The organism is Pseudomonas sp. B26(2017), from assembly GCF_002113045.1.
Classification (GTDB): domain Bacteria; phylum Pseudomonadota; class Gammaproteobacteria; order Pseudomonadales; family Pseudomonadaceae; genus Aquipseudomonas.
The window spans coordinates 1-55799 of the sequence record NZ_NEJJ01000003.1 but is presented as its reverse complement, the minus strand read 5'-3'; the positions used below and the strand labels follow the sequence as shown (position 1 = coordinate 55799).

At 61.0% G+C, this 55799-nt stretch carries 57 protein-coding genes (1 of these 57 running past the window's edge); 44 read left to right on the top strand and 13 right to left on the bottom strand.

Annotated features, from left to right (window positions below):
• The 21 genes from fabF to CAF79_RS05385 all read left to right on the top strand — a co-directional run.
• On the top strand, positions 1-819 hold the 3' portion of the coding sequence (fabF, locus tag CAF79_RS05485; RefSeq protein WP_007908259.1) for a beta-ketoacyl-ACP synthase II. It extends 426 nt beyond the left edge of the window; only the last 819 of its 1245 coding nucleotides appear in the window; its start codon lies beyond the left edge, outside the window; the stop codon is at positions 817-819.
• A complete protein-coding gene (gene pabC, locus CAF79_RS05480) occupies positions 819-1634 on the top strand; it encodes an aminodeoxychorismate lyase (RefSeq protein ID WP_085696990.1) in 816 nt (271 codons plus the stop codon). The genes fabF and pabC overlap by 1 nt, the downstream gene beginning before the upstream one ends.
• Positions 1635-1637: 3 nt before the next feature.
• Positions 1638-2819 carry an endolytic transglycosylase MltG gene (gene mltG / locus CAF79_RS05475; RefSeq protein ID WP_085696989.1) on the top strand — a complete coding sequence of 394 codons (1182 nt, stop codon included), beginning with the start codon at positions 1638-1640 and terminating at the stop codon, positions 2817-2819.
• Positions 2820-2838: 19 nt separating this feature from the next.
• Positions 2839-3471: a dTMP kinase gene (gene tmk / locus CAF79_RS05470; protein ID WP_085696988.1), complete on the top strand. Its 633-nt coding sequence runs from the start codon at positions 2839-2841 to the stop codon at positions 3469-3471.
• On the top strand, positions 3464-4447 hold the full coding sequence (locus tag CAF79_RS05465) for a DNA polymerase III subunit delta' (RefSeq protein ID WP_085696987.1): 984 nt from the start codon (positions 3464-3466) through the stop codon (positions 4445-4447). The genes tmk and CAF79_RS05465 overlap by 8 nt, the downstream gene beginning before the upstream one ends.
• Before the next feature lie 42 nt (positions 4448-4489).
• On the top strand, positions 4490-4846 hold the full coding sequence (locus tag CAF79_RS05460) for a PilZ domain-containing protein (RefSeq protein WP_007950801.1): 357 nt from the start codon (positions 4490-4492) through the stop codon (positions 4844-4846).
• 15 nt (positions 4847-4861) lie between these two features.
• The gene (locus CAF79_RS05455; RefSeq protein WP_085696986.1) at positions 4862-5647 is read left to right on the top strand and encodes a TatD family hydrolase; all 786 of its coding nucleotides are present in this window, start codon (positions 4862-4864) and stop codon (positions 5645-5647) included.
• Positions 5648-5988: 341 nt separating this feature from the next.
• Positions 5989-6627: a TetR/AcrR family transcriptional regulator gene (locus CAF79_RS05450; RefSeq protein ID WP_007950805.1), complete on the top strand. Its 639-nt coding sequence runs from the start codon at positions 5989-5991 to the stop codon at positions 6625-6627.
• Between the two features lie 138 nt (positions 6628-6765).
• Positions 6766-7734 (top strand): GTP 3',8-cyclase MoaA, encoded by a 969-nt coding sequence (locus CAF79_RS05445; protein WP_085696985.1) that lies wholly within the window; start codon positions 6766-6768, stop codon positions 7732-7734.
• Between the two features lie 121 nt (positions 7735-7855).
• Positions 7856-8461 carry a DUF4823 domain-containing protein gene (locus CAF79_RS05440; protein ID WP_007950810.1) on the top strand — a complete coding sequence of 202 codons (606 nt, stop codon included), beginning with the start codon at positions 7856-7858 and terminating at the stop codon, positions 8459-8461.
• A gap of 15 nt (positions 8462-8476) precedes the next feature.
• A complete protein-coding gene (locus CAF79_RS05435) occupies positions 8477-9037 on the top strand; it encodes a DUF1285 domain-containing protein (protein ID WP_085696984.1) in 561 nt (186 codons plus the stop codon).
• A 101-nt stretch (positions 9038-9138) separates the two neighbouring features.
• A complete protein-coding gene (locus CAF79_RS05430) occupies positions 9139-9855 on the top strand; it encodes a FadR/GntR family transcriptional regulator (RefSeq protein WP_064383471.1) in 717 nt (238 codons plus the stop codon).
• A 25-nt stretch (positions 9856-9880) separates the two neighbouring features.
• Positions 9881-10756: an SMP-30/gluconolactonase/LRE family protein gene (locus tag CAF79_RS05425; protein ID WP_085696983.1), complete on the top strand. Its 876-nt coding sequence runs from the start codon at positions 9881-9883 to the stop codon at positions 10754-10756.
• Between the two features lie 270 nt (positions 10757-11026).
• Positions 11027-11845 (top strand): SDR family oxidoreductase, encoded by an 819-nt coding sequence (locus CAF79_RS05420; protein WP_085696982.1) that lies wholly within the window; start codon positions 11027-11029, stop codon positions 11843-11845.
• A gap of 143 nt (positions 11846-11988) precedes the next feature.
• Positions 11989-12993 (top strand): substrate-binding domain-containing protein, encoded by a 1005-nt coding sequence (locus CAF79_RS05415; RefSeq protein WP_085696981.1) that lies wholly within the window; start codon positions 11989-11991, stop codon positions 12991-12993.
• A gap of 56 nt (positions 12994-13049) precedes the next feature.
• Positions 13050-14594, top strand: a complete 1545-nt coding sequence (gene araG, locus CAF79_RS05410) for an L-arabinose ABC transporter ATP-binding protein AraG (RefSeq protein ID WP_085696980.1) — start codon at positions 13050-13052, stop codon at positions 14592-14594.
• Positions 14595-14606: 12 nt separating this feature from the next.
• On the top strand, positions 14607-15575 hold the full coding sequence (araH, locus tag CAF79_RS05405) for an L-arabinose ABC transporter permease AraH (protein ID WP_085697229.1): 969 nt from the start codon (positions 14607-14609) through the stop codon (positions 15573-15575).
• Positions 15576-15760: 185 nt separating this feature from the next.
• Complete coding sequence (locus CAF79_RS05400; protein WP_085696979.1) at positions 15761-16474, top strand: GntR family transcriptional regulator; 714 nt, start codon at positions 15761-15763, stop codon at positions 16472-16474.
• On the top strand, positions 16471-17469 hold the full coding sequence (locus CAF79_RS05395; RefSeq protein WP_085696978.1) for an ADP-ribosylglycohydrolase family protein: 999 nt from the start codon (positions 16471-16473) through the stop codon (positions 17467-17469). Before CAF79_RS05400 ends, CAF79_RS05395 begins: the two co-directional genes overlap by 4 nt.
• 234 nt (positions 17470-17703) lie before the next feature.
• Positions 17704-19170 carry a cytosine permease gene (locus CAF79_RS05390; protein WP_085696977.1) on the top strand — a complete coding sequence of 489 codons (1467 nt, stop codon included), beginning with the start codon at positions 17704-17706 and terminating at the stop codon, positions 19168-19170.
• On the top strand, positions 19163-20092 hold the full coding sequence (locus tag CAF79_RS05385) for a PfkB family carbohydrate kinase (protein ID WP_085696976.1): 930 nt from the start codon (positions 19163-19165) through the stop codon (positions 20090-20092). The genes CAF79_RS05390 and CAF79_RS05385 overlap by 8 nt, the downstream gene beginning before the upstream one ends.
• Before the next feature lie 130 nt (positions 20093-20222).
• Here the strand turns inward: CAF79_RS05385 and CAF79_RS05380 are convergent, their stop codons facing one another.
• From CAF79_RS05380 to CAF79_RS05365, 4 genes are all read right to left on the bottom strand, one after another.
• The gene (locus CAF79_RS05380; RefSeq protein ID WP_085696975.1) at positions 20223-20603 is read right to left on the bottom strand and encodes a Rho termination factor N-terminal domain-containing protein; all 381 of its coding nucleotides are present in this window, start codon (positions 20601-20603) and stop codon (positions 20223-20225) included.
• An 87-nt stretch (positions 20604-20690) separates the two neighbouring features.
• On the bottom strand, positions 20691-20945 hold the full coding sequence (locus tag CAF79_RS05375; RefSeq protein ID WP_085696974.1) for a hypothetical protein: 255 nt from the start codon (positions 20943-20945) through the stop codon (positions 20691-20693).
• 52 nt (positions 20946-20997) lie between these two features.
• Complete coding sequence (locus tag CAF79_RS05370) at positions 20998-21342, bottom strand: hypothetical protein (RefSeq protein WP_085696973.1); 345 nt, start codon at positions 21340-21342, stop codon at positions 20998-21000.
• 82 nt (positions 21343-21424) lie between these two features.
• Entirely contained in the window at positions 21425-22093 is a 669-nt protein-coding gene (locus tag CAF79_RS05365) for an HD domain-containing protein (protein WP_085696972.1), read from the bottom strand.
• A 148-nt stretch (positions 22094-22241) separates the two neighbouring features.
• On the opposite strand from CAF79_RS05365, the gene CAF79_RS05360 reads away from it, so the two are divergent.
• The 6 genes from CAF79_RS05360 (at position 22242) to CAF79_RS05335 (ending at position 28093) form a co-directional block, all read left to right on the top strand.
• Positions 22242-22724, top strand: coding sequence for a GNAT family N-acetyltransferase (locus CAF79_RS05360; protein ID WP_039770630.1), 483 nt, complete (start codon positions 22242-22244; stop codon positions 22722-22724).
• 193 nt (positions 22725-22917) lie between these two features.
• Positions 22918-23907 (top strand): 2-dehydro-3-deoxygalactonokinase, encoded by a 990-nt coding sequence (locus CAF79_RS05355; protein ID WP_085696971.1) that lies wholly within the window; start codon positions 22918-22920, stop codon positions 23905-23907.
• 19 nt (positions 23908-23926) lie between these two features.
• On the top strand, positions 23927-24547 hold the full coding sequence (locus CAF79_RS05350) for a 2-dehydro-3-deoxy-6-phosphogalactonate aldolase (protein WP_085696970.1): 621 nt from the start codon (positions 23927-23929) through the stop codon (positions 24545-24547).
• Positions 24548-24594: 47 nt separating this feature from the next.
• On the top strand, positions 24595-25743 hold the full coding sequence (dgoD, locus tag CAF79_RS05345) for a galactonate dehydratase (RefSeq protein ID WP_085696969.1): 1149 nt from the start codon (positions 24595-24597) through the stop codon (positions 25741-25743).
• Between the two features lie 175 nt (positions 25744-25918).
• The gene (locus tag CAF79_RS05340; RefSeq protein WP_085696968.1) at positions 25919-27229 is read left to right on the top strand and encodes an MFS transporter; all 1311 of its coding nucleotides are present in this window, start codon (positions 25919-25921) and stop codon (positions 27227-27229) included.
• Between the two features lie 60 nt (positions 27230-27289).
• The gene (locus tag CAF79_RS05335) at positions 27290-28093 is read left to right on the top strand and encodes an IclR family transcriptional regulator (protein WP_085696967.1); all 804 of its coding nucleotides are present in this window, start codon (positions 27290-27292) and stop codon (positions 28091-28093) included.
• A 1-nt stretch (position 28094) separates the two neighbouring features.
• On the opposite strand, the gene CAF79_RS05330 is transcribed toward CAF79_RS05335, so the two are convergent.
• Positions 28095-29147 carry an NAD(P)-dependent alcohol dehydrogenase gene (locus CAF79_RS05330; protein ID WP_085696966.1) on the bottom strand — a complete coding sequence of 351 codons (1053 nt, stop codon included), beginning with the start codon at positions 29145-29147 and terminating at the stop codon, positions 28095-28097.
• A gap of 191 nt (positions 29148-29338) precedes the next feature.
• Between CAF79_RS05330 and CAF79_RS05325 the strand changes: the two genes are divergently transcribed.
• Positions 29339-30229, top strand: coding sequence for an AraC family transcriptional regulator (locus CAF79_RS05325; protein WP_085696965.1), 891 nt, complete (start codon positions 29339-29341; stop codon positions 30227-30229).
• Positions 30230-30295: 66 nt separating this feature from the next.
• Here CAF79_RS05325 and CAF79_RS05320 read toward each other — a convergent pair whose 3' ends face one another.
• Complete coding sequence (locus CAF79_RS05320; RefSeq protein ID WP_085696964.1) at positions 30296-31960, bottom strand: electron transfer flavoprotein-ubiquinone oxidoreductase; 1665 nt, start codon at positions 31958-31960, stop codon at positions 30296-30298.
• A gap of 525 nt (positions 31961-32485) precedes the next feature.
• Here CAF79_RS05320 and CAF79_RS05315 point away from each other — a divergent pair.
• From CAF79_RS05315 to CAF79_RS05270, 10 genes are all read left to right on the top strand, one after another.
• The gene (locus tag CAF79_RS05315; RefSeq protein WP_007950859.1) at positions 32486-33235 is read left to right on the top strand and encodes an electron transfer flavoprotein subunit beta/FixA family protein; all 750 of its coding nucleotides are present in this window, start codon (positions 32486-32488) and stop codon (positions 33233-33235) included.
• Entirely contained in the window at positions 33236-34165 is a 930-nt protein-coding gene (locus tag CAF79_RS05310; RefSeq protein ID WP_085696963.1) for an electron transfer flavoprotein subunit alpha/FixB family protein, read from the top strand. It begins immediately after the preceding gene.
• Positions 34166-34245: 80 nt separating this feature from the next.
• Positions 34246-35082: an ABC transporter substrate-binding protein gene (locus CAF79_RS05305; protein WP_085696962.1), complete on the top strand. Its 837-nt coding sequence runs from the start codon at positions 34246-34248 to the stop codon at positions 35080-35082.
• A 9-nt stretch (positions 35083-35091) separates the two neighbouring features.
• Positions 35092-35448 carry a DUF4398 domain-containing protein gene (locus CAF79_RS05300; RefSeq protein ID WP_170929698.1) on the top strand — a complete coding sequence of 119 codons (357 nt, stop codon included), beginning with the start codon at positions 35092-35094 and terminating at the stop codon, positions 35446-35448.
• Positions 35445-36257, top strand: coding sequence for an OmpA family protein (locus CAF79_RS05295; protein WP_085696960.1), 813 nt, complete (start codon positions 35445-35447; stop codon positions 36255-36257). The genes CAF79_RS05300 and CAF79_RS05295 overlap by 4 nt, the downstream gene beginning before the upstream one ends.
• Before the next feature lie 201 nt (positions 36258-36458).
• On the top strand, positions 36459-37898 hold the full coding sequence (locus CAF79_RS05290; RefSeq protein WP_007950868.1) for a PLP-dependent aminotransferase family protein: 1440 nt from the start codon (positions 36459-36461) through the stop codon (positions 37896-37898).
• A 74-nt stretch (positions 37899-37972) separates the two neighbouring features.
• Positions 37973-38452, top strand: a complete 480-nt coding sequence (locus CAF79_RS05285; RefSeq protein WP_085696959.1) for a translation initiation factor 2 — start codon at positions 37973-37975, stop codon at positions 38450-38452.
• Between the two features lie 166 nt (positions 38453-38618).
• Positions 38619-38873: a YkgJ family cysteine cluster protein gene (locus tag CAF79_RS05280; RefSeq protein WP_085683506.1), complete on the top strand. Its 255-nt coding sequence runs from the start codon at positions 38619-38621 to the stop codon at positions 38871-38873.
• Between the two features lie 41 nt (positions 38874-38914).
• Entirely contained in the window at positions 38915-39520 is a 606-nt protein-coding gene (locus CAF79_RS05275; RefSeq protein ID WP_085696958.1) for an START domain-containing protein, read from the top strand.
• 313 nt (positions 39521-39833) lie between these two features.
• Positions 39834-41927, top strand: coding sequence for an LTA synthase family protein (locus CAF79_RS05270; protein WP_085696957.1), 2094 nt, complete (start codon positions 39834-39836; stop codon positions 41925-41927).
• Between the two features lie 61 nt (positions 41928-41988).
• Here the strand turns inward: CAF79_RS05270 and CAF79_RS05265 are convergent, their stop codons facing one another.
• Positions 41989-42147 (bottom strand): DUF3309 family protein, encoded by a 159-nt coding sequence (locus tag CAF79_RS05265; RefSeq protein ID WP_169432680.1) that lies wholly within the window; start codon positions 42145-42147, stop codon positions 41989-41991.
• A 256-nt stretch (positions 42148-42403) separates the two neighbouring features.
• On the opposite strand from CAF79_RS05265, the gene CAF79_RS05260 reads away from it, so the two are divergent.
• The 3 genes from CAF79_RS05260 to csrA all read left to right on the top strand — a co-directional run bounded on the left by CAF79_RS05260 (position 42404) and on the right by csrA (position 43940).
• A complete protein-coding gene (locus tag CAF79_RS05260) occupies positions 42404-43219 on the top strand; it encodes an SDR family oxidoreductase (RefSeq protein ID WP_085696956.1) in 816 nt (271 codons plus the stop codon).
• A 64-nt stretch (positions 43220-43283) separates the two neighbouring features.
• Positions 43284-43616 carry a YnfA family protein gene (locus tag CAF79_RS05255; protein ID WP_007950874.1) on the top strand — a complete coding sequence of 111 codons (333 nt, stop codon included), beginning with the start codon at positions 43284-43286 and terminating at the stop codon, positions 43614-43616.
• A gap of 138 nt (positions 43617-43754) precedes the next feature.
• Entirely contained in the window at positions 43755-43940 is a 186-nt protein-coding gene (gene csrA, locus CAF79_RS05250) for a carbon storage regulator CsrA (RefSeq protein ID WP_007950875.1), read from the top strand.
• Positions 43941-43946: 6 nt separating this feature from the next.
• On the opposite strand, the gene CAF79_RS05245 is transcribed toward csrA, so the two are convergent.
• From CAF79_RS05245 to mnmC, 5 genes are all read right to left on the bottom strand, one after another.
• Positions 43947-44174, bottom strand: coding sequence for a YheU family protein (locus CAF79_RS05245; RefSeq protein ID WP_003192759.1), 228 nt, complete (start codon positions 44172-44174; stop codon positions 43947-43949).
• Between the two features lie 59 nt (positions 44175-44233).
• Positions 44234-45424 carry an osmoprotectant NAGGN system M42 family peptidase gene (locus tag CAF79_RS05240; protein ID WP_085696955.1) on the bottom strand — a complete coding sequence of 397 codons (1191 nt, stop codon included), beginning with the start codon at positions 45422-45424 and terminating at the stop codon, positions 44234-44236.
• A gap of 61 nt (positions 45425-45485) precedes the next feature.
• Entirely contained in the window at positions 45486-47231 is a 1746-nt protein-coding gene (gene ngg / locus CAF79_RS05235) for an N-acetylglutaminylglutamine synthetase (protein ID WP_085696954.1), read from the bottom strand.
• A gap of 3 nt (positions 47232-47234) precedes the next feature.
• Positions 47235-49007 carry an N-acetylglutaminylglutamine amidotransferase gene (locus CAF79_RS05230; RefSeq protein ID WP_085696953.1) on the bottom strand — a complete coding sequence of 591 codons (1773 nt, stop codon included), beginning with the start codon at positions 49005-49007 and terminating at the stop codon, positions 47235-47237.
• Between the two features lie 166 nt (positions 49008-49173).
• On the bottom strand, positions 49174-51153 hold the full coding sequence (gene mnmC, locus CAF79_RS05225) for a bifunctional tRNA (5-methylaminomethyl-2-thiouridine)(34)-methyltransferase MnmD/FAD-dependent 5-carboxymethylaminomethyl-2-thiouridine(34) oxidoreductase MnmC (RefSeq protein WP_085696952.1): 1980 nt from the start codon (positions 51151-51153) through the stop codon (positions 49174-49176).
• Between the two features lie 173 nt (positions 51154-51326).
• Here mnmC and pap point away from each other — a divergent pair, with 173 nt between their 5' ends.
• Positions 51327-52841, top strand: a complete 1515-nt coding sequence (pap, locus tag CAF79_RS05220; protein ID WP_085696951.1) for a polyphosphate:AMP phosphotransferase — start codon at positions 51327-51329, stop codon at positions 52839-52841.
• Positions 52842-52943: 102 nt separating this feature from the next.
• Positions 52944-54128 carry a thiolase family protein gene (locus CAF79_RS05215; RefSeq protein WP_064383416.1) on the top strand — a complete coding sequence of 395 codons (1185 nt, stop codon included), beginning with the start codon at positions 52944-52946 and terminating at the stop codon, positions 54126-54128.
• A 129-nt stretch (positions 54129-54257) separates the two neighbouring features.
• On the opposite strand, the gene CAF79_RS05210 is transcribed toward CAF79_RS05215, so the two are convergent.
• Complete coding sequence (locus CAF79_RS05210; RefSeq protein WP_085696950.1) at positions 54258-54452, bottom strand: DUF6316 family protein; 195 nt, start codon at positions 54450-54452, stop codon at positions 54258-54260.
• Positions 54453-54666: 214 nt separating this feature from the next.
• Here CAF79_RS05210 and CAF79_RS05205 point away from each other — a divergent pair, with 214 nt between their 5' ends.
• Positions 54667-55626: a DMT family transporter gene (locus tag CAF79_RS05205; RefSeq protein WP_085696949.1), complete on the top strand. Its 960-nt coding sequence runs from the start codon at positions 54667-54669 to the stop codon at positions 55624-55626.
• The last annotated feature ends 173 nt before the right edge of the window (positions 55627-55799 follow it).

Here is a 55799-nt window from a genome sequence, read left to right as displayed (position 1 = left end):
ATTTCCGGTTTCCTGTCCATCCACCTGGGTGCACAGGGGCCCAACTACGCCATCGCCACAGCGTGTACCACCGGTACGCACTGCATCGGCATGGCTGCGCGCAACATCATGTACGACGAAGCCGACGTGATGATTGCCGGCGGTGCCGAGATGGCCGCGTGCGGTCTGGGCATGGGCGGCTTCGGTGCTTCCCGTGCACTGTCGACTCGCAATGACGAGCCGACCCGTGCCAGCCGTCCGTGGGACAAGGGCCGTGACGGCTTCGTGCTGTCCGACGGCGCCGGTGCCCTGGTGCTCGAAGAACTCGAACACGCCAAGGCTCGTGGCGCGACCATCTACGCCGAGCTGATCGGTTTTGGCACCAGTGGTGACGCGTTCCACATGACCTCGCCACCCGCCGATGGCGCCGGTGCTGCACGCTGCATCACCAACGCGTTGCGCGATGCGAAGATCAACGTTGATCAAGTGCAATACATCAACGCCCACGGCACTTCGACGCCGGCCGGCGACCTCGCTGAAGCCAACGCGATCAAGTCGGTGTTCGGTGATCACGCCTACAAGCTGGCGGTCAGCTCCACCAAGTCCATGACCGGTCACCTGCTGGGTGCGGCGGGCGCGGTCGAGGCGATCTTCAGCGTGCTGGCGATCAACAGCCAGGTGGCGCCGCCAACCATCAACCTCGATGAGCCGGACGAAGGCTGCGACCTCGATTTCGTGCCGCACACCGCGCGCAACATGGATATCGATGTCGTGCTGTCCAACTCGTTCGGGTTTGGCGGCACCAACGGCACGTTGGCGTTCCGTCGGTTCGCCGGCTGATGGACTGCTGGGTCGACGGTCTGCCGGCTGACGCTCTGTCGCTGAAAGATCGCGGCCTGGCTTACGGCGACGGTCTGTTCGAGACCATCGCCGTGCGAAGTGGTCAGCCGTTGCTGCTGGATCGGCATCTGACGCGTCTGGCCGAAGGCTGTGCGCGTCTGGCCATTGCTGCCGACATCGAGCGGGTTCGCCATGAGCTGCAATCCTATGCCGCCGCGATGGGCGAGGGCGTGCTCAAGCTCATCCTTACTCGTGGTGACGGATTGCGCGGTTATGCGCCGGACCCTACGGCGCAGGGCCGACGCATTTTGCAAGGCAATCCTCCCGCCGTTTATCCAGCGACCCACGCCGAGCAGGGCGTGCGCCTGTTTCCGTGCAGCACGCGCCTTTCCAGGCAGCCGTTGCTCGCCGGGCTCAAACACCTCAATCGACTGGAACAGGTCATTGCCCGCGCCGAATGGCAGGACAGTGAACATGCCGAAGGTTTGATGCTCGATCAGGCCGGTCGGGTGATTGAAGGCGTGTTCAGCAATCTGTTCATGGTGCGTGACGGTGTGTTGATCACGGCGGACCTGAAACGCTGCGGCGTGGCCGGCGTGATGCGTGCAGAAATATTGTTTCAGGCCGAGTCCCTGGGCATTCCTGTGCAGATCACCGACATCCCCCTCGAACAGCTGCAATGGGCCGATGAGGTCTTCGTCTGCAACAGCGTGTATGGCGTCTGGCCGGTACGCGCCTGTGCTGCTCTGAGCTGGCCGGTTGGCCCGCTCACCCGTAAACTGCAAACCATTGCCCGCGCGCTACTGGATGCCTGATTCGTGAGACGTAAACTTTTGTTGCTGCTGGAAACCGGACTGGTTCTGGCAGGGCTGCTGTTGGGCGCCAGCGCCTGGAAGATTCATTCGGCACTGGAACAGCCCCTGAACATCACGCAGGAAGAACTGCTGGATGTGCCCAAGGGATCCACCCCGACCCGTACTTTTCTTGGACTCGAAGCCGATGGCGTCATCAAGGACGCGTTCTGGCTGCGGGTCTATTGGCGTTTCAATCTCGCCGGCACGCCGATTCACAGCGGTGAATACCGCATGCAGCCGGGCATGACCGTCAACGGTCTGATCGACCTGTGGAAGCGCGGCGATGTAGTTCAGTACAGCCTGACGCTGGTCGAAGGCTGGAACTTTCATCAAGTGCGCGCCGCGCTGGCCAAAGACGAAAAGATCGAACAGACCCTCAATGGCCTGAGCGACAGTGATGTGATGGCCAAAATCGGTCACAAGGGTCTGTTCCCTGAAGGGCGCTTTTTCCCCGATACCTACCGCTTCGTGCGCGGTGTGACCGATGCCGAACTGCTGAAAAAGGCTTTCGATCGCCTCGACGAGGTGCTGGCGAAGGAGTGGGAAAAGCGATCCGCCGATGTGCCTTACACCGAGCCCTATCAGGCCCTGATCATGGCGTCACTGGTGGAGAAGGAAACCGGCGTGCCTCAGGAACGTGGGCAGATTGCCGGCGTTTTCGTGCGTCGCATGGCGCTGGGCATGCAGCTGCAGACCGATCCGACGGTGATCTATGGCCTGGGTGATCGCTACAACGGCAAGCTGACCCGTGCCCATCTCAAAGAAGCCACGCCGTACAACACGTACATGATTCCCGGCCTGCCGCCGACGCCGATCGCCATGGTCGGACGCGAAGCGATTCACGCCGCACTCAACCCGGTGGATGGCACCAGCCTCTATTTCGTTGCTCGTGGCGATGGCAGTCACGTGTTCTCCGATGATCTGGACGCGCACAACAACGCGGTGCGCGAGTACCAGCTCAAGCGGCGCGCGGATTACCGCTCCAGCCCGGCGCCAGCGACCGCGCCCGAGGCCTCTCCGGCAGGCGAGGAGGCGATTCCTGCCGCCTCCCCCGATACCGCACCGGAATCGTTGCCGCAGCCGCCTGCTCAAGAACCTGCACCGGCGCCTGAACCGGAAGCCTCCGCTCCCCAAAACACGCAATGACTTTGATTAAGGACTGCCTGTGACTGGCTTGTTTATTACCCTGGAAGGCCCGGAAGGCGCCGGCAAAAGCACCAACCGCGAATACCTCGCCGAGCGCCTGCGCGCCGCCGGTATCGAAGTGGTGCTGACCCGCGAACCCGGCGGTACGCCGCTGGCCGAGCGCATTCGCGAGGTGTTGCTGGCTCCGGTCGACGAAGTGATGAACCCGGACACCGAGCTGCTGCTGGTGTTCGCCGCCCGTGCCCAGCATCTGGCTGAAGTCATTCGCCCGGCGCTGGCCCGTGGCGCGGTGGTGCTGTGTGATCGGTTCACCGATTCGACTTACGCCTATCAGGGCGGTGGTCGCGGCTTGTCGCTGGAGCGCATCGCGGCGCTGGAGACTTTCGTGCAGGGCGACCTGCGTCCCGACCTGACGCTGATTTTCGATCTGCCGGTGGAAATCGGCCTGGCCCGCGCCAGTGCCCGTGGTCGTCTGGACCGTTTCGAGCTGGAAGGCCGTGAGTTTTTCGAGGCGGTGCGCAATGCGTTCCTCAAGCGCGCCGAGGCAGATCCTGCGCGGTATGTGCGGATTGACGCCGGTCAGCCGTTGGCCAAGGTTCAACAATCGCTGGATACCTTGATTCCGAACCTGCTGGAGCTGAGCCGTGGCTGAGGCCTATCCGTGGCAGGACAGCCTCTGGCAGCAACTGGCCGGTCGCGCTCAGCACGCCCACGCCTATCTGCTGCACGGGCCGGCCGGGATCGGCAAACGCGCGCTGGCCGAGCGGCTGATGGCCAGCCTGCTGTGCCTGCGGCCGACACCTGAAGCCTGCGGCGAGTGCAAATCCTGCCTGCTGCTCAATGCCGGCAGCCACCCGGACAATTACATCCTTGAACCGGAAGAGGCAGACAAGGCGATCAAGGTCGACCAGGTGCGCGATCTGGTCAGTTTCGTGGTGCAGACCGCGCAGCTGGGCGGGCGCAAGGTGGTGCTGATCGAGCCGGTCGAGTCGATGAACATCAACGCCGCCAACGCCTTGCTCAAAAGCCTTGAAGAACCGTCCGGCGATACCGTGCTGTTGCTGGTCAGCCACCAGCCGAGCCGATTGTTGCCAACCATCAAGAGCCGCTGCGTGCAGCAGGCCTGTCCGCTGCCGAGCGAGTCCATGAGCCTGCAATGGCTGGCTCAGGCATTGCCGGAATGTTCCGAAGACGAACGTGTCGAACTGTTGACCCTGGCCGCCGGTTCGCCGTTGGCCGCTGTCACGTTGAACGGGCAGGGCGTGCGTGACCAGCGCGCGCAGGTTGTCGAAGGCGTGAAGAAGTTGCTCAAACAGCAGCAATCGCCGACGCAACTGGCCGAGGAGTGGAAAAACATTCCGATGCTGCGGCTGTTCGACTGGTTCTGTGACTGGTCGAGCCTGATCCTGCGCTATCAATTGACCCAGGATGAAGCGGGCCTCGGCCTGACCGACATGCGCAAAGTCGTGCAGTATCTGGCGCAGAAAAGTGCCCAGGCTAAAGTGCTCGATATTCAGGACTGGATCCTCGCCCAGCGCCAGAAAGTCCTGAGCAAGGCCAACCTCAATGCGGCGTTGTTGCTGGAAGCGTTGCTGGTGCAATGGGCGAGCTTGCCTGGCCAAAGATAAGAATGTGTACCTAGACTCTGAACATCAGCAGTGGAGGTCAACATGAACGAACCTGTCAGCCCGGGGCCGCGCAACGGCATCTTGTCCCTGACCATCAAGGACAAGTCGGTCCTTTACGCCGCATACATGCCGTTCATCAAGAACGGTGGCCTGTTCATCCCGACCAACAAGAGCTACAAGTTGGGCGACGAGGTGTTCATGCTGCTGAACCTGATGGACGAGGCGGAGAAGATTCCGGTGGCCGGCAAAGTGGCCTGGATCACCCCCAAAGGCGCCCAGGGCAACCGCGCAGCTGGCGTCGGCGTGCAATTCAACGATGGCGACAACACCGCGCGCAGTCGCATTGAAACTCATCTGGCCGGAGCCCTGAAGTCCGACCGTCCCACTCATACGATGTAAGTTGCAGTCCTTTTTATGCTCGTAGATTCCCATTGTCACCTTGATCGCCTCGACCTCGCCGCTCACGACGGTTCCCTGGATGCCGCGCTGGATGCGGCCCGTCTGCGCGGAGTCGGGCATTTCCTGTGCATCGGCGTCAGTGCCGACAACGCGGCCGACGTCAAAGCCCTGGCCGAGCGTTACGAGGACGTCGATTGTTCGGTCGGCGTGCATCCTTTGGATGTGCAGCCGGGCGCGGCGCCGGCGCTGGACTGGCTGCTGCACGAGCTCAATCACCCGAAAGTGGTAGCGATCGGCGAAACCGGTCTGGATTACCACTACGAGCCGGAAGCCGCTGAATTGCAGCAGGAGTCGTTCCGTCTGCACCTGCAAGCCGCCCAGCAGACCGGCAAACCGGTGATCATCCACACCCGTGGCGCCCGCGCCGATACGCTCGAGCTGCTGCGCGAAGCCGCGTTGCCCCAGGCCGGCGTGCTGCATTGCTTCACCGAAGATTGGGACATGGCCAAGGCCGCGCTGGACATGGGTTACTACATTTCCCTGTCAGGCATCGTCACCTTCCGCAACGCCGATGCGTTGCGCGATGTGGCGAGCAAGGTTCCGGTCGATCGCCTCTTGGTGGAAACCGATTCGCCGTACCTGGCGCCGATCCCGTATCGCGGCAAACCGAACCTGCCGCAATACGTGCGGGAAGTGGCAGAGTTTCTGGCGATGCTGCGCGGCGAGAACTATGAGCGTTTTGCCGAGCAGACCACCGAGAACTTCAAGCGATTGTTTCCGCTGGCGAATGTAAAAGCCTGAATCGCAGGCAAAAAAAACCCGGGTTCTGGGGGGTGAATCCGGGTTAAGACCATTAGGAGTAAAACAAAGGCACGCGGTCCCTTGGTACCTTTACCGGCGCGACACTTGGGGGAGATGTCGCCCGACAGTTCAAGTATTGATCAGTCTGGCGTTCAGTCCAGTTGGCCGGTCGGGGTTTTTAAACAAATTTGGAATACGTTCGCTTCGGTTATGTTCTCATTCCCCCCGAAACGTTCGTGAAATGAACAAGAAACACAGATATGGTCGGATGATCCGTGCATTTTTGCGCAAGTTAGGCATAATACGCGGCTTCGAATTTTGACCCCTACAGACCTTTTCTTATGCACAAAGAACCTCGTAAGGTCCGTGAGTTTCGTCGCCGTGAGCAAGAAATTCTCGATACCGCGCTCAAGCTGTTCCTCGAACAAGGTGAAGACAGTGTCACCGTCGAGATGATTGCTGATGCCGTGGGTATCGGCAAAGGCACGATCTACAAGCACTTCAAGTCCAAGGCCGAAATCTATCTGCGCCTGATGCTCGATTACGAGCGCGACTTGAACGAGCTGTTGCATTCGGCCGATGTCGACAAGGACAAGGAAGCGCTGTCCCGTGCCTACTTTGAATTCCGCATGCGCGATCCGCAGCGCTATCGCCTGTTCGATCGCCTGGAAGAAAAAGTGGTCAAGGGCAATCAGGTGCCGGAGATGGTCGAGGAACTGCACAAGATCCGTGCCTCGAACTTCGAACGCCTGACGCTGCTCATCAAGGGCCGCATCAGCGAAGGCAAGCTCGAAGACGTGCCGCCGTACTTCCACTACTGCGCATCCTGGGCGCTGGTGCACGGCGCGGTGGCGCTGTATCACTCGCCGTTCTGGAGCAATGTGCTGGAAGATCAGGAAGGTTTCTTCCAGTTCCTGATGGATATCGGCGTGCGCATGGGCAACAAGCGCAAGCGCGACCCGGAAACTCCAAGCAGCTGAATCATTCAGTCGCCTTATGCGCCGTGTTTTTCATTACATGGCGCAGTACCGCAGGAATATACTCAGGCATAGGGCTTGCTAAAACTTGAATTGTGAGTCAAGTTTTAGTCGCTCGATTTTCCATCGCCGGAGTGCTTCATGATCGTTGACCGTCAAGGCAGGCGTTTTCGCAATTTGCGGATCAGTCTGACTTCAGCCTGCAATTACGCTTGTACCTACTGCGTGCCAAACGGCAAGCGGCTGGTGGCTGCGCAGGATGAACTGTCGGCCGAGGCCATGGCGCGTGGCGTGGCTTATCTGATCGAAGCCGCCGGCATCGAGCGGCTGCGCATCACCGGCGGCGAGCCGCTGGTCAGCCCCAAACTCGAATCTTTCATGAGCGCCGTCGGCAAGTTGGGCCTGGAAGACATCAGCCTGACCACCAACGGCCAGCTCCTGGCAAAAAAACTCCCGTTGCTGGTCGATGCCGGCCTGCGACGCATCAACGTTTCCCTCGATACCCTGGACGCCGGCGCGTTCCGCAGCATTGCCCGTGGCGGTGATCTGGCCACCGTGCTGGACGGCATGGATCAGGCGGCCGCGGCGGGGATGAAGATCAAGGTCAACATGGTGCCGTTGCGCGGACAGAATCTCGACCAGGTGATGCCGCTGCTCGATTACTGCCTCGAGCGTGGTTTCGAGCTGCGCTTCATCGAGCTGATGCGCATGGGCCACCTGGCCACTGACTCCAACGCCTTTCTGCAACAGTTCGTGAGCCTGCAACAGTTGCTGAGCCTGATCGGCGAGCATTACGAGTACGCGCAAACCGACGCGCCGGTGGACGCCACGGCGGTTCGTTATGCGATTCCCGGTCGGGGTAACTTCGGCGTGATTGCCAACGAAAGCGTGCCGTTCTGCCGAACCTGCTCGCGCCTGCGCCTCTCGTCCACCGGATGGCTGCATGGTTGTCTGTCGTCGAGCAACCGCCACTACGTCGGTGACCTGCTCGACAAACCACGTCACGAGGCGCTACCGGCGCTGCAGCGACTGCTGGTCAAGGCGCTGGGTGACAAACAGGAAGTCACATTCTCCGGCGGCGCCACCGTCATGAAGATCATCGGCGGCTGAGTCCTTCGCCACAAAAAGCCCTGTTTCAAAGCGGATACCTGCGCATTTCCAAGGACTGGCGCAAAAGCTGCATCCTACGGCCATTCGCCGGTTTTCCGTCACCGGCTTCTGGAGGATTAGGATGCGTAGCCTGGTTTTGCTGCTGGCCGTTTTGGCGCTGGGCGGCTGTATGACTGTCAGTGACATGGCCGAAGGGACTCGCTACCAGATGAGCGACGCGGGCTTGCTGGACCACAGCGACAGCCGTCGCGTAAACAATTTCCGCATTCAGCCGGATTCGTTCATCTACATCGCGCAAGGCTCGTTCGCACCGCCGGGCGGTTCTTACCCGCGTCCCAACGTGGTGGCCGAAGAGGCCTTCAAAGGCTTCGTCGAATACTTCCCGATGGTCCGCCGTGCCCGTGCGCCGGAAGGCCTTGACCAGGCGATGGGCGAGGCCCGCGACGCCGGTGCCCACTACCTGCTGTACACGCGTTTCGCCAAGGCCGACGACCGCATCGGCAACTCCGATGAGTGGCTGGATCAGGAAGCCGTTGATCGTCTCGGCATCGATGGCGGCGTGATTCAGATCATGTTGATCGAGACCAGCACCCAGTATTTGATTGATACTGCACGGATCAAGAGTCGTGGCGGTTTACTGACGTTCCACGACAACAAACCCGAAGACCTGATCGGCCCACCGCTTGCGCAGTACGCGCGCAGCCTGCTGGGCGTCGGGGACCAGTAATTCAAGGAGTACGCCATGAGTGGCCCGCAAAAAGCCAATGACCTGCTGGGGCAAATCCCCAAAACCAAAGGCTTGCCGCCGGTGCACTTGTGGAACCCGGATTTCTGCGGCGACATCGACATGCGCATCGCCCGCGACGGCACCTGGTACTACCTGGGTACTCCGATCGGGCGCAAGCCGATGGTCAAGCTGTTCTCCACGATCATCCGCCGCGATGGCGATGACTATTTCCTGATCACTCCAGTAGAGAAAGTCGGGATCAAGGTCGACGACGCGCCGTTTGTGGCGATTGCCGTCGAGGTGGAAGGCGAGGGCGAGGCGCAACGGCTTCGCTTCACGACCAATGTCGATGAAACCACCGAAGCCGGCGCGGAACATCCGATCCGCGTCGAGATTGATCCCGCAACGCAAGAACCCGCGCCCTACGTGCATGTGCGCACCAATCTCGAGGCGCTGATCCACCGCAACGTGTTCTACCAATTGGTCGAGCTGGCAGTCAGCCGTGAAATCGATGGCCAGCGCTGGCTCGGCGTCTGGAGTGGCGGCGAGTTCTTTCGTATCGGCCTTGAACCTTGAAAAACCGCAGTCTGTGGAAGCAGGCTGCGGTTTTTTGTCGTTGACTCTCAATCGTATGATGATTAGCTTAGGCACCCACAGCGAACGGCTTCGGGGTGTCCATGTCGAGCAGTTTTCACGCATCAACGGTTGACTGGCTGGGCGCCTGGATTGCCGCCGGCCAGGTAAAGCCGGGGCAGGCGATCAAGGTTGAGGCCGATCTGGGCGAGCAGCTCGGGGTCAGCCGCACCGTGATCCGCGAAGCCATCAAGACCCTCGTCGCAAAAGGGATGCTGGAAGTCGGGCCGAAAGTCGGCACGCGAGTGCTGCCGATCAAGCGCTGGAACCTGTTCGATCCGCAAGTCGTCGGCTGGCTGTCACGCAGCGGCCTGCCGGAAAACTTTGTCGATGACTTGCTCGACCTGCGCCGCACCATCGAACCGATGGCGGTGCGCTGGGCCTGTGAGCGGGCGACCGTCGAACAGGTGCAAGCCGTGCGGCAGGCCTACAACGCGCTGGAGCGGGCGGTGGACAGCGGCATCGACTACAACCGCGCCGACCAGTTCTTCCACGAATGCATTCTCGCTGCCAGCCACAATCAATTCATCGAGCAGATGGTGCCGGCCCTCGGCGCGTTGCTCGCGGTGTCCTTCGAAGTTTCTGCGGCCGACCCCGATGAATTGCGCCGCACTCTGCCCATCCATAAAGACATGGCCGACGCCATCGCCGCCCGGGATGCCGCGCGCGGTGTATGGGCCTGCATGACCCTGATCGACAATGCCGACCTGGCCATCAAGCGGTTTTACCCGCAGGTAATGGCCGACAAAAAAGCCAGCTGACAAAAACAACAAGACAGGAGGTTGCATGACGTGGACTGCGGTGACAGAGCATCGGGCGCAACTGGGCGAGGGACCGTCCTGGGACGCACCGACCCAGGCGCTGTATTGGGTCGACATTGCCGGCAAGCAGGCGCTGCGGCTGATCGGGCATAACGTGCAGATCTGGCAGATGCCGGAGCACGTTTCGGCGTTCATTCCCTGCGCCAGCGGCGACGCACTGGTGACCCTGAGCAGCGGCGTCTACCGGCTCGATCTGGACTCCCCCGGACTTGAGCCGCGACTGACGCTGTTCTGCGTCGCCGATCCACAACCGGGCAACCGCGCCAACGAAGCACGTTGCGATGGCCAGGGCCGCTTGTGGCTCGGCACCATGCAAAACAACATCGGCGAACGGGGCGAGGATCTGCCGATCACTCGACGTTCCGGCGGGCTGTTCCGGATTGATCCGGATAAAAGGGTCACGCCATTGCTGCGCAACCTGGGCATTCCCAACACGCTGCTCTGGAGTGACGACGGCACCACGCTGCTGTTCGGCGACAGCCTCGACAGCACGTTGTACCGCTATTTCATTCACACCGACGGCAACCTCGACACTGCTCAGCCTTGGTACAGCGCCGATCAGCACGGTGGCCCGGACGGTTCGGCGATGGACGCCGAAGGCTACGTGTGGAACGCCCGCTGGGACGGCAGTTGCCTGCTGCGTTTGACGCCGGATGGGCACATCGACCGCAAGATCGACCTGCCGATCAGTCGCCCGACCAGTTGCGTATTCGGCGGCGCAGACCTGAAAACCCTTTACATCACCAGCGCCAAAAGTCCGCTGAACCATCCGCTGGACGGTGCCGTGCTGTCGCTGCGGGTGGATGTTGCCGGAAAGCTGTGTACGCGGTTTGCCAGTTAAATCCCAAAATATGGGATGCAAAATTATATATTGAGATTATTTGGCGGTCGGGTTTATAGTCGGCTCCAGCAGTAACACGCACTCACACTTAAAAAGAACAAAACAGGTGAAGTGATGCAGCGAATTTCCATCGCACTCCACAGCGGAGTCAGCGCTTCGGGCCGTTCCGGTACCGCGGCGTGCGCTCGCCTGTTTTGTTCCAGAAGCCTTCCAGACCGGACATCGTCAGATGCCCGGTTTTTTTATGCTTTCGAACAGGAGTCCTGATTCATGGCTGAACCTCTGTCCCTGCCACCGGTGCCCGAGCCGCCGAAAGGTGAGCGCCTGAAAAACAAGGTTGTGTTGCTGACCGGCGCCGCCCAAGGCATCGGCGAAGCGATCGTCGCAACCTTTGCCTCCCAGCAGGCCAAACTGGTGATCAGCGATATCCAGGCTGAAAAGGTCGAGAAAGTCGCCGCACACTGGCGCGAGCAGGGCGCCGATGTGCAAGCGATCAAGGCCGACGTATCGCGTCAGGAGGATCTGCACGCCATGGCCAGACTGGCCATCGAACTGCACGGTCGTATCGACGTGCTGGTCAACTGCGCCGGGGTCAACGTGTTCCGCGATCCGCTGGAGATGACCGAAGAAGACTGGAAACGCTGTTTCGCCATCGACCTCGACGGCGCCTGGTATGGCTGCAAGGCCGTGCTGCCGCAGATGATCGAGCAAGGCATCGGCAGCATCATCAATATTGCCTCGACCCATTCCACGAACATCATTCCCGGCTGCTTCCCGTACCCGGTGGCCAAGCACGGCTTGCTCGGACTGACCCGCGCGTTGGGCATCGAGTACGCGCCGAAGGGCATTCGCGTCAACGCCATTGCCCCTGGCTACATCGAGACCCAGCTCAACGTCGATTACTGGAACGGTTTCGCCGATCCGCACGCCGAACGCCAGCGCGCCTTTGATCTGCATCCACCGAAACGTATCGGTCAGCCGATTGAAGTGGCGATGACCGCCGTGTTCCTGGCCAGCGACGAAGCGCCGTTCATCAACGCCTCGTGCATCACCATCGATGGTGGTCGCTCGGTGATGTACCACGACTGAAAAAGCGGATTTCAGGCGGGAAGGTCTGCCTGAAATCCAATCATCATACGATATGACTATTGTTGTCATGATTTGCGGCAAACGCTTCGACCGCTGTAACGCTTTTCAAATAACGCTCAAGAAAAATAACAAGGAGTCTGCTTATGAAACGTCGTTTCGGGATTCGTACCCTTTGCAGTACCGCGCTGGCGGTTACTGCGTTCAGCCTGAGCAGTTCGCTGCTGGCCGCTGACCCTGTGAAAATCGGTTTCTTGGTCAAGCAGGCCGAAGAGCCATGGTTCCAGACTGAATGGGCCTTCGCCGAGAAAGCTGCCAAGGACAAAGGCTTCGAGCTGATCAAGATCGCCGTGCCGGACGGCGAGAAAACCCTCTCGGCCATCGACAGCCTTGCTGCCAACGGCGCCAAGGGCTTCGTCATCTGCCCGCCGGACGTGTCCCTCGGCCCTGCGATCATGGCGAAGGCCAAGCTCAATGATCTGAAAGTCATTGCCGTCGACGACCGTTTTGTCGACGCCAATGGCAAGTTCATGGAAGACGTGCCGTACCTCGGCATGGCCGCGTTCGAAGTCGGCCAGAAGCAGGGCGCTGCCATGGCCGCCGAGGCGAAAAAGCGTAACTGGGACTGGAAGGACACCTACGCGGTGGTCAACACCTACAACGAACTCGACACCGGCAAGAAACGCACCGACGGTTCGATGAAAGCGCTCGAAGACGCCGGCTTGCCGAAAGAGCACATCCTGACCGCCGCCCTGAAAACCCTCGACGTACCGGGCAGCATGGACGCCACCAACTCGGCGCTGGTCAAGCTGCCGAGCGCGGCGAAGAACCTGATCATCGGCGGTATGAACGACAACACCGTGCTGGGCGGCGTGCGTGCCACCGAAGCCGCCGGGTTTGCCGCCGCCAACGTGATCGGTATCGGCATCAACGGCACCGACGCCATCGGCGAGCTGAAAAAGCCCAACAGCGGCTTCTACGGTTCGATGCTGCCGAGCCCGCACATCGAAGGCTACAAGACTGCCGAGATGATGTTTGAGTGGGTCACCACCGGCAAGGAACCGCCGAAGTACACCGCGATGGATGACGTCACTCTGATCACCCGCGACAACTTCAAGCAGGAGCTGGAGAAGATCGGCCTGTGGAACTGACGGCAGCGGCGGCCCGGGCAGCCGGGCCGCTTGAACGGTGTGATGAGGTGGCTTAAATGCACGCGCAAGTACAGACACAAGAACACAGCGCCAGTGGCAGCCTGCGTTTCAACGGGATCGGCAAGACCTTTCCGGGCGTGAAGGCGCTGGACGGCATCAGTTTCGTCGCGCACCCGGGGCAGGTTCACGCCCTGATGGGCGAGAACGGCGCCGGCAAATCGACCCTGCTGAAAATCCTCGGCGGCGCCTACATCCCGAGCCGCGGTGAGTTGCAGATCGGCGAGCGGACGATGGCCTTCAAGTGCACTGCCGACAGCATCGGCAGCGGCGTGGCGGTGATTCACCAGGAGCTGCATCTGGTGCCGGAAATGACCGTGGCCGAGAACCTGTTCCTTGGTCATCTGCCGGCCAGTTTCGGCTTGATCAATCGCGGCGCGCTGCGTCAGCAGGCCTTGGCTTGTCTCAAGGGGCTGGCCGATGAAATCGACCCGCAGACCAAGGTCGGACGCCTGTCCCTCGGCCAGCGGCAACTGGTCGAAATCGCCAAGGCACTGTCCCGTGGCGCCCATGTGATTGCTTTTGACGAACCGACCAGCAGTCTCTCGGCGCGGGAAATCGACCGCTTGATGGCGATCATCGGCCGACTGCGCGACGAGGGCAAAGTGGTGCTCTACGTCTCCCATCGCATGGAGGAAGTGTTCCGTATCTGCGACGCGGTGACGGTGTTCAAGGACGGTCGCTACGTGCGCACTTTCGACGACATGAGCCAGCTGACCCACGATCAACTGGTGACCTGCATGGTCGGGCGCGACATTCAGGACATCTACGATTATCGCGGCCGCCCGCGCGGTGCCGTGGCGCTGAGAGTCGATGGTTTGCTCGGCCCGGGCCTGCGCGAGCCGATCAGTTTCGATGCGCACAAAGGCGAGATTCTGGGCCTGTTCGGGCTGGTCGGGGCAGGGCGCACCGAGTTGTTCCGGCTGCTCAGCGGTCTGGAGCGAAACACCGCCGGACGCCTGGAATTGCGCGGCCATGAACTGAAGCTGCGGTCGCCTCGCGATGCGATCGCCGCCGGGATTCTGCTGTGCCCGGAGGACCGCAAGAAGGAAGGCATCATCCCGCTGGCGAGCGTCGCCGAAAACATCAACATCAGCGCGCGCGGCGCGAACTCCGGGCTTGGTTGCCTGCTGCGCGGGATCTGGGAAAAGGGTAACGCCGAAAAACAGATCAAGGCCCTGAAAGTGAAAACGCCCCACGCCGGGCAACAGATCAAGTTCCTGTCCGGCGGCAATCAGCAGAAGGCGATTCTCGGCCGCTGGCTGTCGATGCCGATGAAAGTCCTGCTGCTCGACGAGCCGACCCGGGGCATCGACATCGGCGCCAAGGCCGAGATCTACCAGATCATCCATAACCTGGCCGCCGATGGCATTTCGGTAATCGTGGTGTCCAGCGATCTGATGGAAGTGATGGGCATTTCCGACCGCATTCTGGTGCTGTGCGAGGGCGCCCTGCGTGGCGAAGTCAGCCGCGACCAGGCCAACGAATCCAACCTGCTGCAACTGGCTTTGCCGCGCCACCGCGCTGACGGCGTGGCGAACTGAGAGGTGACTATGATGACAACCCAAAACGAAACCCTGCCGACCGCGCGCAAACCTCTGGATATGCGGCGCTTCCTCGATGACTGGGTCATGTTGCTGGCAGCGGTGGGGATTTTTCTCGCCTGCACTTTGCTGATCGACAACTTCCTCTCGCCGCTGAACATGCGTGGCCTGGGCCTGGCGATTTCCACCACTGGAATCGCCGCATGCACCATGTTGTATTGCCTGGCATCCGGGCACTTCGACCTGTCGGTGGGTTCGGTGATTGCCTGCGCCGGGGTGGTTGCGGCGGTGGTGATGCGCGATACCAACAGCGTGTTCCTCGGCGTCAGCGCCGCGCTGGTGATGGGCCTGATCGTCGGCTTGATCAACGGTATCGTGATCGCCAAGTTACGGGTCAATGCGCTGATCACGACGCTGGCGACCATGCAGATCGTCCGTGGCCTGGCTTACATTTTTGCCAATGGCAAAGCGGTGGGGGTGTCCCAGGAATCGTTTTTCGTGTTCGGTAACGGCCAGTTGTTCGGCGTGCCGGTGCCGATCCTGATCACCATTGTCTGCTTCCTGTTTTTCGGCTGGTTGCTGAACTACACGACCTACGGGCGCAACACCATGGCCATCGGTGGCAACCAGGAAGCGGCTCTGCTGGCGGGGGTGAATGTTGATCGCACGAAGATCATCATCTTTGCGGTGCATGGTGTGATCGGTGCGCTGGCGGGAGTGATTCTGGCGTCGCGGATGACGTCCGGGCAGCCGATGATCGGGCAGGGTTTCGAGCTGACGGTGATTTCGGCTTGCGTGCTGGGCGGGGTTTCGTTGAGCGGCGGGATCGGGATGATCCGGCATGTGATTGCCGGGGTGTTGATTCTGGCGATTATCGAGAATGCGATGAACCTGAAGAATATCGACACGTTTTATCAGTATGTTATTCGGGGTTCGATTCTGCTGTTGGCTGTGGTTATCGACCGACTCAAGCAACGGTAATCCGCAATACCCTGTGGGAGCTAACTTGCTCGCGATAGCGGTAGATCCGGCACGTTGATGTCGGATGCGCAGGCCTTGTCGCGAGCAAGCCAGCTCCCACAGTTCACCTTTTCTAACGAACCTTCCGTCACTCCCGGATAAATATTCCTTGCTCGTCCTGTCTTGTTTCGGTTATCAATTTGTACATGATTAGACAGGTACGATTTGACAAGAAACAACGGGTGGTCGACGAGCTCGTCCGACGCATCGAAAGCGGCCTCATGGAGGACGGCTTTCTGTTGCCTGGCGAGCATCAGTTGGCTCAGGAATTCAACGTCAGCCGAGGCACGTTGCGCGAAGCGCTGGCCGAATTGAAGCGGCGCAATTACATCGCCACGCAAAGCGGGGTCGGCTCGATCGTCACATTTGACGGGATCGTGCTCGATCAGCGCAGCGGCTGGGCCCAGGCCCTGGCCGACAGCGGGGCGATGATCAATACCGACGTGTTGCGTCTGGAAGCCGTGACTCGCGCGGATCTGCTTGCGCGTTTCGGCTCCGATCAATTCATTCTTCTCGAACGTCGCCGCCGTTCCAACGATGGCACGGCGGTGTCCCTTGAACGCTCTCTGATGCCCGCCTCCGGAGGCCTGGAAAGCCTGCCGCGGGTCGGCCTGATCGACAATTCCCTGACCATCACCCTGGCCGCTTACGGCTATATCGGCGAGCGCGGCGATCAATGGATCGGCGCCGAACCGCTCAACGCGGTGGACGCCGAACTGCTCGGTCGTCCGGAAGGCACGGTGTTCCTCAAGGCATTGCGCACCACCTACGACCGGCAGAACCGTTTCATGGAACAGGTCGAAAGCCTGCTCGACCCGGTGCATTTTCGTCTGCACCTGCAATTCGGAGAATCGAAATGACCGCCCTTGACCGTGCCTTGGGCGCGTTTTACGGCCTGGCCCTCGGCGATGCGCTGGGGATGCCGACGCAATCCCTGAACCGCGAAACCATCAGGCAGCGCTTCGGCCAGATCACCGATCTGCAAGACGCCGGCCCCTTGCAACCGATTGCCGCGAACATGCCCAAGGGCTCGATCACCGATGACACCGAACAGGCGATTCTGGTCGGCGAATTGCTGGTCGAAGGTCGCGGCCGGATCGAGCCGGCGGTGCTGGCGCAACGGCTGATCGAATGGGAAGCCGAGATGCAGGCCAAGGGCTCGCAGGACTTGCTCGGCCCGTCGACCAAACGTGCGATCGAAATGATCCTCGCCGGCCATTCGCCGGAAGAGGCCGGGCGCTATGGGACCACCAACGGCGCAGCGATGCGCATCACCCCGGTGGGAATCGCGGCGGATGTCGCCAACCCCGAGCGCTTTATCGCGGCGGTGGTGCAAGCGTGTCAGGTCACTCACAACACCACGCTGGGGATTTCCAGCGCGGCGGCGGTGGCGGCGGTGGTCTCGGCCGGCATCAACGGCCTGGATCTGGGCGAGGCGCTGAACCTCGGTCAACAGATTGCCCAGCAAGCGGAAGCGCACGGGCACTGGGTGGCCGGCGGGCGCATCGCGTCGCGGATCAGTTGGGCGCGCAGCATCAGTGTCGAGAGCGATCCGGTGTTGCTCGCGGATCTGCTGTACGACGTGATCGGCACCTCGGTGGCCTCGCAGGAATCGGTGGTGGTCTCGTTCGCCCTCGCGCAGCAAGTCGCGGTCGGTGAAATGACGCCGTTCGATGCGCTGTGCATGGCCGCGAGCCTGGGGGGTGACACCGACACCATCGCCGCGATTCTCGGCGCCATGCTCGGGGCCTGCCTGGGCCTGCAGAGCTGGCCGGCACCGATGATTGAAACGGTGAAGGCCGTCAACGATCTGGAGCTTGAGCCGTTGGTGACAGGGCTGTTGGCCTTGCGCTGATTGAACTGACGCCTTCGTCGGATCGCCGCCCGGAGCAAGCTCGCTCCCACAGGGACAGTGCAATCTCAAGGTTCACTTCGAACCTGTGGGAGCGAGCTTGCTCGCGAAAGGCGCACCACAAGTCTTGAATAATCACCCGCAATGGATCGCGCAGACAGGCCCAGGAAGGGCGGGATGTCTAGTCGTTCTGCGTCATTGCCACAACCACAATAAAGGCAAACAGGAGCATTTTTCATGAGTTCATCGAACGCCGGGCAAAGCGCCGGGCAACTGGAAACCCGGGGCATCGAACCGGTGCCGGAAGGCGAGTGCAACGGCCATCCGCTGCAACTGTTCTGGGTCTGGTTTGCTGCCAATATTTCCATCCTCGGCCTGCCGCTGGGCGCCACGCTGGTTGCGTTTCGCGGCCTGGCGATCTGGCAGGCGATCATTGTCGCGATCCTCGGCGCTGCCGGTTCGTTCGCGGTAGTGGGGATCATCTCGATTGCCGGCCGTCGCGGTCGTGCTCCGAGCCTGACCCTGTCGCGGGCGATCTTCGGGGTGCGCGGCAATATCGGCCCGACGCTGGTGTCGCTGATGTCGCGCCTGGGTTGGGAAACCGTCAACACCACCACCGCCGCGTTCGTGCTGCTGTCGTTGTGCTCGATCCTGTTCGGCTCGCCGGTGGAAGCCAAAAGTGCGCCGGTGCTGACTTTGATCTTCATCGCGATTTTCGTGCTGCTGACCTTGTCGGTGTCCGGCCTGGGCCACGCCACTTTGCTGGTGATCCAGAAGTGGGCGACTTACGTGTTCGGCGCGCTGAACATTCTGGTCGGTGGCTTCCTCTGCGCGACCATCGACTGGAGCGCGGTGTTCAACGCCACGCCGGCGCCGATGAGCGCGATGATCATCGGTATCGGCACCATGGCCGCCGGCACCGGGATCGGCTGGGCCAATGCCGGCGCCGACATGTCGCGTTATCAGCATCGCAGCGTCAAAGCCGTGCGCCTGGTGGCTTCGGCAGCGTTCGGCGCAGGGATTCCGCTGGTGTTGCTGATCACCCTCGGCGGCCTGTTGTCGGTCGGCAACAACGACCTCGCTTCGGCGACTGACCCGATCGTGGCGATCCGCGACATGCTGCCGACCTGGATGGCCGTGCCGTACCTGATCACCGCGTTCGGCGGTCTGTTGCTGTCGAATAACCTGTCGGTGTACTCCGCCGGTTTGACCACGCTGACCCTCGGCCTGAAGGTCAAACGCGTGTACGCGGTGGTGGTCGATATCGTTGCGATTTTCGCCGGTTCGATCTACTTCATGCTGATCGCCGACAGTTTCTACGGCCCGTTCATCACCTTCATTTCGTTGCTGGCCGTGCCGATCACTGCATGGGTCGGGATCTTCGTGGTCGATCTGATTCATCGTCACTACTACAGCCCCAAAGACCTGCTCGACGTCAGCCCGAGCAGCGCCTATTGGTACAACGGCGGCATCGAGTGGCGCGCATTCGGCGCGTGGGCGATTGCGATTGTGCTGGGCTTCAGTTTCACCACCATCGGCACCACCGCCGAGAACGTCTGGTTCAAGGGCTTTCTGTCCGATTCGTGGCTGGGCCACAACGGCCTTGGCTGGATCGTGACCTTTGTGGTCGCCGGCGGCATTTACTTCGTACTCGGCGGGGCGAGAGATCGCCGCGCTGCGCAATCCGAGAATGCTCATGCCTAAGATGTTGCACACCGGCCAGGTCATCATCGACCTGGTCATGGCCGTGGATGCGCTACCCCAAATCGGCGGTGACGTGCTGGCGCAGTCCGCCAGTTTCGAAGCCGGCGGCGGCTTCAATGTGATGGCCGCCGCCGCGCGTAACGGCTTGCCGGTGGTCTACCTCGGTCGCCACGGCAACGGCCGTTTCGGCGATCTGGCGCGCCAGGCGATGAACGCCGAAGGCATCCGCATCGGCATCCAACAGCCTGCAGAACGCGACACCGGGATCTGCGTGGCGCTGACCGATGCGTCGGCGGAACGCAGTTTCATTTCCTACATCGGCGCAGAAGGTGAAGTGACGGCGGCGGAGCTGAACAGCGTCGCCGCCAAGCCGGGGGACTACGTCTACGTCAGCGGTTACAGCCTGCTGCACAGCGGCAAGGCCCAGGCGTTGCTGGACTGGACGCTGGCGTTGCCGAAGGCGATCAACGTGGTGTTCGATCCGGGGCCGCTGGTGGAAACTCCGGACTCATCGATGATGCAGGCATTGTTGCCGCGCATTGATGTGTGGACCAGCAACCGCGTCGAGGCGTTGCGCTTCACTGGCGCAGCCGACATCGAAACCGCGCTGGACCGATTGACCGTGCACCTGCCGCAGGAAGTGCTGATGGTCGTGCGCGACGGCCCGCAAGGTTGCTGGATTCATCAGCGGGGCGAACGCCAGCACGTACCGGGTTTCAAGGTACAAGCCGTGGACAGCAATGGCGCGGGCGATGCGCATGCCGGCGTGTTCATGGCCGGGTTGGCGCAGGGACTGACCGCTCACCAGGCCGCAAGGCGCGCCAACGCTGCGGCTGCATTGGCCGTCACCCGATGGGGCCCGGCGACCGCTCCTGGCACTGCCGAGGTTGATGTGCTGATCAGCAAAAAATGCACTGACTGAACGCTCGCAATCGCTGGCAAGCCAGGTCCCACAGGTTTCAGTAGGGGGCGCAGTTTTTGCGAGCCCTTTGATTTCTATGGGAGCTGGCTTGCCAGCGATAAGCCCTTCAGCCGTTACATCCAGTCTGGACCTAACCGGCTCTGCGCAACGCCGCAATTAACTCATCTTTACGCATCGACGAACGCCCGGGGATTTTCCGCTCCCGGGCCTCCTTGCGCAGGCTCTCGACCGTTTGCACTTCGCGTGAAGCCTTGCTATCGCGCGAATGTCCCTCACGGCTTACTGTCGCGCGTCGCGCCGATTCCTTGCGATCGTCGGCCTTGGCGCTGGCGGGTTTTCGGCGTCCGGAGCCACCGGCTTTCTCACCTCCGCCGGACTGTTTGTTTACCGTCGCCCAGGCTCGCGCTTCAGCTTCGTCCTGCGGAACGCCTTTCTGTTCATAGCTGTCTTCGATGTGCGCGGCCTTGCGCTTTTGCTCGGCGGTGTATTTGGCTTTGCTTCCACGAGGCATGGCAGGTCTCCTGGTGGCTGGATGAATCTCGGAATGACCGGCGCAGGCAATGCATCCGAACACTGCTTGCGCCAGTGACCGGAAGCGTCAGTTATCGAGCTTACGCGCCGCTTCCACACCTGCAGCGCTGAGCTTGATCGGCAGATTCAGCGAATGCTCTCCCGCTTCATTGCAAGTGATGTGGCCGTGGTGAATCAGTCCACGCTCCTGCAGGGCGGCAAGGGCACTGGCCACGACTTTCTCGCCGCGATAATTGTCCAGCACCTCTTTACCGAGGCCGCTTGGGTGGGCATGCAACAGCCGGGTCAGGACTTCTTTTTCCAGGTTTTTATCGACGTTCATGGTTACCTCTTCAGAGAAGTGGATAAGACACGTTGCGTGGATGAAGCACGGATCACTGTCCTGCGCCTTCAGAGCCCGAACCACCCGTGGTGGTTTTCGAGCCGACGCCGGGACCGGCGTTGTCGGGGGCGGCCGGAGCGTCGGGGGTGTTCATCCCGCCCTGGCGGCCGGGATCGCTGCCCTGGGTGCGAGGATCGGTTCCCGTTGCGGGTGGCTGGTTGATCAGCGGTACACCCGAACCGTCGGTATTCATACCGGGGGCACTGTTGATGGCGGGTGCTCTGGGCTGGGTGACCGGATCGGTCGGCCCGGTGCCGGCGGCGGTGGTCGAGGCGGCGAATGCCGCAGGACTGAGGAGGGTTGCGAATACGAGCGCAGTCAACCTTGACGGGATCATAGGGTGTCTCCAGTGATTGAAATCCTTACCTCATGTTGGTCTGCCCTCGTGAAAGATTGGTGCCTGATGATCGACGAACGGTTCAGAAGGGCTGAGTGCTTTCGAGGCCGATCTCTTCCTTGAATTGCTCCATGAAACCCTTCAGGCGCTGATGACGGATTTGCGCCAGACGCTGACCGGCAGCGGTCTGGAAACCGTCGGCGAGGTGCAGCAGTTTGGTCTGGAAATGATCGAGGCAGAATCGCGTGTCGTCGTAGTCCCTTTCCCGAGCCTCGGGATCGTTCGGGTCGTACAGCGCGCTGCCCATACGTCCGGCGGTGTAGAAGGTGCGGGCGACGCCGAGCAGGCCGAGGGAGTCGAGACGGTCGGCGTCCTGCAACAGTCGGGCTTCGAGGGTGAGCGGGGTGATGTTGGCGGAAAAACTGTGGGCTTCGATGGCGTGGATGATGGCGCTGATTTTGGGTTCGGGCCAGTTCAGGTTTGCCAATACCGCTGATGCTTTTTTCGCTGCCAGGCGTGAAGCCTGTGAACGTAGCGGCGAGTTCTTTTCCACCGCGACGCAATCATGCAGCAACACCGCCGCCAGCAGCACCTCAAGGTCGCCACCTTCCTCGGCCTGCAAAGTGCGCACGTTGTGCCAGACCCGTTGCAGGTGCGACAGATCATGAGCGCCGTCCTCCGACGGTTCCAGCGCATGGGGTAGCAGTTCGGCGGCGAGTGAGGCCAGTGGTTCGAAAGCGATCGTGTTCATGCATGTCCTATAAAGCAAACAACAATCCTTGCGGGAGCGCGGATCACCGTGTTTCTGTGATTGAGTAGGGTAGTGTTTGGATTGCCATGTGACGAGCGCCGCGCGGCACCTTAGTATGGCGTTTTCCTTTTTCCGACAAGGCCCGTCCATGACGATCGAAATCCGCCCGGCGACCCCCAGCGATGCTCCGCAAATCCTCGCGTTCATCACCGAATTGGCAGACTTCGAAAAGGCCCGTCACGAAGTTATCGCCAGCGTCGCCGACATCGAGCGCAGTCTGTTCAGCGAAGGCGCCACCGCCCATGGCCTGATCTGCCTGCGCGATGGTCTGCCAATCGGTTTTGCGGTGTTCTTCTTCAGCTATTCGACCTGGCTGGGCAGCAACTGCCTGTACCTCGAAGACCTCTACATTACCCCGGAACAACGGGGCGGCGGCGCCGGCAAAACCCTGCTGCGCCATCTCGCGAAAATAGCCTGCGCCAACGACTGCGGCCGCTTCGAATGGAGCGTGCTGGACTGGAACACCCCGGCCATCGAATTCTACAAATCCCTCGGCGCCCAGCCGCAGGAAGAGTGGGTGCGTTACCGCATGGATGGCAAGGTATTGCGCGAGTTTGCCGAGGGCAACTGAGCCGCGCCAGGAATATCGCAGCCCGAGACGATTCCTGCAGGGAAATTGAATTTCTCTGTAGGCGCTGTTTCTGCCTGCGATATTTTTTTTGCATCATCCCATAATGTGAGAATGATATTTATATATTGAGATTTTGTTTTGCCCGGGTTTATAGTCCAGCTCACTCACTGCCAATAACAAAACAGGTGAAGCGATGCTGGCGCAATTGATCGCGCTCGATTGGGGGACGACCTCACTACGTGCTTACAAACTTGGGGCGGGCGGGCAGGTGCTGGCGCAGCGGTCGCTGTCGTTCGGGATCATGCAGTTGCCGAAGACGCCGCGGGTCATCAACGGTCGTGAATGCGCCGAGGGTTTTGAACTGGCGTTCGACGAGGCATGCGGCGACTGGCTCGATGCGCAGCCCGGCTTGCCGGTGATTGCCTGCGGCATGGTCGGCAGCGCTCAGGGCTGGCGCGAAGCGTCCTACCGCGATACGCCGGCCAATGTGGCCGATCTCGGAAAATCCCTGCAAACCGTTCGCAGTCTTCGCGGTGTAAATGTGCATATCGTGCCGGGTGTGATTCAGCGCTCGGCACTGCCGAACGTGATGCGCGGCGAAGAAACCCAGGTCCTCGGCGTCCTGCAGAATCTGCCGCTCGAGGCGACCCATGATCTGCTGATCGGCCTGCCGGGCAGTCATTCAAAATGGGTGGAAGTGGCCGACGGCTGCATCACCCGTTTCGATACCTTCATGACCGGCGAAGTGTTCGCCGTGCTCAGCGAACACAGCATTCTCGGTCGTACCCAACAGCACAGCGCGACGTTCGACGCCGAGGCATTTGATCGCGGCGTGCAAGTGGCGTTGTCGGCAGAGGGCGAGATAGGCGTGCTGTCGACCCTGTTCAGCGCCCGCAGTCTGGGCCTGACCGGTGAACTCAGCGCCACCGCGCAACCGGATTATCTGTCCGGCCTGTTGATCGGCCATGAACTGTCGGCGCTGGCCGCAGTGCAACGACGCCGGCGCAACAGCGCACATCTTCCTTCGATCATCCTCATCGGCAACGCGCAATTGTGCGCCCGTTACAGCCGGGCCCTCGACGCCTGTGGTTTCGCCCGGGTGACTCTGGCCGAGCAAGCCACCGAGCGTGGTCTGTGGCAACTGGCGCTCGCCGCCGGACTGATCGATTCCTCACCCCGTTAACCCTGACTGGAGGCCTGACATGCTCAAGCAAGCACTGGCGCAAAACGGTCTGATCGCGATCCTGCGCGGCCTGCATCCGCAGGAAGCCGCCGCTGTCGGAGAAGTCCTGTATGCCGCCGGATTTCGCGTCATCGAAGTACCGCTCAATTCCCCCGCGCCGTACGAAAGCATTCGCACCCTGCGCAAGACCCTGCCCGCCGATTGCCTGATCGGTGCCGGCACGGTGCTGACCCCGGAACAGGTCGAACGGGTGAAGGAGGCTGGCGGCCAGGTCATTGTCATGCCCCACAACGATGCCAAGGTGTTGCGGGCTGCAAAAGCGGCGGGGCTGTACCTGTCGCCGGGTGTTGCCACACCGACTGAAGCCTTCGCGGCACTGGAGGAGGGCGCGGACATTCTCAAGCTGTTCCCGGCCGAGCAGATGGGACCTGCGGTGGTGAAAGCCTGGCTGGCGGTGTTGCCGGTCGGGACGATTCTGGCGCCGGTCGGCGGCATCACGCCGGACAACATGCAGGCGTTCATCGACGCTGGCGTCAAAGGCTTCGGCCTCGGCTCCGGGCTGTTCAAACCGGGCATGACGACTGAGCAAGTGGCGGCCAATGCCAAGGCCTACGTGGCGGCCTGGAAAGCCCTTCACTAAGACTTTTCCGGCGCTGCGTGCGCTGCATCCAACAAGAGAGACAAGAGATGAAAATCACCAGACTCACCACCTTCATCGTCCCGCCGCGCTGGTGCTTCCTCAAGGTCGAAACCGACGAGGGCGTGACCGGTTGGGGCGAGCCCGTGGTCGAGGGCCGCGCCCACACGGTCGCCGCAGCGGTTGAGGAATTGTCCGACTACCTGATCGGCAAAGACCCACGCAATATTGAAGACATCTGGACCGTGCTGTATCGCGGCGGCTTCTACCGGGGCGGTGCAATCCATATGAGCGCACTGGCCGGCATCGACCAGGCGCTTTGGGACATCAAGGGCAAGGCCCTCGGTGTGTCGGTCAGCGATCTGCTTGGCGGTCAGGTGCGGGACAAGATCCGCGTGTATTCGTGGATCGGCGGCGACCGTCCGGCGGACACCGCGCGGGCCGCGAAAGAGGCGGTGGGCCGTGGTTTTACGGCGGTGAAAATGAACGGCACCGAAGAACTGCAATTTCTCGATACCTTCGAGAAAGTCGATCTGGCGCTGGCCAACGTTGCCGCCGTGCGCGATGCGGTCGGGCCGAACGTCGGCATCGGCGTCGACTTCCATGGCCGGGTGCACAAACCCATGGCCAAGGTGCTGATGAAGGAGCTCGACCCGTACAAGCTGATGTTCATCGAAGAGCCGGTGCTCAGCGAAAACTACGAAGCGCTGAAAGAACTGGCACCGCTGACCAGCACCCCGATTGCCCTCGGCGAGCGACTGTTTTCGCGCTGGGACTTTAAACGGGTGTTGAGCGAAGGTTACGTCGACATCATCCAGCCGGATGCGTCCCACGCCGGCGGCATCACCGAGACCCGCAAGATCGCCAACATGGCCGAAGCCTACGACGTGGCGCTGGCACTGCATTGCCCGCTGGGGCCGATCGCGCTGGCGGCGTGCCTGCAACTGGACGCCGCTTGTTACAACGCGTTTATCCAGGAGCAGAGCCTGGGCATCCATTACAACGAGAGCAATGACCTGCTCGATTATGTGAAGGATCCGCAGGTGTTCGACTACGACAAAGGCTTTGTGAAAATCCCGAACGGCCCGGGACTGGGGATCGAGATCAACGAGGAATACGTCATCGAACGCGCGGCGGTCGGCCACCGCTGGCGCAATCCGATCTGGCGTCATGCCGATGGCAGTTTTGCCGAGTGGTGAGTCGCTGATTCCCTTCTAAGCGATCGTTCCCACGCTCCGCGTGGGAATGCCTCAATGGACGCTCTGCGTCCGCTCTTGGGACGCAGAGCGTCCCGGGCTGCATTCCCACGCGGAGCGTGGGAACGATCTCGCCAACAACCCTCGACCTCAATAAACATAAGAAGAGGCGCTCCCCATGCAACCGCAAACCCTCACCGGGCAAGCGACGTTAGTCACGCCCAGCCGCAAACGATTTTTCATCATGGTGTTGCTGTTCATCACCGTGGTCATCAACTACCTCGACCGCAGCAACCTGTCGATTGCCGCCCCGGCACTGACGACGGATCTGGGCATCGACCCGGTGCACGTCGGGCTGATCTTCTCGGCGTTCGGCTGGACCTACGCCGCAATGCAGATCCCTGGCGGCTGGCTGGTGGACCGGGTGCCGCCGCGCATCCTTTATAGCGTCGCATTGCTGCTGTGGTCGCTGGCCACCGTGATGCTCGGTTTCGCCGCCAGTTTCATCGCGCTGTTTGTGCTGCGCATGGCGGTCGGTGCGCTGGAAGCGCCGGCCTATCCGATCAACAGCCGCGTGGTGACGACCTGGTTCCCCGAGCGTGAACGGGCCACGGCCATCGGTTTCTACACCTCCGGGCAGTTTGTCGGGCTGGCGTTTCTGACCCCGGTGCTGGCGTGGCTGCAACATGAATTTGGCTGGCACATGGTGTTTGTCGTGACCGGTGCGGTGGGCATCGTGTGGGCGGCGATCTGGTACGCGGTGTATCGCGAACCACGTGATTTCAAAGGTGCCAACCAAGGCGAAATCGACCTGATTCGCGAGGGCGGCGGCCTGGTGGATATCGCAGCCGAAACTGCCAAGGTGAAGGCGAAATTCAGCTGGACCGATCTCGGCATCGTCCTCAGCAAACGCAAGTTGTGGGGGATCTACCTCGGCCAGTTCTGCCTGAACTCGACGCTGTGGTTTTTCCTGACGTGGTTCCCGACCTATCTGGTGAAATATCGCGGCATGGACTTCATCAAGTCCGGCCTGCTGGCGTCGCTGCCGTTTCTCGCCGCGTTCATCGGCGTGCTGTGCTCCGGGTTCTTTTCCGACTTCCTGATTCGTCGTGGTTGCACCGTCGGGTTTGCGCGCAAGTTGCCGATCATTGGCGGGCTGCTGATTTCCACCTCGATCATCGGCGCCAACTTCGTTGAGTCGACGCCGCTGGTGATTGCCTTCCTGGCGTTGGCGTTTTTCGGCAACGGGCTGGCGTCGATCACCTGGTCGCTGGTCTCGACACTGGCACCGGCGCGCTTGCTCGGCTTGACCGGTGGGGTGTTCAATTTCATCGGCAATCTGTCGGCGATTGCCACGCCGATTGTCATCGGCTTCCTGGCCAGTGGTGATTCGTTCGCCCCGGCGATCACCTACATCGCGGTTCTGGCATTGATCGGTGCTTTGTCCTACGTGCTGCTGGTGGGCAAGGTCGAACGCATCGAGTTGTAGTCGGCTATGTCGGGCGACCATAATGCCGCCCGTTCCCTCGCTCAACGCTAAAGGCTGGATATGCAGGAAGACGCCCCAAAAACCGCCAAGGACGCCGCGCCGACCGGCACCCAGACCCTGCTGCGCGGGTTGGGTGTGGTGCAGGCCGTCGCCAGTGGCGCCCGCGATCTCAAAGAGATTGCCCGCCTGATCGGCACCACGCGCAGCACCACTCATCGTCTGGCCAGTTGTCTGGTGGACGAGCGCTACCTGCGCGTCGTGCCGCAAGTCGGTTATCTGCTGGGGCCGAAATTGATTGAGCTGGGTTTCCAGGCGCGCGAAGAGTTACCGCTGGTGACGTTGGCCGGGCCTTACCTGGACGAGTTGTCGGCGCTGACCGGCGATACCGTTCACCTGGGAATCCGTGAAGGCGACGAGGTGCTTTATCTGCTGAAGAATCCGGGGCGCAACGGCCCGGAAATGCGCTCGCGGGTCGGCCATCGCATGCCGCTGGTGCGCACCGGGATCGGCAAGGCGCTGATGCTGGATGACGCGCCGAAGGACTGGCAGCGTCTGTACGACATCAGCCTTCCGGCGGGTGGGAAAAGTCAGTTCTGGCCGCAGCATCCCCAGCAGTCGTGGGAACAGCTGGAGCAGCGGATGACCGAGTACGTGGCCGGCGGCTATGCGTTCGATCTGGAAGACAACGAACCGTCGATCCGTTGCGTGGCGGCGCCGATCCGCGACGCGAGCAAGCGCATCGTCGCGGCGATCAGCATCGCCAGCACCGTGCCGTACATGCCGCTGGAAAAAATGGCCGAGCTGATTCCCCTGATCAAAGGGGTCACGGCCCGGCTTTCGGCAGAGCTTGGCTTGAAGGTCTGAATCAGAGCTTCAGAGTCGCCATGTCGATGACGAAACGATACTTCACGTCGCCGGCAATCATCCGCGCGTAGGCTTCGTTGATCTGGCGGATGTCGAGCATTTCGATGTCGCAGCTGATGTTGTGCTCGGCGCAAAAATCCAGCACTTCCTGGGTTTCGGCGACGCCACCGATCAACGAGCCGGCCAATACGCGACGGCCCAATACCAGTTTGGCGGCGTGGACCGGTGGATCGATCGGTTCGATCAGACCCACCAGAATGTGCACGCCGTCGAAGCGCAGGGTGTCGAGGTACGGGTTGAGATCGTGCTGCACCGGAATGGTGTCGAGCAGGAAGTCGAAACGACCGGCCGCAGCTTTCATCTGCTCTTCGTCGGTGGAGACGATGACGTGATCGGCACCCTGGCGACGACCTTCCTCAGCCTTGCTCGCCGAGCGGGTGAACAGCGTCACTTCGGCGCCCATGGCCTTGGCGAACTTGATACCCATGTGACCGAGGCCACCCATGCCGAGAATCCCGACCTTGTCGCCGGGCTTCACGCCGTAGTGTTTGAGCGGCGAGTAAGTGGTGATTCCGGCGCAGAGAATCGGTGCCGCGGCTGCCAGATCCAGTTTCTCGGGGATGCGCACCACGAAGTGTTCGCTGACGACGATGCTGTCCGAATAGCCGCCCATGGTGTTGCTGCCGTCGACCCGGTCCGGGGTGGCATAGGTCATGGTCGGGCCTTCGAGGCAGTATTGCTCGAGGTTCGACTGGCAGGCTTCGCAGGTGCGGCAGGAATCGACCATGCAGCCGACACCGACCAGATCGCCTACCTTGTGTTTGGTGACGTTCGCACCGACGGCGGTGACTTTTCCGACGATCTCATGGCCGGGCATCAACGGGTAAACGGCGATGCCCCATTCGTTGCGCGCCTGGTGGATGTCGGAGTGGCAGACGCCGCAGTACAGGATGTCGATGGCGACGTCGTCGGCCCGAGGGCTGCGGCGTTCGAATTTCATCGGGGCGAGGGGCGTGGTGGCCGTTTGAGCGGCATAGCCGATGGCGGTGTACATGTGAAACCTCGCAAAAGCAGTGACAAGTGAGGCGGCGCATTCTGGGCGCCGTCCGGTCGTCCGGCCATGGCGATTCCTCCGGGTGTCATGCCTAATCCTCCGGCATGCGGGGTTGATCGGTCGCATTGGCAAAAGGATCTGCGATGATGCTTTTATCCCTTTTTCCGTGATTTTTTCTGAAGAGCCACCCGATGCAATTGACCCGTCACCTTGATGCCAACGCCACCCTGGTTTCGCTGATCGAACCGCTGGCGCTGCGCGATGGTTACAGCCAGACCGGGCTGCCGGGCGTACAGGTGCTGCGCGCCAGTTGCGACGTCGCCCGTGGCCCGCATATTTATGAGCCGAGCCTGCTGATCATTGCTCAGGGCAGCAAGCTCGCGTATCTCGGCCCTCGCACCATGGAATACGGCGCCGGGCATTACCTGATCCAGGCCTTGCCGGTGCCGTTCGAGTGCGAAACCTATGCGTTGCCGGATGCGCCGTTGCTCGGTGTGTCGGTGGCGATCGACCGGGTGCTGCTCGGTGAATTGGTGCTGGCCATGGGGCTGGCGCCGGGGCGGCATATTCCGGCGCAGACACCGGAATCGATGACCTCGGTGGTGCTTGACGATGAGATGCGCGGTTGCGTCGAGCGCCTGCTGCGTTGTCTGCACGATCCGCTGGAGTGCCAGATTCTGGGGCCGGCGCGGGTGCGTGAATTGTTGTTCGTCGCGTTGCGCGGACCTCAGGCCGATGTGTTGCGGGCATTGGTGGAGCAGCAGGGGCAGTTTGCACGTATTGCGGCTTCGATCAGCCATTTGCACTCGCACTACACCGAACCGTTGAACGTCGAGACATTGGCCAGTTGCGCGAACATGAGCGTGTCGACCTTTCATGAGCATTTCAAACGCAGCACGCTGTTGTCGCCGGTGCAATACTTGAAGCGTTTACGTTTGTTGAAGGCGCAGACGTTGTTGATCGCCGAGGGATTGGGGGTTGCGCAGGTGGCGCACCGGGTGGGGTATCAGAGCACGTCGCAGTTCAGTCGCGAGTACAAACGCTATTTCGAGCGTAGTCCGGGGGATGAGCGGGCGGCTTGATCCTTTACAAATCGCAGGCAACAAAAAGGCCCCCATACAGGGAGCCTTGATGTTCAGCGGATCGACTTACATGTTCGGGTAAGTCGGGCCGCCAGCGCCTTCCGGCGTCACCCAGGTGATGTTCTGCGAAGGGTCCTTGATGTCACAGGTCTTGCAGTGCACGCAGTTCTGGGCGTTGATCTGGAAGCGCTTCTCACCGTCTTCCTTGGTGATCACTTCATATACGCCGGCCGGGCAGTAGCGCTGCGCGGGTTCGTCGTACATCGGCAGGTTGCGGCTCAACGGGATGGTCGGGTCGGTCAGCTTCAGATGGCACGGCTGTTCTTCTTCATGGTTGGTACCGGAGATGAACACCGAGCTCAGCTTGTCGAAGCTGATTTTGCCGTCGGGTTTCGGGTAGTCGATCTTCTTGCAGTCGGCCGCGAGCTTGAGGCAGGCGTAGTCCGGCTTGGTGTCGTGCAGGGTGAACGGCAGTTTGCCGCCGAAGATGTTCTGGTCCAGCCAGTTGAAACCGCCGCCGACGATGGCACCGAACTTGTGGATCGCCGGGCCGAAGTTGCGGCTGGCGAACAGTTCTTCGTAGAGCCAGCTCTTCTTGAAGGCGTCGACGTAGGTGGTCAGTTCTTCGGTGCCATCCTTTTCAGCGAACAGCGCGTCGGCCACGGATTCAGCGGCGAGCATGCCGGACTTCATTGCGGTGTGACTGCCTTTGATCTTGGCGAAGTTCAGGGTGCCGAGGTCGCAACCGATCAGCGCGCCGCCCTTGAACACCATTTTCGGCAGCGAGTTCAGGCCGCCCTTGCAGATCGCACGTGCGCCGTAGCTGATGCGCTTGCCGCCTTCCAGATATTGTTTCAACACCGGGTGATGCTTGAGGCGCTGGAATTCGTCGAACGGCGACAAGTAGGTGTTGCTGTAGGACAGATCGACGATCAGGCCGACTACAACCTGGTTGTTTTCCAGGTGATAGAGGAAGGAACCGCCGGTGTTCTCGGTGCCCATGATGTCCATCGGCCAACCGGCAGTGTGCACCACCAGGCCTGGCTGGTGCTTGGCCGGGTCGATTTCCCAGATTTCTTTCAGGCCGATGCCGTAGTGCTGGGCGTCGGCATCGCTGTCGAGGTTGTAGCGCTTGATCAGCTGCTTGCCGATGTGACCACGGCAGCCTTCGGCGAACAGCGTGTATTTGCCACGCAGTTCCATGCCCGGGGTGTACAGGCCTTCTTTCGGATGGCCTTCGCGGTCGACACCGAGGTCGCCGGTGATGATCCCGCGCACCACACCGTTTTCATCGATCAGCGCTTCCTGAGCGGCGAAGCCCGGGTAGATTTCCACGCCCAGGTTCTCGGCCTGCTGAGCGAGCCAGCGGCACAGGTTACCGAGGGAGATGATGTAGTTGCCTTCGTTGTGCATGGTCTTGGGCACAAAGAAGTCAGGAATTTTCTGCGCGCTTTCGGCGTTTTTCAGCACGAAAATGTCATCGCGGGTGACTGGCGTGTTCAGCGGGGCGCCGAGTTCTTTCCAGTCCGGGAACAGTTCGTTCAGGGCCCGTGGTTCGAATACGGCACCGGACAGGATGTGCGCGCCGACTTCGGAGCCTTTTTCGACCACGCAGACGCTGATTTCCTTACCGGCTTCGGCGGCCTTCTGCTTCAGACGGCAGGCGGCGGACAGGCCAGCGGGGCCGGCACCGACGATGACCACGTCGAATTCCATGTATTCGCGTTCCACAGGCTATCTCCTACTCAAGGCTCAACAGTTTTTTTTCTAATTTGGAGGTTCGGTGTCGTATCCGTTATTGCCTTTACGTTAACGTCAAGGCTAATAATGGGCAAACCACCTTTCTCTCTAGGCGGCGCATTATATCTACACCACTCTTAGCGTCCAATACAAACGTTTGTTTGAATCGGCTCCAGCCCAGAGAAATCAAAGAAGCGCGGCTTATGACAGGGCATTTTGGCGTATTGACCAGAATGGGCGTTCCGGTCAAGATACGGGCGGTTTTGCGCTCGCCGTAGGCTGAATGGTGGTTTCAAGAGCACCTCTAAAGACAGGGCGTAGGCGGTAACCGGTGATGCGCAGCGCAGGTTTGGCGCGCAGTTTACACACCGCGGCGCGGCATGACTCATCGGTCACGACTGACGAACGGTCATCCCGCTCAGCCGGCGTTTTTAGAGGTGCCCTTGTGCCCGATGAGCATCAACCGCCAGGTTCGCCTAGGCGACTTTCTTTTCACCGGAGAGTAACGAGGAATCCATGAAGGTTCTTGTAGCTGTCAAACGCGTTGTGGATTACAACGTCAAGGTTCGCGTCAAGGCGGACAATTCCGGCGTAGACCTCGCCAACGTCAAGATGTCGATGAACCCGTTCTGCGAAATCGCAGTGGAAGAAGCCGTACGCCTGAAAGAAAAAGGCGTTGCGACTGAAATCGTCGTCGTCTCCATCGGTCCGTCCACTGCTCAGGAACAGCTGCGTACCGCACTGGCTCTGGGTGCCGACCGCGCCATCCTCGTCGAATCCGCTGAAGACCTGACTTCCCTGGCCGTGGCCAAACTGCTCAAGGCCGTGGTCGACAAGGAACAGCCTCAGCTGGTGATCCTGGGCAAACAGGCCATCGACAGCGACAACAATCAGACTGGCCAGATGCTCGCTGCACTGAGCGGCTACGGTCAGGGCACTTTCGCTTCGAAAGTCGAAGTCTCCGGCGACAGCGTTGCCGTGACCCGCGAAATCGACGGCGGCGCGCAGACCGTTTCCCTGAAACTGCCAGCGATCGTCACCACCGACCTGCGTTTGAACGAGCCGCGCTACGCGTCCCTGCCAAACATCATGAAAGCCAAGAAGAAGCCTCTCGAGACGCTGACTCCGGACGCTTTGGGCGTTTCCACCGCCTCCACCAACAAAACCCTGAAAGTCGAAGCGCCGGCCGCACGCAGCGCAGGCATCAAGGTCAAGTCGGTGGCTGAACTGGTCGAGAAACTGAAAAACGAAGCGAAGGTAATCTAAATGACTATCTTGGTTATTGCTGAACACGACAACAAAGTGCTGGCCCCGGCCACTCTGAACACCGTTGCTGCCGCTGCCAAAATCGGTGGCGACATCCACGTTCTGGTTGCAGGCCAGGGCGCTGGCGCCGTGGCTGAAGCCGCTGCGAAAATCGCTGGCGTGAGCAAAGTCCTGAACGCTGACAATGCTGCCTACGCGCATCAGCTGCCGGAAAACGTTGCTCCGCTGGTTGCCGAACTGGGCAAGGGCTACAGCCACATCCTGGCTGCCGCCACTTCCAACGGCAAAAACATCCTGCCGCGCGTTGCTGCCCAGCTGGACGTTGACCAGATCTCCGAGATCATCTCGGTAGAAAGCGCTGACACCTTCCAGCGCCCGATCTACGCCGGTAACGCCATCGCTACCGTGCAATCGACCGCTGCGATCAAAGTGATCACCGTGCGTGCCACCGGTTTCGACCCGGTTGCCGCTGAAGGCGGTTCGGCTACTGTTGAAGCGGTTGCTGCTGCTCACAACGCCGGCACTTCCAGCTTTGTCAGCGAGGAACTGGCCAAGTCCGATCGTCCTGAGCTGACCGCTGCCAAGATCGTCGTTTCCGGCGGCCGCGGCATGCAGAACGGCGATAACTTCAAGCACCTGTACGCTCTGGCCGACAAGCTGGGCGCTGCCGTGGGTGCTTCCCGCGCCGCGGTCGACGCAGGTTTTGTACCGAACGACATGCAGGTCGGTCAGACCGGCAAGATCGTTGCGCCACAGTTGTACATCGCCGTCGGTATCTCCGGCGCGATCCAGCACCTGGCCGGCATGAAAGACTCCAAAGTGATCGTTGCGATCAACAAGGACGAAGAAGCACCGATCTTCCAGGTGGCCGATTACGGCCTGGTGGCGGATCTGTTCGAAGCCGTACCTGAGCTGGAGAAGCTGGTCTAATCCGGCTGCTTCACTTATAAAGAGCCCGACCTTTTGGTCGGGCTTTTTTTTGTCTCGGATTTGAGTGGGAGCGTTTCGCCATGGATCTGCATCGTCGGTTGGGCTGCTCGTGGTTGCTGGGGCTGGCATTGTTGCCGGGCCTGTCGGTGGCGGCGGGCAAGTGCGAGCGGCTCGTCGTGACCGGCAGCCCGGATGCACCGCCGTACCTCTGGCAGGATCCGCAGAATCCCAAACAACTGATCGGTGCCAGTGCCGACCTGTTGCAACAGGTGGCCAAGGATCTGGGCATCAAAGTCGAACTGCTGTATGCCGGCAAGCGTTCCCAGGCCCTCGACGAAGTGCGCAGCGGGCGCATGGACATGCTGGCCGACGCGCCGATGACCTTCAATGAGCTGGAAAATTTCGACTACATTCACCCGCCGTTGCTGGAAAACGATTACCTGGTATGGACGCGTAAAGGCTCGACGCTGGTTTACACCGAAGCCATTGATCTGCACGGGCATACCGGCGGCTTGTCGGAAAAGTCTCGAATGACTCCGGCATTCGGCACTTTCGCCGAGCAGCAATTGACCCTGAGCCGTACGGCAAACCTGACCCAGGCGTTTCAGAAACTTCTGCTGGGCGAGGTGGAATATGTACTGGCCGGTCGCTATTCGGGCATGGCGGCCGCGCAGGCACTGGGTATGGCCAATGATCTACTGGCCTTTGAACAACCTATCGATCGGCCTGGTCTGTTCCTGGCGGTTTCGCACAACTCGGCCTGCAACGATCCGTGGTTGCGCGGACAGCTGGCCAAAAAGATGACAGAATTGCCCGCATCCGGCCTGACGGAAGCCGCGCTGCAACGCAACATCGAGCGCTGGAAGGCGCAGCAGCAACAGCCACCGCAAGCACCTGTCAGCGCCCCAAAACAGTAGGGATTCTTAGTGAGTAATCGACTTCTTTTCGCGGCCATGGCCGTTCTGGCCCTGGCCGGTTGCGCGAGCGATCCGGCACCCAACGAACAAATGCGCCTGACCGAGCAGGCCCTTGAGCAAGCCAAAGCCGTGGGCGCCACCGCCGAAGACGTGCCGGAAATGAAACTGGCAGAAGACAAGTTCAACCGGGCCAAAGGCAGTATGGCGGGTGAGTCTTACAAAAATGCGCGAATGCGATTCGAACAGGCCGAACTCGACGCACGTCTGGCGGAAGCCAAAGTGTTGACCCAGAAGAGCGAAGAGCATGTGAATGTGCTCAATACCCGCATCGTCCGACTGCGCAAGCAACTGGGGGATGCCCAATGAGCCCGAAGTCCAAAGCCATTGGCGCTCTGCTCCTTGCCGGTTGCGCCAGCCTTTACGGCTGCGCCGGTCAGCACAGCGAATCCGCATTGCAGCAGGCCAGCACCGATTTCCAGAAGGTCAAGGAGGATTCCAACGTGCTGCGCATCGCGCCGAAAGACGTGATTCGTGCCGGCGAGTCCCTGGCCCGTGCCGATCGACTGTCGACGTACTGGGGCAGCGGCTCGGACGTGGTGCATTACGCCTACCTGAGTCAGCGCTACAGCGAAATTGCCCGTGAGCACACCAATCAGGTCCTCAACGAAGAGCGCGCAGCGAAGCTGGAACTGGAGCGCCAACGCCTGCAACTGGCACTGCGCGAGTCCAAACTGCTGAGCGTGCAACAGCAGGGTAAATGGCTGGAAGAGCAGATCGTTGCACTGGCCACTACCCAGACCGACCGTGGTCTGGTGATGACCCTGGGTGACGTGCTGTTCGACACCGGTGAAGCCGAACTGAAAAACTCGGCCAACCGCGTTGTGCTGAAAATCGTGCAGTTCCTGCAACTCAACCCGAAACGCGTGGTGCGTATCGAGGGTTACACCGACAGCACCGGTGGCAAACAGGAAAACCTCAAACTGTCCCGCGATCGCGCGCAGTCGGTAGCAGACGTGTTGACGGATCTGGGCATCGACGAAAAGCGTATTCAGGTCGAAGGTTACGGCGACGAATACCCGGTGGACGCCAACGCTTCCGAGCGCGGGCGTGCACAGAATCGTCGGGTTGAAATCGTGTTCTCCGACGAAAAAGGCCAGCTCGGCGCCGCCCGCTGAGGGTGGCGTTACTGGAAAGCCCGGGCTGTCAGGCAGCGCCGGGCTTTTTTACGTCTGTCGATTACCTCACAAAGCAGTACAGATTTCACCGACACTGCACTGTATGGTTGACTAATATGGCAACTGTCCCAGTACACTTCCAAACTGTTCCGGTATTGTTTCACACAAGAATAAAACGCCCGTGAAATCGAGTGCTGCGTCATGACCAATCTCTTGCTCTACCAACGTATTGCTCAACAGCTGGCCGAAGATATCCGCCGTGGCGTCTATCAACCGGGCGAGCGCGTGCCTTCGGTGCGCAAGATGAGTTCGCAGCTCAACGTCAGCCATGCCACGGTGCTGCAGGCTTACGCCAACCTCGAGGATCAGGGCCTGATCCGCGCGCGGCCGCAGTCCGGTTACTACGTGCACCAGACTCCCGCACTGACGGCGCCCACGCCGGACATCGCCCGGGTCGAACGGCCAGGCCTGGTCACCCGCAGCAGCATCATTCAGCAAGTATTGGTCGAATCACGTCGTGAAGGCGTGTTCCCGCTGGGAGCGGCGGTGCCGAGTGTCGATTACTTGCCAGTGCGTGCCCTGCATCAGCAACTGGCCAAGGTCACCCGGTTTCACAGCCCTCGGGCGTTCAGCTATATGTTCAGCCCCGGTTTCGAACCGTTGCGCCGGCAAGTGGCAATTCGCATGCGCGATGCAGGCGTGGTCGTTGACCCCTCGGAAGTAGTGATCACCCACGGCTGCGTCGACGCCTTGCAGATGTCGTTGCGGGTGCTGACCCGCCCCGGCGACCTGATCGCCGCCGAATCACCGACTTATTACGGACTGCTGCAACTGGCGGATCTGCTGGGCCTGAAAGTCATCGAGATCCCCAGCGACCCCGCCACCGGCATGAGCCTCGAAGCCCTGCAACTGGCGGCCAACCAATGGTCGATCAAGGCGCTGGTGCTGACCACGCGCCTGAGTAATCCGCTCGGCGGCACCATGCCAGAGGAGCGTCAAAAACAACTGCTGAGACTGGCTTCGGACTTCGATATCCAGATTGTCGAAGACGACATCTATGGCGAGTTGATGTTCGAGCAGGGCCGCACCAAGTCGCTCAAGGCCTACGACCGGCTCGATCGGGTGATCTATTGCTCGAGTTTTTCCAAGACGTTGTCCCCCGGTGTGCGCATCGGCTGGATGATCGCCGGCAAGTATCAGCAGGAAATCCAGCGCTTGCAGACCTTCAGCACCCATTCGGCGTGCAGTGTCACGCAAATGGCCATCGCGGCTTACCTGGAAAACGGTGGTTATGACCGGCATTTACGGTACATCCGCCAGGAATACCGAAAAAATCTCAGTGCGTTCCAGCTGGCGGTTCAGCAGTACTTTCCCGAAGGCACACAGATGACCCGGCCGACCGGCGGATTCATTCTGTGGGTCAGTCTGCCGGGGCGGGTCAACACCCAGGAATTGCACGTGCGGGCGCTGCAACAGGGCATCAGCATTGCGCCGGGCCTGATTTTCAGCAACACCGAGCAGTTTAACCACTGCATCCGGTTGAACTGCGGCATACCGTGGAATCGTGAAGCGGAACGGGCGCTGATGACCCTTGGCATGTTGGCGACCCAGCTCTGCCAGGAGATGGCCGGCGGATTTTGAAACAGTGGCGGAGCTTGTCATGTGGCGTCCAACAGGCGAGCATATGGCCCTCTGCCGTTAGCTTCGTTGGGTTCATGAAAGCGAAATTTTCTGTCGCCTGGGTTGTGCTCTGCCTGTTGATGATGGGTCATGTGCCTGGCGCGACGGCGGCCGCGGCTCAGGAAAAGACGCCGGCTGCAGCCACCGCGAAAAAAACGGTCACGGTCAAGAAAGCCGTTCCAGCGAAGAAAGAACCGCAGAAAAAGGCTGTTCCAGCCAAGAAGCGCGCTCCGGTCGCTTCCAAGTCCAAGTCGGCGAAAGAAGTGGCCAAGACGCCGTTGCCGTCCACGAAGCTCGATTTGAGTCTGCCCAAAGACATGGTCCAGGAATTGAAACCGCCTGGCTCCGTGACGCTGCCCAAGCGCGAACCGATCCTGCCGCAAATGTTCGGCGACAAGAACAGCGGGTTCCAGCTCAACGGCCGTTTGCTCAGCAACGAAATGCAGTTGCAGCTGCGCAATGAGGAGCGTCGGGAAGTCGAAGGCGCGGCGCTGGATTTCGAGTTCAAGCAATAAATCGTCCCCATCGGTGACCCGCAGACCAGACGCTTTGTCGGAGACTGGTCAGTCACTTTCGTTTCTGCGTAAAAACCCCGGTTCAGGGAATTTAAAACAGCCGTTTAAGCGGTTACCCTGTTCCGCGTCCCTTTAACACATTGCCCGCTGCGAGGAACGCGTCGTCATGAAATGCCGTGAAGGCTGTGGCGCCTGCTGCATTGCCCCCTCCATCAGTTCGCCGATTCCAGGCATGCCCGATGGCAAACCTGCCGGTGAACGCTGCGTTCAGTTGTCGGTCGATAACCTGTGCAACATTTTCGGCCGACCGGAGCGTCCGGCGGTCTGTTCAGGCTTCAAGGCCGATCCCGACGTCTGCGGCAGCAGCCAGGAAGACGCGATCAGACTGCTCGGATGGTGGGAGCAGATGACGGCGGCGTGATGTGTCAAACGAACGGAACTTCAACAATAAGGAATAAGACTATGGGTTCGCTGCATCGTATCGCTGTGTTGTGTGGTTTGACTGCCGTGCTGGCCACCTCGGCCGCCCAGGCTGAAGACTGGAAAGTCGCCAAGAACGAGGACGGCATCAAGGTCTCCCTGAGCGAAGTGCCGGGTTCGGACTACAAGTCTTATCAGGGCGTGACCTTGATGAAGACCACCATCGCTAAACTGCGCGCCTTGCAGGAAGACGTTTCCGGTGCGTGCGCCTGGATTCACGAGTGCAAGACCCAGAAACTGCTCAAGCACGAAGGTGACCAGAGCTGGACCTACACTCAGTTCAACACGCCATGGCCGGTCACTCCGCGCGACTCCATCCTGCATGTCACCACTGTTGAAGGCGCCGATGGCAGCCTGACCCGCAATCTGGAAGGCTTGCCGAAGTACCTGCCCGAAGAGAAGGGCTTTGTGCGGGTCGCGCAGGTCAAAGGTTTCTGGAAGTTCGTGCCAAAGGGCGATCAGGTTGAAGTGACTTATCAGGTTCACACCGAGCCAGGTGGCAGCGTGCCGTCGATGATCGCCAACAAGTTTGTGGTCGATGCACCGTTCAACACCCTGAAAGCCTTGAAAGAACGCGCCGAGAAATAAATATCGCGTTCATCTGTAAACGCCCCGAAGAATTCGGGGCGTTTTGTTTTCAAGGCTTATTGTGTTTCCGGATATGCGTTGAACGAAATTTTCACAAAGTCTCCAAGACAATTCGCCCGCGCTGTTTGCACCTGTCCCGATGCGCTGTGCCTTGAATGAAAGCGTCCGGCAGCGGGCACTAATCAATGGCAATGCCGCCGGTGATCGTGCAACATTTGCGCTCCGCGCAAGCCCCGGGGCCTGGAACGGCCAACAGAGGGCAGGGCGCAGCTGAATTTTTGCAACTTCAACTTCCAATGGGTCCTAAAACGACATGGCAAACCCGGACGCCCTGAGTCAGCAGCGATCTTCCAGTCGCCTGCTGCAACCGACCGTCAAATCGCATCTGGCCTACACGCTCCTGTGCGCGCTGGTCATGATGGTGATGTTTTCCGTGCTGCGCCTCGCGCTGCTGGTCTACAACCGCGAGATGATCCTCGACACCCCGGCCTCGACGTTCCTCGAAGCCTTCGCCAACGGCCTGCGCTTCGATATTCGCCTGGTGGTGTATGTCTGCATTCCGCTGGTGCTGGCGCTGTTCAGTGCCCGGGCCATGGCGGCGCGCGGGTTCTTCCGTCTGTGGCTGACTGTCGCTTCGAGCATCGCGCTGTTCCTCGGCCTGATGGAGATGGACTTCTATCGCGAGTTCCACCAGCGCCTCAACGGCCTGGTGTTCCAGTACGTGAAGGAAGATCCGAAAACCGTGATGAGCATGCTCTGGTACGGTTTCCCGGTGGTGCGCTACCTGTTGGCGTGGGTCGTGGGCACGTTGATCCTGACCCTGGCGTTCAAGGGCGCCGACCGTCTGACCCGCCCACGTGGCCCGTTCAGCGGTGGCAACGTCGGCACCCGTCAAGTGGCGCCTTGGTATGCGCGTCTGGCGGTGTTCGTGGTGTGCCTGCTGATCTGCGTGGTCGCCGCTCGCGGCACTCTGCGTCAAGGCCCGCCGCTGCGTTGGGGTGACGTGTACACCACCGATTCGAACTTCGCCAACCAGCTCGGCCTCAACGGCACGCTGTCGCTGATCGCGGCGGCCAAGGACCGGATGGGCGAGGATCGCGACAACATCTGGAAAGCTACGCTGCCGCAGGATCAGGCGCAGAAAGTCGTGCGCGAGATGCTGGTGATGCCGGACGACAAACTGGTAGATGCCGATATCGCCGCCGTGCGTCGTGAATACACGCCGCCTGCCGACAAGACCCTGCCGATCAAGAACGTCGTCGTGATCCTGATGGAAAGCATGGCCGGTCACTCGGTCGGTGCTCTGGGCGCGCCGGGCAACATCACGCCGTACCTCGACAAGCTGTCGAAGGAAGGCCTGCTGTTCGACCGCTTCTTCTCCAACGGCACCCATACCCACCAGGGCATGTTCGCCACCATGGCCTGCTTCCCGAACCTGCCGGGTTTCGAGTATCTGATGCAGACCCCGGAGGGCAGCCACAAACTGTCCGGCCTGCCGCAGTTGCTCAGCGCGCGCAACTATGACGATGTCTACGTCTACAACGGTGACTTTGCCTGGGACAACCAGTCCGGATTCTTCAGCAACCAGGGCATGACCAACTTCGTCGGCCGCAACGACTTCGTGAACCCGGTGTTCTCCGATCCGACCTGGGGCGTGTCCGACCAGGACATGTTCGACCGTGGTCTGGTGGAGCTCAAGGCGCGGGAAAACGGCAAGCCGTTCTACGCGCTGCTGCAGACCCTGTCCAACCACACGCCGTATGCCTTGCCGACGCCGTTGCCGGTCGAGCGCGTCACCGATCGTGGCCCGCTCAACGAGCACCTGACCGCCATGCGTTACGCTGACTGGGCGCTGGGCCAGTTCTTCGAGAAGGCCCGCAAGGAGCCGTACTTCAAGGAAACCCTGTTCGTCATCGTCGGCGACCACGGTTTTGGCAACGAGCGTCAGATCACCGAAATGGACCTGGGCCGCTTCAACGTGCCGATGCTGATGATCGCACCGGGCATCCAGGAGAAATTCGGTACCCGCGACCACACTGTGGGCACCCAGATCGACATCGTGCCGACCATCATGGGTCGCCTCGGCGGCGAAGTGCGCCATCAGTGCTGGGGCCGCGATCTGCTGAACCTGCCGCAGGGTGACACCGGTTTCGGTGTGATCAAGCCGTCGGGCAGCGAGCAGACCACCGCCATTGTCACCGCCGACCAGATCCTGGTGCTGCCGAAAGAGAAGGAAATGGCACCGAAGATCTATCAGTACCAACTGGGCGCCAATCCTTCTGCCGAAATCATTCCGGACGCCCCGCGCACCGCCGAGCTGAAGCTCAAGCTCGAAGCGTTCCTGCAGACGGCTACCAAGAGCCTGCTCGACAATACCGCCGGTGTGATTAACGGCAAGCCGGACTGATCATTCGGCGCAATAAAAAAGAGGCCCTTTTGAAGGGCCTCTTTTTTTGTCGGTCAAACAGTCATATCCGACCGAGTAACAACAGCACCAACAGTACTACCAGCACCACACCGATAATGCCCGAAGGGCCATAACCCCAACTTCTGGAGTGCGGGAAGACCGGCAGACCACCGATCAGCAACAGGATCAGGATGATGATTAGAATTGTGCCCATGTCTATTTCCTTGTTGATAGCGTCTGTGAAGTCTTGGTGTTCAAGGGCGGCTGGAAGTTGAACTAATTCCAGACGGCTTACAAATTCCGACTGGTGCGCATGAAAGAAAATTCAATGTTTTTTTAAGGTATTTGGCTCGCGTGCTTATTTCGTTTGTTGTCGCGGTTTGCCCTCGCCATTCAGCAATCTGATGGAGCGTGGGTCGCTGATGATCCTTCGCTACACTCCGCGCATCTTCCCCGGAACAACAAGGCTGTCTGCTATGCAAAATCGCATGATGATCACTGGCGCGGGCTCAGGCCTGGGTCGCGAAATCGCGCTGCGCTGGGCGCGTGAAGGCTGGCAACTGGCCTTGTCCGACGTCAGCGAGCCCGGTTTGCAAGAGACCCTGAAACTCGTTCGCGAGGCTGGCGGCGATGGCTTCATCCAGCGCTGCGACGTGCGTGATTACAGCCAGCTCACCGCATTCGCCCAGGCCTGCGAAGTGAAACTTGGCGGCATCGACATCATCGTCAACAACGCCGGGGTGGCCTCGGGCGGTTTCTTCAGCGAGCTGTCGCTGGAGGACTGGGACTGGCAGATCGCGATCAACCTGATGGGCGTGGTCAAGGGCTGCAAGGCGTTCCTGCCGTTGCTGGAGCAGAGCAAGGGCAAGATCATCAACATTGCCTCGATGGCCGCGCTCATGCAGGGCCCGGCGATGAGCAATTACAACGTAGCCAAGGCCGGTGTGGTGGCGCTGTCGGAAAGTCTGTTGATCGAACTGGCTCAACAGGAAGTCGGGGTTCATGTGGTCTGCCCGTCGTTCTTCCAGACCAACCTGCTGGATTCTTTCCGTGGCCCGACGCCGGCGATGAAAGCCCAGGTCGGCAAGTTGCTGGAAAGTTCGCCGATCACCGCCAGCGATATTGCCGACTACATCTACAAACAAGTCGCGGCCGGTGAGTTCATGATCCTGCCCCACGAACAAGGACGCATGGCCTGGGCGCTCAAGCAGAAGAATCCGCAATTGCTTTACAACGAAATGACCGCGATGGCTGAAAAGATGCGTGCCAAGGCCAGACAGAACAACGGCTGAACTTGCCCCGCGTTCGCCGCATCGTTAGGGTGGCCGCAACAGTCACCCCGACGAGATGTTTTGCATGCTCAACTACCTGTGGTTTTTCCTCGCCGCGCTGTTCGAAATCGCCGGTTGTTTCGCGTTCTGGATGTGGTTGCGCCAGGGCAAGAGCGCCCTGTGGGTGATCCCGGCGCTGATCAGCCTCACCCTGTTCGCGCTGCTGTTGACGCGCGTCGAAGCGACCTACGCCGGTCGCGCCTATGCCGCATACGGTGGCATCTACATCATTGCTTCGATTGGCTGGCTGGCGGTGGTCGAACGCATCCGCCCGCTGGGTTCGGACTGGATCGGAGTGGCGTTGTGTGTGATCGGGGCGAGTGTGATTCTGTTCGGGCCGAGGTTTTCCGCGAGCTGAATCTCGCAGGCCTGAAGGAAACGTCTGAAGGCTTGCGCGCCTTGGCGCGTAGGGAATGACTGAATTGCCCGGCGTGCATTGTAGGGCGGGCGAAACCCGCGCATCTTCAAGGCTCGCAAACCTTGAAGGACACCTCCCATGCTTGTACTCAGCCGTGTTGTCGGTGAACTGATTTCCATCGGCGACAACATCACTCTGCGCGTTCTGGCGGTCAACGGCTCCAGTGTGCGGTTCGGCGTCGAAGCGCCGGAGCAGGTCGGCGTGCATCGCGCCGAGGTCTACGAACGGATCCAGCGCAAACAGGCCAGCGGCAAGGGCCGCTGACCGTTTTCAGTCGAACAGGTGCTTGGGCACGTCGTGCTTGAGCATCAATTGGCATTGCTCGCTTTCCGGATCGAAGACAATCAGCGCCTGACCTTTGGTCAGTGCCTGGCGAACCCGCAGCACGCGGGTTTCCAGCGGCGTGTCGTCACCGTTGTCGGTACCGTCACGGGTGACGAAATCCTCGATCAGGCGGGTGAGGGTGTCGACTTCTAGCGCGTCGTAGGGAATCAGCATGGGCACCTCGGCTAAATCAATGTCGGGATGCTACGGCGAATGACCGCCGAGGGCCAGACTCAACTTTCCGAGCGTTGCCCCACCAGGCTGTCCACCGACGGCACACGGGTGTCGCTCTCCATCTGCGTTTCGTGTTCGATCTGATGACTGAATCGGTCCAGTGAAGCATTGGCCGGTTGTGCATCGCTGGCGAACACCGGCGGGCTCAGAATGTAGGCCCCGAGCAAGCGACTGAGTGCCGCGAGGCTGTCGATGTGCGTACGTTCGTAGCCGTGGGTCGCGTCGCAGCCGAAGGCGAGCAGGGCGGTGCGGATGTCGTGACCGGCAGTGACGGCCGAATGGGCGTCGCTGAAGTAATAGCGGAACAGGTCGCGGCGCACCGGCAACTCGTGTTCACCCGCCAGTCGCAACAGGTGCCGCGACAGGTGATAGTCGTACGGGCCGCCGGAATCCTGCATGGCCACGCTCACGGCATGTTCGCTGGAGTGCTGGCCCGGTGCGACCGGGGCGATGTCGATGCCGACGAATTCGCTGACGTCCCACGGCAACGCTGCCGCCGCGCCGCTGCCGGTTTCCTCGGTGATGGTGAACAGCGGATGACAGTCGATCATCAACTCCTGGCCGCTGTCGACGATGGCTTTCAGCGCGGCCAGCAGCGCGGCGACACCGGCCTTGTCGTCCAGATGGCGGGCACTGATGTGGCCGCTTTCGGTGAACTCGGGCAAAGGATCGAAGGCCACCACATCGCCAACACTGATGCCCAGCGAATCGCAATCGGCGCGGGTCGCGCAGTAGGCGTCCAGACGCAGCTCGACGTGATCCCAACTGATCGGCATCTCGTCCACGGCAGTGTTGAAGGCATGCCCGGAAGCCATCAATGGCAACACGCTGCCGCGAATCACGCCGTTGTCGGTGAACAGGCTGACGCGACTGCCCTCGGCAAACCGGCTCGACCAGCAACCCACCGGGGCCAGGGTCAGACGCCCATTGTCTTTCACCGCGCGCACGGCGGCGCCGATGGTGTCGAGGTGCGCCGACACTGCGCGATCGGGGCTGTTTTTCTTGCCTTTGAGGGTGGCGCGGATCGTGCCGCGACGGGTCATTTCGAAGGGAATGCCAAGTTCTTCGAGACGCTCGGCGACGTAGCGCACGATGGTGTCGGTGAACCCGGTGGGGCTGGGAATGGCGAGCATTTCCAGCAGGACTTTCTGCAGGTAGTTCAGGTCCGGTTCGGGAATTTGGGTGGTCATGGAAACTCCTGTTGCGGGGCGTCATTCGCGCGTTGAACGCGGGAATGACGCCGAAGAGAAATCAAACGGCCGGCTGACTGTGCGGAAACAACAGATCGACAAACCGCTCGGCCGTCGGTTGCGGTTCATGGTTGGCAAGACCCGCCCGCTCGTTGGCTTCGATGAACACGTACGCCGGTTGATCCGCCGCTGGCACCATCAGGTCGAGCCCGACCATCGGGATCTCCAGCGCCCTGGCCGCGCGCACGGCAGCGTCGGCCAGAGTCGGGTGCAGAATCGCCGTGACGTCTTCCAGCGTGCCGCCGGTGTGCAGGTTCGCCGTGCGTCGCACGAACAGATGCTCACCGGCCGGCAGGATGCTGTTGTAGTCATAACCGGCCGCGTGCAGGGTGCGCTGGGTTTCGTGATCCAGCGGGATTTTGCTTTCGCCGCTGGTCGCCGCTTGCCGTCGCCGGCTCTGGGCTTCGATCAGCGCGCCGATGGAATGATGACCGTCGCCGACCACTTCTGCCGGCCGCCGGATTGCCGCTGCAACCACCTCGAAACCGATCACCAGAATCCGCAGGTCCAGGCCTTCGTGGAAGCTTTCGAGCAGTACGCGAGTGTCGAACTGCCTGGCGGCTTCGATGGCCTGCTGCACGTCCTCGATGGTCTGCAGATCCACCGCCACGCCCTGGCCCTGTTCGCCATCCAGCGGTTTGACGACTACTCGCTGGTATTCGTCGAGAAACGCCAGATTGTCGTCCGCGTTCCCCGCCAATTGCTGCGACGGCACATTCAGTCCGGCAGCTTTCAACACCTTGTGGGTCAGGCTCTTGTCCTGACACAGGTTCATGCTGATGGCGCTGGTCAGGTCGCTCAGGGATTCGCGGCAACGCACCCGGCGCCCGCCGTGGCTGAGGGTGAACAGCCCGGCGTCGGCGTCGTCCACCTGCACATCGATGCCGCGCCGATGGGCTTCCTCGACGATGATCCGCGCATAAGGGTTGAACTGTGCCTCCGGCCCCGGCCCGAGGAACAGCGGCTGATTGATGCCGTTCTTGCGCTTGATGGCGAAGGTCGGCAGGTTGCGAAAACCGAGCTTGGCGTAGAGATTTTTCGCCAGACGGTTGTCATGCAGCACCGACAGATCGAGGTAGCTCAGGCCGCGGCTCATGAAATGCTCGATCAGATGGCGCACCAGCACTTCGCCGACACCGGGACGCGAGCACTGTGGATCGACTGCCAGGCACCAGAGACTGCTGCCGCTTTCCGGGTCGTTGTAAGCCTTCTGGTGATTGAGGCCCATGACGCTGCCGATTACCGCGCCGCTGTCGTCGTCTTCCGCCAGCCAGTACACCGGGCCGCCCTGATGGTGCGGGGTGAGCAGGGTGGGATCGATCGGCAACATGCCGCGTGCCTGATACAGCTGATTGATCGCCTGCCAGTCCGCGTCACTTTGCGCACGACGAATGCGAAAGCCACGAAATACCCGGGTTGCCTGACGATAATCGCTGAACCACAACCGCAGGGTGTCGGACGGGTCGAGAAACAGTTGGGTCGGTTCCAGGCCGAGAATCTGCTGCGGCGCGGCGACGTACAACGCGATGTCGCGCTCGCCGGTCTGCTCGTTCAGCAGTTCCCGGGCAAGGCTCGCCGGATCGGGAAAGGTGTGGCCGATCAGCAATCGGCCCCAGCCGCAGTGCACTGCAATCGGTTCGGCGGCCGGCTCGCTGCCGTCCTCGGCCAGTCGCGCCTGCAAGCGCTCGTAGGACGGCGTCTGACCGCGCAGCAGCCGTTGGCTGTAAGCCGTGGCGTGAGGTTTCATCGATCAGATTCCTTGTTCGCTGAGCCACAGGTTCAGGGCCGCCAGTTGCCACAGCTTGGAGCCGCGCAGCGGGGTCAACTGACCTTGTGGATCGGTCAGCAATTTGTCGAGCATGGCCGGGTTGAACAGGCCGCGATCCTGGCTCGGATCGAGCAGCAGTTCGCGTACCCAGTTCAGGGTATCGCCCTGCAAATGCTTGAGACCCGGCACCGGGAAGTAACCCTTTTTGCGGTCGATCACTTCACTCGGAATTACCCGTCGCGCGGCTTCTTTCAACACCTGCTTGCCGCCGTCCGGCAGTTTGAATTTGCCGGGAATACGGGCCGACAACTCCACCAGGCGATAGTCGAGAAACGGCGTGCGCGCCTCCAGGCCCCAGGCCATGGTCATGTTGTCGACCCGTTTGACCGGGTCGTCCACCAGCATCACAGTGCTGTCCAGGCGCAGAGCCTTGTCGACTGCTGCATTGGCGCCGGGCTGTGCGAAATGTTCCTTCACGAAGTCGCCAGCGGCGTCATTGGCGGTCAGCCATTTCGGCTGCACCGTGGCGGCGTAATCGTCGTAGCTGCGATCGAAAAACGCCTCACGATAGGCCGCATACGGATCGGCCGCGCCGTCCACCTGTGGATACCAGTGATAACCGGCGAACAGTTCGTCGGCGCCCTGGCCGCTCTGTACCACTTTGCAGTGCTTGGCCACTTCGCGGGACAGCAGATAGAAGGCGATGCAATCGTGGCTGACCATCGGCTCGCTCATGGCGCGGAACGCGGCGGGCAGTTGCTCGATGATCTCTTTTTCATCGATGCGCAATTGATGGTGCCGGGTGCCGTAGTGCCTGGCGATGAGATCGGAATACTGGAATTCGTCACCGCGCTCGCCGCCGGCATCCTGGAAACCGATGGAAAAGGTCGACAGGTTTTCCACGCCGACTTCACGAAGCAAACCGACGAGCATGCTGGAATCGACGCCGCCGGAAAGCAGCACACCCACATCCACTGCCGCTCGTTGGCGGATCGCCACGGCTTCGCGGGTGCTGTCGAGCACGCGGTCGCGCCAGTCTTCGAGGGTCAGATTTTTCTCGTCGTCGCGTGGGCCGTAGGGCAGGGTCCACCAGGTTTTCTGCTCGGTGGTGCCATCCGCTTCGATGCGCATCCAGCTCGCTGGCGGCAGCTTTTCGATGCCGGCCAGCAAGGTGCGCGGCGCGGGCACCACGGCGTGGAAATTCAGGTAATGATTGAGCGCCACCGGATCGAGGATCGGGTTGATGTCGCCGCCCTTGAGCAGTGCCGGCAGGGCTGACGCAAAACGCAGGCGCTGGCGGGTGCGCGACAGGTACAGCGGCTTCACACCGAGACGGTCGCGGGCGATGAACAAGCGCTGGGCGTCACGCTCCCAGATGGCGAAGGCGAACATGCCGTTGAGTTTCGGCAGCAGCGCTTCGCCCCAGGCGTGATACCCCTTGAGCAGCACTTCGGTGTCGCCGCCGGAATAGAACGCGTAACCGAGCGCTTCGAGTTCGGCGCGCAGTTCCGGGAAGTTGTAGATCGCGCCGTTGAAGGCCAGGGACAGGCCCAGTTGGCTGTCGATCATCGGCTGCGCCGAGCCGTCCGACAGGTCCATGATTTTCAGGCGTCGATGGCCCAGGGCAATCGGTCCCTGGGCATGGAAGCCCCACGCATCGGGGCCGCGAGGGGCCAGGTGATGGGTGATTCGCTCGATGGCTGCAAGGTCTGCAGGTTGTTGATCAAAACGTAACTCGCCAGCTAATCCGCACATAAAGTCCTTACCGGTTTTTCCGTTGGGGAGGGTGTTGCTGAACCGCGCCGAAATGGCCGGTACCCTGAAACTGACCCGGCACGCATGTGGGAGTTTTAGAACGATCGGTTATAAGCGTGTCGACCTTACCGGTCGCATTGTGTCCGCTGACTGATTGAGCCCGGGTTCATTTGCCACGAATCAGACGGCGCAGGGCAAACCGGTTGGGATGACAGGCTTCGGCCACACTGCGCGGCAGCGGCAGCGGTTCGTTATCGAGCCACGCGGCCAGCAACTCGCCAGACAGTGGTGCGGTGATCAATCCGCGTGAACCATGACCGCTGTTGACGTACAGACCGTCCAGCCATGGGCAGGGAACGTCCGGCACTTGCCGGGCATCCTTGCTCAAGGCGCGATACGCGTCGGTGAAGGCTTCGTGATCGGCGAGCGGGCCGACAATCGGCAGGTAGTCGGGACTGGTGCAACGGAAGGCGGCGCGACCCTCGAGGCGGTCGGCGTCGGGTTCGCTGATGTGCAGGCGTGCGACCAGATCCGTGGAGATTTCTTCGAGCATCGCCAGATTGCCCAGGTGTTCGGCGGTGGTCGGGGTCAGGTCGTCGTTGTTGAAATCGAAACTGGCGCCGAGGGTGTGCTCGCCCAAGCGTGCCGGTGCGACATAACCCTCGGCGCACACTACGGTGGCCAGTGCCTGACTTCGTGTGGTCTGCGCCAGTCGGGTGATTTGTCCGCGAATGCGTTTGAGGGGCAGGTCGGCACTCTGGGGGAAACGCTTGATCTCGGCGGCACCCGCCAACACCACGACGGGTGCTGTTGCGATCAATCGATCACCGTCGAAGGCCTGCCACTGGCCGTCAACCTTGCGCAGTTCCACGGCTTCCTGATGGGTGAGCAGCGTGACGCCCGGTTGTGCGGATTGCGCCTGACACAACGCGGGCGGATGCACCCAGCCGCCCTCGGGATAGTACAAACCGCCATGGGCCAGACCGACCCCGGCACGGGCCTGCGCCTCGGGTTGATCGAGCCACTGCAGAAGGTCTTCGGGAAACGCCGCCGCCAGTTGCCCCTGACGCTCGCGTTCCTTTTCATTGAACGCCAGTTGCAGCACGCCGCAGTCGTCCCAGTCGGTACCCCGTTGCAGGGTTTCCAGCAGGCGCCGGGTGTAGCCGAAACCGCTGACGATCAACTGCGACAGTGCGGTGCCGTGGGCGGACAGTTTCAGGTACAGCACGCCTTGAGGATTGCCCGAGGCTTCCCGGGCCACGGCGTCATGTCGCTCCAGCAGACTGACCTGCCAGCCCCGCGCCGCGAGGCTGGCCGCCGTGGCGCAACCGGCCAGACCGGCGCCGATCACCAGAGCGCGACGCTCACTGCTCAACTGAATCGGGCGGGCAAACCATGGTTTGGTCGCGGCGGGTAAAGGCACATTCTCGGGCCAGCCAAGAAACTCGCCGCGCAGGATTTCCCACTTGTGGCCGATGCCCGGCGTGCGCTTCATTTTGAAGCCGGCAGCGTTGAGCAGGCGCCGCACCCAGCCGGTACTGGTGAAGGTGCTGATGGTCGAGTCGGGCGCCGCCAGTCGCGCCAGTTCGGCGAACAGTTCGGCGGTCCACATCTCCGGGTTTTTCGCCGGGGCGAAACCGTCGAGAAACCAGGCGTCGATCTGGCCGTCCAGTTGCGGCAACTGTTCCAGCGCATCGCCGATCAGCAGCGTCAGGGTCACGCGACCGTTATCCAGAACAATACGCTGGAAGCCTTGATGGATTGCCACGTAATGCTTGAGCAGTTGATCGGACAGCGGCTTGAGATCCGGCCACAACGCCAACGCCCGCTGCAGGTCGGCAGGGCTCAGCGGGTACTTTTCCACGCTGACGAAATGCAGCCGCGCACCGGCCACCGCATGCTGTTCGAACAACTGCCAGGCGCAGAGAAAATTCAGCCCGGTGCCGAAGCCGGTTTCACCAATCACCAGACGCCCACCCGCCGGCAGCGCGGCAAAACGCTCGGCCAGACGGTTTTGTTCGAGGAACACGTAGCGGGTTTCATCCAGCCCCGACTGGTCGGAAAAATACACATCGTCGAACACTCGCGAACGCGGGCGTCCCTGGTCATCCCAGTCGATTTGGGCGTGGGGCATTACAGGTTTCATGGCAGGCTCGGCAACGACAAGGCGGCCATTCTAGCCGATCACGCAGGCGGCGCTTGATCCATGGCAAGCCTGGCTGACGATCACTCGAGGACAATCCGCCGCCGACGGGAATTTCTGTGCCGCGCCAGAGCCCAATCCGCTAGTCTTGCTGAATCCTGGAAGGAGCCGTCCCTATGTTCGAATCCGCTGAAATCGGTCACGCCATCGACAAAGACACCTACGAAGCCGCCGTGCCCGCTCTGCGTGAAGCGTTGCTGGAAGCCCAGTTCGAGTTGCAGCAGCAGAAGCGTTTTCCGGTGATCATTTTGATTAACGGCATCGAAGGCGCCGGCAAGGGCGAGACGGTGAAATTGCTCAACGAGTGGATGGATCCGCGTCTGATCGAAGTGCGCACTTTCGACCAGCAGACCGATGAAGAGCTGGCGCGGCCACCGGCCTGGCGTTACTGGCGGATGCTGCCGGCCAAGGGGCGGATGGGGGTTTTCTTTGGCAACTGGTACAGCCAGATGCTGCAGGGCAGGGTCCACGGCTTGTTCAAGGATCCGCGACTGGATCAGGCCATCGCCGGGGCCGAACGCCTGGAAAAGATGCTGTGCGACGAAGGTGCGCTGATCTTCAAGTTCTGGTTCCACCTCTCCAAGAAGCAAATGAAGGCGCGGCTCAAGGCGTTGGCCGACGACCCGCTGCACAGCTGGCGGATCAGCCCGCTGGACTGGCAGCAATCGCAGACCTACGACAAGTTCGTCAAATACGGCGAACGTGTGTTGCGCCGAACCAGCCGCGACTATGCGCCGTGGCATGTCATCGAAGGGGTGGACGCCAACTACCGCAGTCTGACCGTTGGCAAGATTTTGCTTGAAGGCCTGCAAAACGCGTTGAAGCGCCCCGACGTGCATTCGAGTGCGGTCAGTGCCCAACCGCTGGGCACGTCGGTGGATCAGTTGAATCTGCTCGACAGCCTCAACCTGGATCAGCGTCTGGAAAAGAAAGATTACGAAGAACAATTGATCACCGAACAGGCGAGGCTGTCCGGCCTGATGCGCGACAAACGCATGCGCCGCCATGCACTGGTGGCGGTTTTCGAAGGCAACGATGCGGCGGGCAAGGGCGGGGCGATCCGTCGGGTGGCGGCGGCGCTCGATCCGCGTCAGTACAACATCGTGCCGATTGCCGCGCCGACCGAGGAGGAGCGGGCACAGCCTTACCTGTGGCGTTTCTGGCGACACATCCCGGCCCGGGGCAAGTTCACCGTGTTCGACCGCTCGTGGTACGGCCGGGTGCTGGTAGAGCGGATCGAAGGTTTTTGCAGCACCGCCGACTGGATGCGTGCCTACGGCGAAATCAACGACTTCGAAGAGCAGCTCGCCGATGCCGGGGTGATCGTGGTCAAGTTCTGGCTGGCCATCGACAAGAACACGCAGATTGAGCGCTTCCAGGCGCGTGAAGAAATCCCCTTCAAGCGCTTCAAGATCACCGAAGACGACTGGCGCAACCGCGACAAGTGGGACGCCTATCGTGCCGCGGTGGGCGACATGGTCGACCGCACCAGCACCGAAATCTCCCCCTGGACCCTGGTCGAGGCCAACGACAAGCGCTGGGCCCGGGTCAAGGTCTTGCGCACGATCAACCGTGCGCTGGAAGAAGCTTTCGAGAAGTCCGACAAACGAGCCAGGAAACACAAGGACTGAGCCGATGGGCTCGCATACGCGAGGTGAATGATTGTCGCGGTCGGCGATTGAGTGGACATATGCTCGGTCCACTCTCAACTGACTGCAACAATGAGGTATGCCATGCGTGAAGTGGTGATCGTCGACAGCGTACGGACCGGCCTGGCCAAGTCCTTTCGCGGCAAGTTCAACCAGACCCGTCCCGATGACATGGCGGCCCATTGCGTCAATGCGTTGCTCTCGCGCAACGACATCGACCCGGCCAGCGTCGAGGATTGCATCGTCGGCGCCGGCTCCAACGAAGGCGCCCAGGGCTACAACATCGGTCGTAACGTGGCGGTGCTCTCGCAATTGGGCACTGGCACGGCGGGCATGACCCTCAACCGTTTCTGTTCGTCGGGTTTGCAGGCGATTGCGATTGCCGCCAACCAGATTGCATCGGGTTGCAGCGACATCATCGTCGCCGGCGGCGTCGAATCGATCAGCCTGACCCTGAAAAGCGTCAACACTGATCACCTGATCAACCCGTTGCTCAAGCAGCAGACGCCAGGTATCTACTACACCATGGGCCAGACCGCCGAAGTGGTGGCGCGCCGTTATGGCGTGAGTCGCGAGGCGCAGGATCGTTACTCGCTGCAAAGTCAGATCCGTACTGCTCAGGCGCAGGCCGCCGGCCTGTTCAACGATGAAATCGTGCCGATGGCGGTGAAGTACCGCGTTGAAGACAAGAACAGCGGTGAAGTGCAGATCCTCGACGGCATCGTTGATCGCGATGACTGCAACCGTCCGGATACCACTTATGAAAGCCTCGCCGGATTGAAACCGGTATTCGCCGAGGACGGTTCGGTGACCGCCGGCAACTCGTCGCAGTTGTCCGATGGCGCCTCGATGACGCTGGTGATGAGCCTGGAAAAAGCCCTGCAACTGGGGCTCAAGCCGAAAGCGTTTTTCCGCGGGTTTACCGTGGCCGGGTGCGAGCCGGACGAAATGGGCATCGGCCCGGTGTTCTCGGTGCCGAAACTGCTCAAGGCCAAAGGCTTGCAGGTGGCGGACATCGATCTGTGGGAATTGAACGAAGCGTTCGCCTCGCAGTGCCTGTACGCCCGTGACCGACTGGAAATCGACAACGAGAAATACAACGTCAACGGCGGCTCGATTTCCATCGGTCACCCGTTCGGCATGACCGGGTCGCGGCAGGTCGGGCATCTGGTGCGCGAGTTGCAGCGACGCAATCTGCGCTACGGGATCGTGACCATGTGCGTGGGCGGCGGGATGGGCGCGACCGGATTGTTTGAGGCCGTGCGTTAAGTCCGGGAATTTGTTTTGCTCTCTCGATGGCTTTCGCGAGCAAGCTCGCTCCCACAGTTGACCCTATTCTTATTGAAGGAATGTGATCGAATGCGGGAGCGAGCTTGCTCGCGAATGGGGCGACCGGATCTACCTGCCGGAATCCAGCAACTGCATCCGCGCGATGTAGGCCTTTATCTGCTGCTCGGCTTTCTCGGGGCTGTCGAACGGCCCTTCGAGGGTGTTTTCCCGGGTGCTGAAATACAGCTCGCCATTGACCCGGCATATGCGGTCGCTGCGAAAGTGCATGGCGGGGGCGGTGTCCTGGGCGCGCATGCCTAACATGACGGCGTCTCCTTGGTGAGTGTTGTCCCGGGCTGGATCCAAGGAGCTTATGCCTGAACCACTTACCTTGCCCGGTCAGCCGATCAACGGCCCTTCGTCAATTTTCTGCTGCGACCTGCACAGTTTCATTTGCGGCTTGAGCGCAACTGTCCCTGTGTCGGGCGGATCTGTGCGCCTAGAATGAGCGCTCCTGTCTCTGGCGCTTGGGGTTCTCATGCACGTTTCATCGGGTCGTTGGGTGTACGGCATGTTCCTGGCGCTGTTGACGGCGTTTCTGTGGGGAATCCTGCCGATCAAGCTCAAGCAGGTGCTGATGGTGATGGATCCGGTCACGGTGACCTGGTTTCGTCTGCTGGTGTCCGGCGGCTGTCTGTTCATTTATCTGGCGGCGACCAAACGGCTGCCGAGTCGCAAGGTGCTCGGGCCGAAGGGCGGCTGGCTGGTACTGATGGCCGTGCTCGGGCTGGTGGGCAACTACGTGCTGTACCTGATGGGCCTGAACCTGCTCAGCCCCGGCACTGCGCAACTGGTGGTGCAGATGGGGCCGATCATGTTGCTGATCGCCAGCCTGTTCGTGTTCAAGGAGCGCTTCAGCATCGGCCAGGGCATTGGCCTGGTGGTGCTGCTGATCGGTTTTGCGCTGTTCTTCAATCAGCGTCTGGCGGAATTGCTCACCTCTTTATCTGATTACACCGCCGGCGTGTTGCTGGTGCTGTTGGCCTCGACCGTCTGGACCTTTTACGCGTTGGGGCAGAAGCAATTGTTGACGGTGTGGAATTCGTTGCAGGTGATGATGGTGATCTACCTGTTCTGCGCCATGTTGCTGACGCCTTGGGTGCATCCGCTCGAAGCACTGTCGCTGAGCCCGTTGCAGGGCTGGCTGCTGCTGGCGTGCTGCATGAACACCCTGATCGCCTACGGCGCATTTGCCGAGGCACTGGCGCATTGGGAAGCCTCACGGGTCAGTGCGACGCTCGCGATCACGCCGCTGGTGACGTTCGGCGCAGTAGCGGTGGCGGCCGGGGTGTGGCCCGAGTATGTGCATGCCGAGCAAATCAATCTGCTGGGGTATGGCGGGGCGGTGCTGGTGGTGCTGGGGTCGGCGCTGGTGGCGCTCGGGCCTTCGCTGATTGCCGGGCTCAAGGCCCGGCGGATGAAGATGGCCGCCAGCTAAACCGCGTCAACCTCATTCGCGAGCAAGCTCGCTCCCACATTCAACCGCATTCCTGACAGTGGAATGCGGTCAACTGTGGGAGATTCTATGGTTTAGGGGAAACCCTCAACTTGCTTTCGGCTGGTATTCGCTCTGCCCCTTTAGTAGTGCGAATACGACCCGAGCAAGTTTAC

Bases quoted from the DNA above. Each gene is read 5' to 3' on its own strand.
- pabC (WP_085696990.1), top strand. From the start codon at position 819: ATGGACTGCTGGGTCGACGGTCTGCCGGCTGACGCTCTGTCGCTGAAA.
- CAF79_RS05460 (WP_007950801.1), top strand. From the start codon at position 4,490: ATGAACGAACCTGTCAGCCCGGGGCCGCGCAACGGCATCTTGTCCCTG.
- CAF79_RS05455 (WP_085696986.1), top strand. From the start codon at position 4,862: ATGCTCGTAGATTCCCATTGTCACCTTGATCGCCTCGACCTCGCCGCT.
- CAF79_RS05450 (WP_007950805.1), top strand. From the start codon at position 5,989: ATGCACAAAGAACCTCGTAAGGTCCGTGAGTTTCGTCGCCGTGAGCAA.
- CAF79_RS05445 (WP_085696985.1), top strand. From the start codon at position 6,766: ATGATCGTTGACCGTCAAGGCAGGCGTTTTCGCAATTTGCGGATCAGT.
- CAF79_RS05440 (WP_007950810.1), top strand. From the start codon at position 7,856: ATGCGTAGCCTGGTTTTGCTGCTGGCCGTTTTGGCGCTGGGCGGCTGT.
- CAF79_RS05435 (WP_085696984.1), top strand. From the start codon at position 8,477: ATGAGTGGCCCGCAAAAAGCCAATGACCTGCTGGGGCAAATCCCCAAA.
- CAF79_RS05430 (WP_064383471.1), top strand. From the start codon at position 9,139: ATGTCGAGCAGTTTTCACGCATCAACGGTTGACTGGCTGGGCGCCTGG.
- CAF79_RS05425 (WP_085696983.1), top strand. From the start codon at position 9,881: ATGACGTGGACTGCGGTGACAGAGCATCGGGCGCAACTGGGCGAGGGA.
- CAF79_RS05420 (WP_085696982.1), top strand. From the start codon at position 11,027: ATGGCTGAACCTCTGTCCCTGCCACCGGTGCCCGAGCCGCCGAAAGGT.
- CAF79_RS05415 (WP_085696981.1), top strand. From the start codon at position 11,989: ATGAAACGTCGTTTCGGGATTCGTACCCTTTGCAGTACCGCGCTGGCG.
- araG (WP_085696980.1), top strand. From the start codon at position 13,050: ATGCACGCGCAAGTACAGACACAAGAACACAGCGCCAGTGGCAGCCTG.
- araH (WP_085697229.1), top strand. From the start codon at position 14,607: ATGACAACCCAAAACGAAACCCTGCCGACCGCGCGCAAACCTCTGGAT.
- CAF79_RS05400 (WP_085696979.1), top strand. From the start codon at position 15,761: ATGATTAGACAGGTACGATTTGACAAGAAACAACGGGTGGTCGACGAG.
- CAF79_RS05395 (WP_085696978.1), top strand. From the start codon at position 16,471: ATGACCGCCCTTGACCGTGCCTTGGGCGCGTTTTACGGCCTGGCCCTC.
- CAF79_RS05390 (WP_085696977.1), top strand. From the start codon at position 17,704: ATGAGTTCATCGAACGCCGGGCAAAGCGCCGGGCAACTGGAAACCCGG.
- CAF79_RS05385 (WP_085696976.1), top strand. From the start codon at position 19,163: ATGCCTAAGATGTTGCACACCGGCCAGGTCATCATCGACCTGGTCATG.
- CAF79_RS05380 (WP_085696975.1), bottom strand. From the start codon at position 20,603: ATGCCTCGTGGAAGCAAAGCCAAATACACCGCCGAGCAAAAGCGCAAG.
- CAF79_RS05375 (WP_085696974.1), bottom strand. From the start codon at position 20,945: ATGAACGTCGATAAAAACCTGGAAAAAGAAGTCCTGACCCGGCTGTTG.
- CAF79_RS05370 (WP_085696973.1), bottom strand. From the start codon at position 21,342: ATGATCCCGTCAAGGTTGACTGCGCTCGTATTCGCAACCCTCCTCAGT.
- CAF79_RS05365 (WP_085696972.1), bottom strand. From the start codon at position 22,093: ATGAACACGATCGCTTTCGAACCACTGGCCTCACTCGCCGCCGAACTG.
- CAF79_RS05360 (WP_039770630.1), top strand. From the start codon at position 22,242: ATGACGATCGAAATCCGCCCGGCGACCCCCAGCGATGCTCCGCAAATC.
- CAF79_RS05355 (WP_085696971.1), top strand. From the start codon at position 22,918: ATGCTGGCGCAATTGATCGCGCTCGATTGGGGGACGACCTCACTACGT.
- CAF79_RS05350 (WP_085696970.1), top strand. From the start codon at position 23,927: ATGCTCAAGCAAGCACTGGCGCAAAACGGTCTGATCGCGATCCTGCGC.
- dgoD (WP_085696969.1), top strand. From the start codon at position 24,595: ATGAAAATCACCAGACTCACCACCTTCATCGTCCCGCCGCGCTGGTGC.
- CAF79_RS05340 (WP_085696968.1), top strand. From the start codon at position 25,919: ATGCAACCGCAAACCCTCACCGGGCAAGCGACGTTAGTCACGCCCAGC.
- CAF79_RS05335 (WP_085696967.1), top strand. From the start codon at position 27,290: ATGCAGGAAGACGCCCCAAAAACCGCCAAGGACGCCGCGCCGACCGGC.
- CAF79_RS05330 (WP_085696966.1), bottom strand. From the start codon at position 29,147: ATGTACACCGCCATCGGCTATGCCGCTCAAACGGCCACCACGCCCCTC.
- CAF79_RS05325 (WP_085696965.1), top strand. From the start codon at position 29,339: ATGCAATTGACCCGTCACCTTGATGCCAACGCCACCCTGGTTTCGCTG.
- CAF79_RS05315 (WP_007950859.1), top strand. From the start codon at position 32,486: ATGAAGGTTCTTGTAGCTGTCAAACGCGTTGTGGATTACAACGTCAAG.
- CAF79_RS05310 (WP_085696963.1), top strand. From the start codon at position 33,236: ATGACTATCTTGGTTATTGCTGAACACGACAACAAAGTGCTGGCCCCG.
- CAF79_RS05305 (WP_085696962.1), top strand. From the start codon at position 34,246: ATGGATCTGCATCGTCGGTTGGGCTGCTCGTGGTTGCTGGGGCTGGCA.
- CAF79_RS05295 (WP_085696960.1), top strand. From the start codon at position 35,445: ATGAGCCCGAAGTCCAAAGCCATTGGCGCTCTGCTCCTTGCCGGTTGC.
- CAF79_RS05290 (WP_007950868.1), top strand. From the start codon at position 36,459: ATGACCAATCTCTTGCTCTACCAACGTATTGCTCAACAGCTGGCCGAA.
- CAF79_RS05285 (WP_085696959.1), top strand. From the start codon at position 37,973: ATGAAAGCGAAATTTTCTGTCGCCTGGGTTGTGCTCTGCCTGTTGATG.
- CAF79_RS05280 (WP_085683506.1), top strand. From the start codon at position 38,619: ATGAAATGCCGTGAAGGCTGTGGCGCCTGCTGCATTGCCCCCTCCATC.
- CAF79_RS05275 (WP_085696958.1), top strand. From the start codon at position 38,915: ATGGGTTCGCTGCATCGTATCGCTGTGTTGTGTGGTTTGACTGCCGTG.
- CAF79_RS05270 (WP_085696957.1), top strand. From the start codon at position 39,834: ATGGCAAACCCGGACGCCCTGAGTCAGCAGCGATCTTCCAGTCGCCTG.
- CAF79_RS05260 (WP_085696956.1), top strand. From the start codon at position 42,404: ATGCAAAATCGCATGATGATCACTGGCGCGGGCTCAGGCCTGGGTCGC.
- CAF79_RS05255 (WP_007950874.1), top strand. From the start codon at position 43,284: ATGCTCAACTACCTGTGGTTTTTCCTCGCCGCGCTGTTCGAAATCGCC.
- csrA (WP_007950875.1), top strand. From the start codon at position 43,755: ATGCTTGTACTCAGCCGTGTTGTCGGTGAACTGATTTCCATCGGCGAC.
- CAF79_RS05245 (WP_003192759.1), bottom strand. From the start codon at position 44,174: ATGCTGATTCCCTACGACGCGCTAGAAGTCGACACCCTCACCCGCCTG.
- CAF79_RS05240 (WP_085696955.1), bottom strand. From the start codon at position 45,424: ATGACCACCCAAATTCCCGAACCGGACCTGAACTACCTGCAGAAAGTC.
- ngg (WP_085696954.1), bottom strand. From the start codon at position 47,231: ATGAAACCTCACGCCACGGCTTACAGCCAACGGCTGCTGCGCGGTCAG.
- CAF79_RS05230 (WP_085696953.1), bottom strand. From the start codon at position 49,007: ATGTGCGGATTAGCTGGCGAGTTACGTTTTGATCAACAACCTGCAGAC.
- mnmC (WP_085696952.1), bottom strand. From the start codon at position 51,153: ATGAAACCTGTAATGCCCCACGCCCAAATCGACTGGGATGACCAGGGA.
- pap (WP_085696951.1), top strand. From the start codon at position 51,327: ATGTTCGAATCCGCTGAAATCGGTCACGCCATCGACAAAGACACCTAC.
- CAF79_RS05215 (WP_064383416.1), top strand. From the start codon at position 52,944: ATGCGTGAAGTGGTGATCGTCGACAGCGTACGGACCGGCCTGGCCAAG.
- CAF79_RS05210 (WP_085696950.1), bottom strand. From the start codon at position 54,452: ATGTTAGGCATGCGCGCCCAGGACACCGCCCCCGCCATGCACTTTCGC.
- CAF79_RS05205 (WP_085696949.1), top strand. From the start codon at position 54,667: ATGCACGTTTCATCGGGTCGTTGGGTGTACGGCATGTTCCTGGCGCTG.